Annotated in this window: 54 protein-coding genes and 3 riboswitches (2 of these 57 running past the window's edge); of the genes, 41 read left to right on the forward strand and 13 right to left on the reverse strand. The window is 47.5% G+C overall.

Annotation, left to right across the window (positions count from 1 at the left end; genetic code table 11):
* The 3 genes from ACUTVW_RS15850 to ACUTVW_RS15860 form a co-directional block, all read right to left on the reverse strand.
* Positions 1-86 carry the start of an ABC transporter permease gene (locus ACUTVW_RS15850; protein WP_445646699.1) on the reverse strand. The gene continues 673 nt to the left of window position 1, outside the view, so the window shows 86 of its 759 coding nt (coding positions 1-86); it begins with the start codon at positions 84-86; its stop codon lies off the left edge, out of view.
* On the reverse strand, positions 86-376 hold the full coding sequence (locus ACUTVW_RS15855; protein ID WP_445646700.1) for an MTH1187 family thiamine-binding protein: 291 nt from the start codon (positions 374-376) through the stop codon (positions 86-88). Before ACUTVW_RS15855 ends, ACUTVW_RS15850 begins: the two co-directional genes overlap by 1 nt.
* A 384-nt stretch (positions 377-760) precedes the next feature.
* Positions 761-1,801 carry an ABC transporter substrate-binding protein gene (locus ACUTVW_RS15860; protein ID WP_445646701.1) on the reverse strand — a complete coding sequence of 347 codons (1,041 nt, stop codon included), beginning with the start codon at positions 1,799-1,801 and terminating at the stop codon, positions 761-763.
* 215 nt (positions 1,802-2,016) lie between these two features.
* Positions 2,017-2,129: riboswitch (TPP riboswitch) on the reverse strand.
* Between the two features lie 263 nt (positions 2,130-2,392).
* On the opposite strand from ACUTVW_RS15860, the gene ACUTVW_RS15865 reads away from it, so the two are divergent.
* Entirely contained in the window at positions 2,393-2,917 is a 525-nt protein-coding gene (locus tag ACUTVW_RS15865; protein WP_445646702.1) for a hypothetical protein, read from the forward strand.
* Positions 2,918-2,974: 57 nt separating this feature from the next.
* Here ACUTVW_RS15865 and ACUTVW_RS15870 read toward each other — a convergent pair whose 3' ends face one another.
* On the reverse strand, positions 2,975-3,154 hold the full coding sequence (locus tag ACUTVW_RS15870) for a hypothetical protein (protein WP_445646703.1): 180 nt from the start codon (positions 3,152-3,154) through the stop codon (positions 2,975-2,977).
* Positions 3,155-3,624: 470 nt separating this feature from the next.
* On the opposite strand from ACUTVW_RS15870, the gene serS reads away from it, so the two are divergent.
* Complete coding sequence (gene serS / locus ACUTVW_RS15875; RefSeq protein WP_445646704.1) at positions 3,625-4,923, forward strand: serine--tRNA ligase; 1,299 nt, start codon at positions 3,625-3,627, stop codon at positions 4,921-4,923.
* A 196-nt stretch (positions 4,924-5,119) separates the two neighbouring features.
* Here the strand turns inward: serS and ACUTVW_RS15880 are convergent, their stop codons facing one another.
* Positions 5,120-5,323 (reverse strand): hypothetical protein, encoded by a 204-nt coding sequence (locus tag ACUTVW_RS15880; protein ID WP_445646705.1) that lies wholly within the window; start codon positions 5,321-5,323, stop codon positions 5,120-5,122.
* A 210-nt stretch (positions 5,324-5,533) separates the two neighbouring features.
* On the opposite strand from ACUTVW_RS15880, the gene ACUTVW_RS15885 reads away from it, so the two are divergent.
* The 22 genes from ACUTVW_RS15885 (at position 5,534) to sdaAA (ending at position 28,936) form a co-directional block, all read left to right on the forward strand.
* On the forward strand, positions 5,534-6,640 hold the full coding sequence (locus ACUTVW_RS15885) for an Ig-like domain-containing protein (protein WP_445646706.1): 1,107 nt from the start codon (positions 5,534-5,536) through the stop codon (positions 6,638-6,640).
* Between the two features lie 178 nt (positions 6,641-6,818).
* Positions 6,819-7,370, forward strand: a complete 552-nt coding sequence (locus tag ACUTVW_RS15890; RefSeq protein ID WP_445646707.1) for a GrpB family protein — start codon at positions 6,819-6,821, stop codon at positions 7,368-7,370.
* On the forward strand, positions 7,367-7,780 hold the full coding sequence (locus ACUTVW_RS15895) for a ribosomal maturation YjgA family protein (RefSeq protein WP_445646708.1): 414 nt from the start codon (positions 7,367-7,369) through the stop codon (positions 7,778-7,780). Before ACUTVW_RS15890 ends, ACUTVW_RS15895 begins: the two co-directional genes overlap by 4 nt.
* A 42-nt stretch (positions 7,781-7,822) precedes the next feature.
* The gene (locus tag ACUTVW_RS15900) at positions 7,823-8,380 is read left to right on the forward strand and encodes a GNAT family N-acetyltransferase (protein ID WP_445646709.1); all 558 of its coding nucleotides are present in this window, start codon (positions 7,823-7,825) and stop codon (positions 8,378-8,380) included.
* A gap of 53 nt (positions 8,381-8,433) precedes the next feature.
* On the forward strand, positions 8,434-8,763 hold the full coding sequence (locus ACUTVW_RS15905; protein WP_445646710.1) for a DUF952 domain-containing protein: 330 nt from the start codon (positions 8,434-8,436) through the stop codon (positions 8,761-8,763).
* A gap of 249 nt (positions 8,764-9,012) precedes the next feature.
* Positions 9,013-9,606: a histidine phosphatase family protein gene (locus tag ACUTVW_RS15910; protein WP_445646711.1), complete on the forward strand. Its 594-nt coding sequence runs from the start codon at positions 9,013-9,015 to the stop codon at positions 9,604-9,606.
* Positions 9,607-10,449, forward strand: a complete 843-nt coding sequence (locus ACUTVW_RS15915) for a DUF2785 domain-containing protein (RefSeq protein ID WP_445646712.1) — start codon at positions 9,607-9,609, stop codon at positions 10,447-10,449.
* A gap of 24 nt (positions 10,450-10,473) precedes the next feature.
* Positions 10,474-11,289 (forward strand): 5-oxoprolinase subunit PxpB, encoded by an 816-nt coding sequence (gene pxpB / locus ACUTVW_RS15920; RefSeq protein ID WP_445646713.1) that lies wholly within the window; start codon positions 10,474-10,476, stop codon positions 11,287-11,289.
* Positions 11,289-12,311, forward strand: coding sequence for a 5-oxoprolinase subunit C family protein (locus ACUTVW_RS15925; RefSeq protein WP_445646714.1), 1,023 nt, complete (start codon positions 11,289-11,291; stop codon positions 12,309-12,311). The genes pxpB and ACUTVW_RS15925 overlap by 1 nt, the downstream gene beginning before the upstream one ends.
* Entirely contained in the window at positions 12,311-13,090 is a 780-nt protein-coding gene (locus tag ACUTVW_RS15930; protein ID WP_445646715.1) for a LamB/YcsF family protein, read from the forward strand. Before ACUTVW_RS15925 ends, ACUTVW_RS15930 begins: the two co-directional genes overlap by 1 nt.
* 46 nt (positions 13,091-13,136) lie before the next feature.
* On the forward strand, positions 13,137-13,595 hold the full coding sequence (locus tag ACUTVW_RS15935; RefSeq protein WP_445646716.1) for an NUDIX domain-containing protein: 459 nt from the start codon (positions 13,137-13,139) through the stop codon (positions 13,593-13,595).
* 534 nt (positions 13,596-14,129) lie between these two features.
* Entirely contained in the window at positions 14,130-14,546 is a 417-nt protein-coding gene (locus ACUTVW_RS15940) for a pyridoxamine 5'-phosphate oxidase family protein (protein WP_445646717.1), read from the forward strand.
* A gap of 505 nt (positions 14,547-15,051) precedes the next feature.
* Positions 15,052-17,319: a bifunctional 2',3'-cyclic-nucleotide 2'-phosphodiesterase/3'-nucleotidase gene (locus tag ACUTVW_RS15945; RefSeq protein WP_445646718.1), complete on the forward strand. Its 2,268-nt coding sequence runs from the start codon at positions 15,052-15,054 to the stop codon at positions 17,317-17,319.
* A 218-nt stretch (positions 17,320-17,537) separates the two neighbouring features.
* Positions 17,538-18,584: an EAL domain-containing protein gene (locus tag ACUTVW_RS15950; RefSeq protein WP_445646719.1), complete on the forward strand. Its 1,047-nt coding sequence runs from the start codon at positions 17,538-17,540 to the stop codon at positions 18,582-18,584.
* A gap of 196 nt (positions 18,585-18,780) precedes the next feature.
* Entirely contained in the window at positions 18,781-20,868 is a 2,088-nt protein-coding gene (locus ACUTVW_RS15955; RefSeq protein WP_445646720.1) for a methyl-accepting chemotaxis protein, read from the forward strand.
* 169 nt (positions 20,869-21,037) lie between these two features.
* Positions 21,038-22,330 carry an arsenic transporter gene (locus ACUTVW_RS15960; RefSeq protein ID WP_445646721.1) on the forward strand — a complete coding sequence of 431 codons (1,293 nt, stop codon included), beginning with the start codon at positions 21,038-21,040 and terminating at the stop codon, positions 22,328-22,330.
* 574 nt (positions 22,331-22,904) lie between these two features.
* Entirely contained in the window at positions 22,905-23,837 is a 933-nt protein-coding gene (locus ACUTVW_RS15965) for a phosphate ABC transporter substrate-binding protein (RefSeq protein ID WP_445646722.1), read from the forward strand.
* 118 nt (positions 23,838-23,955) lie between these two features.
* Positions 23,956-24,891: a phosphate ABC transporter permease subunit PstC gene (pstC, locus tag ACUTVW_RS15970; protein ID WP_441926924.1), complete on the forward strand. Its 936-nt coding sequence runs from the start codon at positions 23,956-23,958 to the stop codon at positions 24,889-24,891.
* 2 nt (positions 24,892-24,893) lie between these two features.
* Positions 24,894-25,781: a phosphate ABC transporter permease PstA gene (gene pstA / locus ACUTVW_RS15975; RefSeq protein ID WP_145334268.1), complete on the forward strand. Its 888-nt coding sequence runs from the start codon at positions 24,894-24,896 to the stop codon at positions 25,779-25,781.
* A gap of 13 nt (positions 25,782-25,794) precedes the next feature.
* Complete coding sequence (gene pstB / locus ACUTVW_RS15980) at positions 25,795-26,550, forward strand: phosphate ABC transporter ATP-binding protein PstB (protein WP_441926926.1); 756 nt, start codon at positions 25,795-25,797, stop codon at positions 26,548-26,550.
* A gap of 314 nt (positions 26,551-26,864) precedes the next feature.
* A riboswitch (glycine riboswitch) is annotated at positions 26,865-27,039 on the forward strand.
* 4 nt (positions 27,040-27,043) lie between these two features.
* A riboswitch (glycine riboswitch) is annotated at positions 27,044-27,181 on the forward strand.
* Positions 27,182-27,300: 119 nt separating this feature from the next.
* Positions 27,301-27,990, forward strand: coding sequence for an L-serine ammonia-lyase, iron-sulfur-dependent subunit beta (sdaAB, locus tag ACUTVW_RS15985; RefSeq protein ID WP_445646723.1), 690 nt, complete (start codon positions 27,301-27,303; stop codon positions 27,988-27,990).
* Complete coding sequence (gene sdaAA, locus ACUTVW_RS15990) at positions 27,980-28,936, forward strand: L-serine ammonia-lyase, iron-sulfur-dependent, subunit alpha (RefSeq protein ID WP_445646724.1); 957 nt, start codon at positions 27,980-27,982, stop codon at positions 28,934-28,936. The genes sdaAB and sdaAA overlap by 11 nt, the downstream gene beginning before the upstream one ends.
* 196 nt (positions 28,937-29,132) lie before the next feature.
* Here sdaAA and ACUTVW_RS15995 read toward each other — a convergent pair whose 3' ends face one another.
* Entirely contained in the window at positions 29,133-30,887 is a 1,755-nt protein-coding gene (locus ACUTVW_RS15995; protein ID WP_445646725.1) for an alpha-glycosidase, read from the reverse strand.
* 294 nt (positions 30,888-31,181) lie between these two features.
* Between ACUTVW_RS15995 and ACUTVW_RS16000 the strand changes: the two genes are divergently transcribed.
* The 6 genes from ACUTVW_RS16000 to ACUTVW_RS16025 all read left to right on the forward strand — a co-directional run bounded on the left by ACUTVW_RS16000 (position 31,182) and on the right by ACUTVW_RS16025 (position 38,864).
* Positions 31,182-31,865, forward strand: a complete 684-nt coding sequence (locus ACUTVW_RS16000; protein WP_445646794.1) for a response regulator transcription factor — start codon at positions 31,182-31,184, stop codon at positions 31,863-31,865.
* Positions 31,862-33,394 (forward strand): ATP-binding protein, encoded by a 1,533-nt coding sequence (locus tag ACUTVW_RS16005; RefSeq protein WP_445646726.1) that lies wholly within the window; start codon positions 31,862-31,864, stop codon positions 33,392-33,394. Before ACUTVW_RS16000 ends, ACUTVW_RS16005 begins: the two co-directional genes overlap by 4 nt.
* A gap of 95 nt (positions 33,395-33,489) precedes the next feature.
* A complete protein-coding gene (locus ACUTVW_RS16010; RefSeq protein WP_445646727.1) occupies positions 33,490-34,404 on the forward strand; it encodes an ABC transporter ATP-binding protein in 915 nt (304 codons plus the stop codon).
* Positions 34,401-35,117, forward strand: a complete 717-nt coding sequence (locus ACUTVW_RS16015; RefSeq protein WP_445646728.1) for an ABC transporter permease — start codon at positions 34,401-34,403, stop codon at positions 35,115-35,117. Before ACUTVW_RS16010 ends, ACUTVW_RS16015 begins: the two co-directional genes overlap by 4 nt.
* A 1-nt stretch (position 35,118) precedes the next feature.
* A complete protein-coding gene (locus ACUTVW_RS16020; protein WP_445646729.1) occupies positions 35,119-35,853 on the forward strand; it encodes an ABC transporter permease in 735 nt (244 codons plus the stop codon).
* A gap of 302 nt (positions 35,854-36,155) precedes the next feature.
* The gene (locus ACUTVW_RS16025) at positions 36,156-38,864 is read left to right on the forward strand and encodes a PAS domain S-box protein (RefSeq protein WP_445646730.1); all 2,709 of its coding nucleotides are present in this window, start codon (positions 36,156-36,158) and stop codon (positions 38,862-38,864) included.
* A 127-nt stretch (positions 38,865-38,991) separates the two neighbouring features.
* Here ACUTVW_RS16025 and ACUTVW_RS16030 read toward each other — a convergent pair whose 3' ends face one another.
* Positions 38,992-39,945 carry an L-lactate dehydrogenase gene (locus tag ACUTVW_RS16030; RefSeq protein WP_445646731.1) on the reverse strand — a complete coding sequence of 318 codons (954 nt, stop codon included), beginning with the start codon at positions 39,943-39,945 and terminating at the stop codon, positions 38,992-38,994.
* 540 nt (positions 39,946-40,485) lie between these two features.
* Between ACUTVW_RS16030 and ACUTVW_RS16035 the strand changes: the two genes are divergently transcribed.
* Together ACUTVW_RS16035 and ACUTVW_RS16040 are read left to right on the forward strand one after the other, a co-directional pair.
* Positions 40,486-41,184 (forward strand): hypothetical protein, encoded by a 699-nt coding sequence (locus ACUTVW_RS16035; RefSeq protein WP_445646732.1) that lies wholly within the window; start codon positions 40,486-40,488, stop codon positions 41,182-41,184.
* A gap of 136 nt (positions 41,185-41,320) precedes the next feature.
* Positions 41,321-42,154 (forward strand): serine/threonine-protein kinase, encoded by an 834-nt coding sequence (locus tag ACUTVW_RS16040; protein ID WP_445646733.1) that lies wholly within the window; start codon positions 41,321-41,323, stop codon positions 42,152-42,154.
* A gap of 285 nt (positions 42,155-42,439) precedes the next feature.
* On the opposite strand, the gene ACUTVW_RS16045 is transcribed toward ACUTVW_RS16040, so the two are convergent.
* Positions 42,440-42,649, reverse strand: a complete 210-nt coding sequence (locus tag ACUTVW_RS16045; protein ID WP_445646734.1) for a hypothetical protein — start codon at positions 42,647-42,649, stop codon at positions 42,440-42,442.
* Positions 42,650-42,857: 208 nt separating this feature from the next.
* Here ACUTVW_RS16045 and map point away from each other — a divergent pair, with 208 nt between their 5' ends.
* Together map and ACUTVW_RS16055 are read left to right on the forward strand one after the other, a co-directional pair.
* Positions 42,858-43,604: a type I methionyl aminopeptidase gene (map, locus tag ACUTVW_RS16050; RefSeq protein WP_434748263.1), complete on the forward strand. Its 747-nt coding sequence runs from the start codon at positions 42,858-42,860 to the stop codon at positions 43,602-43,604.
* Between the two features lie 390 nt (positions 43,605-43,994).
* Entirely contained in the window at positions 43,995-45,008 is a 1,014-nt protein-coding gene (locus tag ACUTVW_RS16055; protein ID WP_445646735.1) for an NADP-dependent oxidoreductase, read from the forward strand.
* Positions 45,009-45,285: 277 nt separating this feature from the next.
* Here the strand turns inward: ACUTVW_RS16055 and ACUTVW_RS16060 are convergent, their stop codons facing one another.
* The 3 genes from ACUTVW_RS16060 to ACUTVW_RS16070 all read right to left on the reverse strand — a co-directional run bounded on the left by ACUTVW_RS16060 (position 45,286) and on the right by ACUTVW_RS16070 (position 48,517).
* The gene (locus ACUTVW_RS16060) at positions 45,286-45,771 is read right to left on the reverse strand and encodes a CcdC family protein (protein ID WP_445646736.1); all 486 of its coding nucleotides are present in this window, start codon (positions 45,769-45,771) and stop codon (positions 45,286-45,288) included.
* Between the two features lie 1,448 nt (positions 45,772-47,219).
* Positions 47,220-47,795 carry a TetR/AcrR family transcriptional regulator gene (locus ACUTVW_RS16065; protein WP_445646737.1) on the reverse strand — a complete coding sequence of 192 codons (576 nt, stop codon included), beginning with the start codon at positions 47,793-47,795 and terminating at the stop codon, positions 47,220-47,222.
* Positions 47,792-48,517, reverse strand: coding sequence for an MBL fold metallo-hydrolase (locus tag ACUTVW_RS16070; RefSeq protein ID WP_445646738.1), 726 nt, complete (start codon positions 48,515-48,517; stop codon positions 47,792-47,794). Before ACUTVW_RS16070 ends, ACUTVW_RS16065 begins: the two co-directional genes overlap by 4 nt.
* A 431-nt stretch (positions 48,518-48,948) precedes the next feature.
* Between ACUTVW_RS16070 and ACUTVW_RS16075 the strand changes: the two genes are divergently transcribed.
* Positions 48,949-49,410, forward strand: a complete 462-nt coding sequence (locus ACUTVW_RS16075) for an RrF2 family transcriptional regulator (protein WP_434748260.1) — start codon at positions 48,949-48,951, stop codon at positions 49,408-49,410.
* 273 nt (positions 49,411-49,683) lie between these two features.
* Positions 49,684-50,310, forward strand: coding sequence for a nitroreductase family protein (locus tag ACUTVW_RS16080; protein ID WP_445646739.1), 627 nt, complete (start codon positions 49,684-49,686; stop codon positions 50,308-50,310).
* Positions 50,311-50,545: 235 nt separating this feature from the next.
* Here the strand turns inward: ACUTVW_RS16080 and ACUTVW_RS16085 are convergent, their stop codons facing one another.
* Entirely contained in the window at positions 50,546-51,229 is a 684-nt protein-coding gene (locus ACUTVW_RS16085) for an S-layer homology domain-containing protein (RefSeq protein ID WP_445646740.1), read from the reverse strand.
* 630 nt (positions 51,230-51,859) lie between these two features.
* Between ACUTVW_RS16085 and ACUTVW_RS16090 the strand changes: the two genes are divergently transcribed.
* The 4 genes from ACUTVW_RS16090 to ACUTVW_RS16105 all read left to right on the forward strand — a co-directional run bounded on the left by ACUTVW_RS16090 (position 51,860) and on the right by ACUTVW_RS16105 (position 55,427).
* On the forward strand, positions 51,860-52,945 hold the full coding sequence (locus tag ACUTVW_RS16090; RefSeq protein ID WP_445646795.1) for a sulfate ABC transporter substrate-binding protein: 1,086 nt from the start codon (positions 51,860-51,862) through the stop codon (positions 52,943-52,945).
* A gap of 171 nt (positions 52,946-53,116) precedes the next feature.
* Positions 53,117-53,956, forward strand: coding sequence for a sulfate ABC transporter permease subunit CysT (gene cysT / locus ACUTVW_RS16095; protein ID WP_445646741.1), 840 nt, complete (start codon positions 53,117-53,119; stop codon positions 53,954-53,956).
* Between the two features lie 149 nt (positions 53,957-54,105).
* Positions 54,106-54,984, forward strand: a complete 879-nt coding sequence (gene cysW / locus ACUTVW_RS16100; RefSeq protein ID WP_445646742.1) for a sulfate ABC transporter permease subunit CysW — start codon at positions 54,106-54,108, stop codon at positions 54,982-54,984.
* 203 nt (positions 54,985-55,187) lie between these two features.
* Positions 55,188-55,427 (forward strand): YezD family protein, encoded by a 240-nt coding sequence (locus tag ACUTVW_RS16105; protein WP_110898208.1) that lies wholly within the window; start codon positions 55,188-55,190, stop codon positions 55,425-55,427.
* A gap of 178 nt (positions 55,428-55,605) precedes the next feature.
* Here the strand turns inward: ACUTVW_RS16105 and ACUTVW_RS16110 are convergent, their stop codons facing one another.
* Entirely contained in the window at positions 55,606-56,523 is a 918-nt protein-coding gene (locus ACUTVW_RS16110; RefSeq protein WP_445646743.1) for a hypothetical protein, read from the reverse strand.
* Positions 56,524-56,827: 304 nt separating this feature from the next.
* Here ACUTVW_RS16110 and ACUTVW_RS16115 point away from each other — a divergent pair, with 304 nt between their 5' ends.
* On the forward strand, positions 56,828-57,671 hold the beginning of the coding sequence (locus tag ACUTVW_RS16115; protein ID WP_445646744.1) for a S8 family serine peptidase. Its footprint extends 4,832 nt past the window's final position; the window shows 844 of its 5,676 coding nt (coding positions 1-844); its start codon is at positions 56,828-56,830; its stop codon lies off the right edge, out of view.

The raw sequence follows: 57,671 nt of genomic DNA on the forward strand, positions 1-57,671 counted from the left end.
AACAGGGAGACCGCCCCTTGCCATATCGCAATAAAGAGAATAACCGCCACGAGGGGCGGCCATACACTTTTGAAATAGGTAGACATTAGCGATATTTCTCCGTCAGTGTATCCATGCTGAATCCGTTTGGACTATGTGCGATTTTGATCTGGGAGATGATGCTTGGGCTGCCGGCTTCCACAAGCACTTCGTGCATTTTGCGGACAACCTCCAGCAGTTCATCCAATTCACCCTCCATGGTGGTGTCGAGTGCATTGACTTGATATTTCAGGCCGGATTGTTGAATTACTTCGATGGCGCGGTCTACGTAAGGATATGAGTTTTCACCATTTGGTGTTTTGGGTATAACCTGAATGCTGAGTAACGTGCTTGCCATGAGAGAAAAATTCTCCTTTCGAGTGTGTGATTGGATAAGTAGATATGGTCGTTGTACACTTTACCACTTCGATTGCAGTCCCCTCCTTAGATCGCTGTTATCCCCGGATTTTTTTGATTCCCTTTTCCAAAGGGGAAAATCCGGTAATAAAGGCGACCGCTCCGCTTCTTTAGAGGGGTTCTGCACTCTCCGTTCTTGTGTACAAAAAATTAACTTATCCATTGAATTGTGGGAAGAAAATTCAGGAGAAAGCGTGCTTCTGGGGTAGCTTTCCTTAGAAAACCTACTAAGCGATCGCTTCGCTTCTTCAAGTTTTTCCTGTCCTCTTCGTTCAAAATGTGTAAACATCAAGGTTCATTTTTACATGTAGAGTAATAAGACTTGTTACTGTGGTAAAAATTCGTTCGTGTAGGCTTTTGTTACATCGATCTCTTTATCCAGCAGTTTCTTGCTGAACATCCAGTCGGTGTAGTTTTTCCACACGTCTTGCTTTTGTTCGCCCCAGCGTGGTGCATCATCTTGGTATTTCGGGCTGAGCCATTTTTGACTTGCCAGTACTAATTCTTTGTCCAGATCAGGAACAGCTTTGATTAAAATGTTTGCTGCCTCTTCAGGGTGGTCAATTGCATATTGGTACCCTTCAGAAGTGGCCTTTAGGAAAGCTTTCACCAGTTCAGGGTCTTTCTGAATCGTCTGTTCATTGGTCACGAGGACGGGGGTGTAGTAGTCCAGTGCTTTGGCATAATCCTTCACATACAACATATCAATCGGTTCACCGCGTAATTCAGCCTCGATTCCCGTCCATGCGTAGAAAATCCACGCAAAGTCGATGTCCCGTTTCACGGCTGTGAAGAAGTCGGCATCGCCCATGTTAATGTTTTTGACTTTGGATACGTCAGCACCTTCGCCCTCCATAATGGATTGCATCACCGCTTCTTCTACCGGGGAACCCCAACCGCCATACGTCTTACCTTCAAAATCTTTAGGCGATTTGATCTTGCGATCCACCGGCGCTGCAAAACCGGACGTATTATGCTGGATAACTGCGGCAATCGACACAAGTGGAACGTCCTGCGTACGCGCCTGAGTGACACTTTCCTGATAACTGACGCCAAACGGTACCTCACCTGAGGCGACCATCGTATCTGCTCCGCCAGCACCTGGCTGTACAATCTCGACGTTGAGACCCGCCGCTTTATAAAAACCCTGATCCACTGCTGCATACAGACCGGTATGATTCGTATTTGGAGTCCAGTCGAGCACAACCTTCACATCTTTCAATGCAGTGCTGCTGTCCTCGTTCGTTTTCTCCGATCCAGCTGCGTTTTTCTGTTCAGCTGGATCCGCTTGTTTGCCACCACAAGCAGCTACAGTCACCAGCAACACACACATGAGTAACATTCCTATCGTTTTACGCCATTTCATCGTGTCTCTCTCCTTCGGTATATCCGGCCAGATGGCACGGGGTACTCCTTGGCTTCATATCCAATCCCTTTGCATAAATCGACGAATTTATACTCGCGGGTTATCCGAATAACGTCATTTTTCTGTTTCTGCTTGTCAAAAGAAAACAAAAAAAGCGCCCCGTAATCCGGGACGCGTGCAGGCGTGAGAGAAGGGCGTTCAGCTTATGGCTGTGCCGTTGCAATATACTCCGATTCCTACGCTGGCATGATCCAGATCAGGTCTAAGGGTTAGTATCTTGGTGGGATACACTCTCAGCCGGCCAATTCCGACTCCCCTGGGAAACTATGAAGTTACGGGCATTACTAGGTGTAATTATAGGCCAGGGACATGAATGTGTCTAGGGCGTGTCCTGGAACCCACTGCAGTGCATTTTTTACAACCTTTTCATCCCCTGCTGAGTCATATTCCCTTGAAGTGCCCTGTCACGCCTGCGGGGGACTTCCCGGCTTGGAACAAAAATTCGGAAATATGGGCTTCCATCAACGTTTTCAGACATGTCCTGGTCAATAAAACGTTCACAGAATGTTCACTTATGTGAGGGGGATCTGAATGTCTATAATGATCCAAGTCAGAGAGAGGATGAGTATATTGTCAGTAAGCAAGAAAGAACAAGTTATGTTTGGACTTATGATGTGCACAGGAATGGTCGTAGTGATGATGACCTTCAATCTATGGCACGCAGGAATGTTAAGTCAGATGTCCGTGATGCAGATGCTGATTCAATTTGTGATCTGTTTTGTCATCGCATTTTTGGTGGAGTCGTTCATCGTAGGACCCGTAGCGAGAAAAATTGCGTTTTCCATCCCGTTTGCAAGAGCCAGTAAAATCAAAGGTGTAGTCACCATGTCGTTTCTTATGGTCATCGGAATGGTATTGGTCATGTCGCTATACGGCATGATTACGGCCTATTTGGCAGGTCGGTTAGATGGGGTGTCCGTGTCTAGCACGTATCTTCATACGATTGCACGTAACTTTAGTCTGCCATTGCCATATCAATTAATCGTACTCGGGCCGCTAGTGCGTTATGTATTTGGCAAGTTGTTTAGAGGACAAGCGGCGGTAGCATCCGTTTAACGAATTGTATGTCTGTTGTGAAAAAGTATTTCCTGGGCAATGGGTAATTTTGATCCCTTAAGAAGTTCTAGCGTAAGCTACCCAATATAAAATACCAATAATAACAACAGCGATAATGATGGTTGTCAGGATACCGCTTTTGAATGAGCTTCGCTGAGCTTGACGCGCATGTTCATTTGCTCTTTGTTTGGCGGCTTCGGCCTCGGATGAATTCAGGTGGTTGGGGCTCATATTCATTAGACAACATCTCCCTTCTGTAATGTGAGTTTACCATAGTATGGTCTTTTTTACAGGAAGATGCGTCTAATTGGATAGACACGATTACACGAAAAATGGTCTGAGTGAAGTCATATCTATAACGATACTCTCTTCCTGTGGAATTCTGACAGACTTTTATGTGATTCGTTGTTTTCAATAAAAATAGGTGTTTAGAACTTGCATTTCCGTTGGATTCTCGTATATACTAACTAACACAATTACACATCGGACTATGCCGTTGAAGAGAATCCAACTCGGAGGCGTTTTCGCCAGGGAGCGAAATGAAACTTTCCCAAGTTAACCGGAACCGCCCGTTATCGCGGACCAAGAGGCTGAATCAGGAGGTTGAAACCGATTCGGCAAGTTGGGTGGCACCGCGAGCAGAGCGCTCCTCGTCCCAAGGGATGAGGGCGCTCTTTGTATTTTTTTAGCCAAAGGAGACGGTGACCATGTTAGATATGAAGTGGGTTCGGGCACATGCAGAAGAGGTTCAGGCGGCAGCGGACGGGAAAAAAATCAAGGTTGATATTGCTGTGTTAATCCAGCGGGATGACGAGCGAAAAGCACTTTTACAGCATACGGAAGAGGCGCGTCGTCTGCGCAATACGCTGTCGGCAGAGATCGGGAAGCTAATGCAATCGGGTGAGCGTGAGCAAGCAGAGACAATGCGGACACAGGTAAAAGAATTGAATGAACAGCTGGAGCAAGAGGAAGCCAAGCTGGCGGTAGTACAGGAGGAAGTCACCAGGCTGCAATGGCTGGTACCTAATATCGTGTCGCCAGATACACCTGTGGGCATGTCGGATGCAGATAATGTAGAGCTGCGGCGGGTAGGTAAAATTCCAGTGTTTGACTACGAAACAAGAGATCATGTCGAGCTTGGAGAGATGCACGGCTTGATCGATATTCCGCGTGGCGTGAAAATCGGTGGAACGCGTAGCTATGTCCTGAAAGGTGCGGGGTTGTTACTACACCGTGCGGTACAGCAGCTTGCGCTGGATCTGTTGCTGGAGCATGGATTCACTCCGCTGGAGGTTCCGCTCATGGTTCGGGAAGATACCTTGGTAAACACCGGATTTTTCCCGACAGGCCGGGATCAGGTATATGAGTTGCAGGGAGAGAACAAATGGCTTGTCGGCACATCGGAAGTGCCGTTGGTCTCGTATTACGCGGATGAGGTGGTTGATGTGAAGCAGCCTGTTAAGCTGGCAGCCGTATCGACATGTTTCCGCAGTGAGGTAGGTTCGGGCGGACGGGATGTGCGAGGTTTATACCGTGTACATCAGTTTGCCAAAGTTGAGCAGGTCATTCTGTGTGCGCCAGATGCAGCGGAATCGGAACGGATGTTGCAGGAAATTACGGGACATGCGGAGGAGCTGCTGCAACGGCTGGAATTGCCGTATCGTGTGGTGTCGGTATGTGCAGGGGATATGTCGCAGAAAACGTACAAACAGTATGACATCGAAACATGGATGCCAAGCCGCGAGGCATATGGCGAGACCCATTCGTCGTCGAATCTGCATGATTTTCAGGCTCGTCGCTCGAACATTCGCTGCGTTGATGAAGACGGCAAGCTGGTATACTGCCACACGCTCAACAATACAGCCGTAGCTTCGCCGCGTATTCTGATCCCGTTGCTGGAAAACCATCAGCAGGCAGATGGAAGTATTTACATTCCGGCGGCTTTGCGTCCTTATATGGGCGGCGCCGAACGTTTGATTTTGCCGGAGCTTGAGAAGCATGAGTAGAAGAAATACAGGTGATGTTGATCTAAGGATATAAAGAATAAACCAATAAAGAGGAGCCCTTATCGGGTTCCTCTTTATTCAAACATATGATCAATAACCCATTGATATTCTTGTTCAAGTCGGGTTGCCAATTTGACATTTTCATCGGTTACTGTATTTCTGGCGATTGTATACGTTCCATAGTTCACCTGTATTCTTAAAGCAGCTTCCATTCACGCTCGTTAATAATTTCAATCCTTCCGGATTGGAGTGCCTTTTCAAAACGATTGCGGGCTGATTTCATCAGTAAGACCATCTCATCTTCTGAGCGTACCTTTGTGGATGTTGAAGCGGAAATTGCTTTCATGCGTTTGCGGTTATTGGTGACAGCGACCACATCCAGCAGATTCTTTTCGATCATACATGCCTCACCTCGCTAGTTTAACGTTCTTTAAACAGAATTTCGTCGCTTATATATATTATACAATGAAAATCATGAAATGGTTCTATCTATCCTTGCACTTGTCATTTAACTTTAACCATCCAATGTCCGATATAAAGTATAGTGGAAGTAAAAAATTAGGCGATACGAGAAGTTGAACGATTGGATGATGGGAAAAGGAGACTGGACATGAATAGAATCAAATGCACGTTACGAAGTATGCTTGCTCTGGTTATCGCACTTACGGTTGTTGTGCCTACGTCAGTTTGGGCAGCGTCAGGTGATGTAACTTCAATTGAAATCACGGGTGCTAATCCGCAGAAGATGAATGTGGGCGAGATCACATCCTATCAGGTGATGGCGACGGTTGAAGGCTCGGATCACAAACAGGATGTTACCGGGGGAGTGACCTGGTCTACCAGCAATGCTGCTGTCATCGCGATTACAAAGGGTAAAGTCAAAGCTATCGCCGCAGGCGAAGCAACGATCATTGCTCAAGTGGCTACCGTTAAAACTCAGGTAGTTATCCAGGTGCAGGATAAGATCAAAAGCATCAAGGCTTCGCCTACTGCGTATACGTTTGTAAAAGGAAACGAGGGCACACTTCCGAAAGTAAGTATTACGCGTGCGAATGGTAAGCAAGAAGATGTCACATCCGATATCGTGTGGACCGTATCGAGTAACCTGGCTGTGATCGAAAACGGAAAGATCAAAGGGGTTACTCCCGGCAAAGTGGTTCTGCAAGGAAAATACGGGTCAACCATCGTTAAAGTACCTATAACTGTGACGGATACCATCACCAAAGTTGAGGTTAAGCCTGCAACGATTCAGTTGAATATCAAGAAGTCCGCCGCACTCAAAGTGATGGGAACGTACTCTAGCGGCAAGACGGTGAATCTATCCAAATCCGTTATATGGACATCATCTAACCCTGGTTTGGCCGAGGTGAAAAACGGTATGGTCAAAGGACTGAACGAAGGGCAAGCCACTTTGACAGGTTCGTATCAGGGTCAGACTGTCACTGCGGTCGTCACTGTGGTGCCTACGCTTCAGAAGCTGATTATGGGTCAGAAAAGTCTCGTTTTGTCACCGCAATCCAGTAGTACACTGGGTGTTATGGCTCAGTATGATACAGGGAAAACAACGATGGTGACGGGAAGTGCGGTGTGGAGCAGTTCCAAACCGAATGTTGCCACGGTAACTGGAGGCAGAATCGTTGCTGTAGCCAAAGGCAAAACAAACATTACCGCCAAATGGGGTAATAAAAAAGTGACGATACCTGTGACGGTAAAATAATCAGTAAAACCATACGTCTTCTTGCCATGATAGGGCATTGAAGCAAGGGGATTCCTGCTGGAAGCCTGGCACACACCGATATCAGATCGAATTGAATCCATGTATACTAAGAGGAGGCGTACTTATACGCCTCCTTTTTGAACATAGCATACAATTTATAAGGAGCGTGTTCATAGAAATGACGGATCATATGGACCCTGAGAATTGGCCTGCATGGGCAACAGAACCCGTAGAAGTTGTAGAAGCTAACTCTGCCTGGAGCATGCAGGCTCAGGAGGAGATCGCACAATTAAGAGATCTTTTGCAGCATCTGAATATACATACATTCGAGCATATGGGCAGCACGTCTATTCCCGGTTTATCTGCTAAACCAATCATTGATCTAATGGGTGAGGTGCAGTCTTGGGATGACATGGACCTGATTGCCGAACGGTTGAATCCTGCGGGCTGGAATTATGTTCCGCCTGAACTGGATGGCCGGGAATACAGACGATTCTGGGTCAGAGTTAAAGATGGAAAACGAGCGGTACATCTTCATCTCATGCGTCCAGGTGAGGAACGGTGGGAGCGCCAAATTCGGTTTCGTGATGTGCTGAGATCCCGTCCGGATCTGGTGAAGGCATATGCCGAACTTAAGGTAAAGCTTGCAGACGAGAATAAAGACGATAGAGAATCGTATACGGCTGCCAAAACAGAATTCATCATCAAGGTTCTGGATGGACGACTGTGAAACATCAGAACGGGATGTTGACTAAAAACAGTGCGTTATACTTCATCGCCGTGGTCATTACGATGGCTGCAGGACTGGCTTCCAGAACATATGGAGAACACTTGCCACAATGGGTGCATGAGCATTTTGGAGATGCGCTTTGGGCAGGCATGATCTATTTTGGCGTCCGTATGTTATGTACCCATTGGAGTCGTGCAAGAGCCGTATGGATAAGTATAACGTTCAGTTGCATGATTGAATTTTCCCAGTTGATTCAAGTGCCCTGGCTGAACGAACTGCGTTCGACGTTGTTGGGAGCACTGATATTGGGGCGTGGATTTCTAGTTTTTGATCTAATCCGATACCTGATCGGTATTTTATGTGTTTATCTTATAGATCGTTTTATCCTGAGTAAGCTCATACGCTCATGAAGTCATTTCATAAAGAAATTTCATAAATAGGAGGTACTCTGAATGGATATCGATAAACTTTTTGCAGAATCGCCAGAATTTGATACGGGACGGCTCCACCTCAGACGTCTTACGATGGATGACCTTGATGCATATTACGCGTTTGCGTCTGACCCGAAAGTTAGTGAGCAAAGCTTGTGGCAGTGCCACCAGAGCAAGGATGACTCCATCGGTTATCTGGAGCGAGTGTTACGAAACTATGAGCAGAAAACGGTATATCTCTGGGCTTTTGTGCTGAAAGAAACGGGTACGCTGATTGGAAGAGGGGGTATTTTCCATCTGGATGAATTCATGCAGAGCGGTGAAATGGGATATGCCATCGGCAGCACCTATTGGGGTAAAGGGCTTGCCGTGGAAGCGATGCAGCCTGTCGTCAATTACTGCTTCGAGCAACTGGATTGTAACCGGCTGGAGGGGAAGTGTAATGCGGGCAATATTGGATCTGCGCGAGTGATGGAAAAGCTAGGAATGGTGCAGGAAGGTCTGCTGCGCAAGCAAATGAAAATTAAAGGCGTATTTACCGACCAGAAGTTGTACGCCCGTATCCGGGATGATCTATAATAGTTGATTAACACGAGCTGTTTTACACAGCGACGACCAAGGAGGAAGACTCTATGATCTACAGTATTATTTCCCGTTCATTATGGGAGGAAGTATCCAAAGGAGACACGTATGCACCAGAGAGTCTGGAGACGGACGGCTTCATTCATTGTTCCACTGCGGAGCAGATTCCGTGGGTGGCTGGACAATATTATGCAGGACGTACGGACCTGTTGTTACTGGGTATCGAAGAAAGGACGCTGAAGGCAGAGCTGGTCTATGAAGATTTGTATGAATTGAACGAACTATTTCCACACATCTATGGAGAGTTGAATCTGGATGCCGTAAGTAGGGTCTTGAACTTTGAGCCAAATGCAGATGGCACGTTTTCTTTTCCGATATAATTTCGAGAGGGGTTAAGACGGATGGATACGAATCAGACTTTTCTGGAGACAGCGGAGAAACAGTTTATCTATTACAAACAGCTTGGGGAACGCGCAATGGAGTAATTGGAGACGGAGCAGTTGTTTCAAACGTGGAACGAGGATACCAACAGCATTGCGGTGATTGTGAAGCATGGCAAGTTTTTGAAACCAAAGACAAGAAAACATTTTACAGAGGACGAGCTTTCATAGAAAAGAGGGACTACAAAAATGACACAGATTGCGTTGATACGTCATGGCAGTACGGCATGGAATAAAGAAAAGCGTTCGCAGGGGCAGACGGATAACCCTCTCGATCAGGAGGGCAGAGAACAGGCGGCTTTGCTAGCGGCGCGGCTAGCTGAGGAGTCCTGGGATGCCATCTACGCCAGCGACTTGGAGCGGGCAAGTGAAACGGCTCGGGTTATCGCAGATCGGTTGGGCATTCAAGAGATTCATCTGGATTCGAGATTACGCGAAATGGGCGGCGGACAGGTGGAAGGAACGACAGAAGAGGAACGTATTGCAAAGTGGGGTGCCGACTGGGGTTCACTCGATTTGGGAAAAGAACATCCGGACGCAGGTGCTTCCCGTGGGAAAGCGGCATTAGAAGATATTCTCAGGCAACATCCGGATGGGCGAGTCATCGTGGTGAGTCACGGGGCTGTTCTTCGTAATACGCTGCGATCACTGGTGCCTGAACTGGATATCAGCGTGAAGCTGGGAAACACATCCATTACACGAGTGAACCATCAGGATCAAGCATGGCAGTGCGAATTGTACAATTGCAGTCTGCATCTGGAGCCAGAGAAAGGAACGCTGTAAATGGACGCAATGACATTAAAACAGAAGCTACAGCAGCTTCGTGCAATGGATTTTGCCGCAGATCAGATAGAGCAACCCTATGAATTGGCACTGTATATGATGCAGCATATTGGAAATCCAGACCCTGTGCTGCGAGATGAGCTTATTTACGTTACGCTGGCGACATGGATGGGTCAGAACGTTTTTTCGGATGAACAGCTTAAGAATTTGCTGGATTTAGCATTGGATGATGACCATCTTTTCTATAGAATCGGGGAGCAGGGAACAGACAGTGTGTTTACGAGAACTTTTTCTGTCTTAATCCTGCCGCCGATCCTGGGCATCGACCGTCAGCGTTCTTTCTTACAGCGGGAAAATATGGCATGGGTTCAGCAGCGATTGATCGCGTATCTGAAAAGTGAAAAGGATGTTCGGGGTTACGTAGAGGATAAAGGGTGGGCACACGCTCCGGCGCATGCCGCTGATGCGGTTGAGGATGTAGCTCAATCAACGTATCTCGAAAGCGCAGAATTGCTGGAGCTTTTGCATGCACTCTCGATCAAAGTAACGGAGTCCAGCAGAGCGTACATCTATGAGGAAGATCAGCGTATGGCTCAGGCGGCGGTGACGATCCTGAGTCGCAATCGGATAGAGCAAGCAGAGCTTGCGGCCTGGATTGAGTCGCTTCAGACGGAGAGAAACGGGGATGCCAAGGAAGACAAAACTTTGCAGGAAATGAGTCAAATGAGCTTGAATATTCGAATGTTCATGCAGTCGCTTTATTTTGCTATACGAGACAAAGAGGCTGAGCCGTTTCCAGCGGTTCGTTCGCTGTTGTTGAAAGCAATGGACGTCAGAGAGTAAATCAACGACCAAGGGAGGTACGCCATGACCGCAATCATCTATGACTGGACAGAGAATCTGTTGTCTCCACTCGGAGAGCATGGGGTTGTAATTCGCTGCGGCGATGCGCTATCGGAAGAGGTGCACCAGAGGGTGATGTTGGTGTGTACTTTCTTGGAAAAGGGATCTGTAGTGGCTGCGGTGGAATGGGTGCCATCCTATCTGTCGGTTACTTTGTTTTACGACCCATTGGTTTCGTTTTATGAGGAAATAAGCGGATTTTTGCTACAGCAGTTGAACCGACTGAATGAACCAAAACAACTAAAACAATCAAAACAGCCAAATGAGCGGATTGAACGAAATGAATCGAATCCTTCCATTCAACGAAAACAATCTGAAAGTTTGCAACTTACCGGGGGGATAACTTGGCCAAGGGTTGTGACGATTCCGGTATGTTACGGTGGGGAGTTTGGGCCTGATCTGGTTCATGTGGCTCATGAACATGGTTTGACGATAGAAGAAGTCATTGCGATACATTCGTCTGTGGATTACCTTGTACATATGATTGGATTTGCTCCGGGTTTCCCTTATTTGGGAGGGTTGCCTGAGCAAATCGCTACACCAAGACGGGCGACGCCAAGGCTTCGCGTCGAGGCAGGAACGGTAGGTATTGGCGGCACGCAGACTGGGGTTTACCCCGTATCTACACCAGGAGGCTGGCAGTGTATTGGACGTACACCTCTCCGTCTGTTCGACCCGGAAGCGAATCCACCAAGTCTGCTTGAGGCTGGAGACATTGTTCGTTTTCAACCCATTATGATGCAGGAATACTTGGAACTGACGCGGAAGGAGGGGGAGTGATGGGTATGGAAATCATTCGTCCGGGCTTGTTAACGACCGTTCAGGATGAAGGTAGAATCGGGTATCGCCGTTATGGTGTTCCGGTGGGTGGTGTAATGGACACGTTCGCAGCCAGAGCAGCGAATATGCTTGTGGGTAACTCCAGGCACGAAGCAGTACTTGAAATCACGATGGCCGGGCCAGAGTTGCGGCTGCTAGAAAATCAGCTGATTTCGCTCTGTGGTGCGGATCTCAGCGCTACGGTAGATCAGCAGCCTGTACCCCTGTGGCGTCCTGTGTTGCTGCAGGCTGGAAGTATATTGAGATTTGGTGCGTGCCGACATGGCTTACGTGCATATTTGGCATTTGCTGGCGGGATCGATGTACCTAAAGTGATGGGGAGCCGAAGTACCGATCTCAAGACAGGGTTTGGTGGTGTTCACGGGAGAGCTCTGCGTGTGGCAGATGTGCTTGAAACAGGTGTTATCTCGGATGAAGTTCAACAATGGATAAGCGTAGTGGGGATACAATGGGCAGAAAACAAATCTATGGTGGCTCCTGCATGGCTTTTATCAGAGAGGCAGAGACCTTCTTATTACGGTAAACCTGTCATTCGAGTGATGCAGGGTCAAGACCATTCATACTTCAGCGCAGAGAGCGTGAAACGGTTTTATGCTGAAGACTATGTGGTCTCTCCCCAATCGGATCGCATGGGGTATCGACTGCAAGGTTCGCGGCTGGACCTGAATCGACCGATGCAGCGTTTATCCGAAGCCGTCACCTTTGGCACGGTGCAGGTACCGGCAGATGGGCAGCCTATCGTATTGATGGCGGATCATCAGACGATTGGAGGATATCCCGTGATTGCACAGGTTGCTGCAGTGGATCTACCCATTCTGGCTCAGGTCAGACCGGGAAGCCGCATTTCTTTTGAACCCGTTACGAATCAAGAAGCCCGCAGCCTTTACATCAAAAGAGAGCGAGACTTGCGACTGCTGGATCAACGGATTCGCAGGAAAATGGGCAAAATGGAGGCGGTTTAATGAAGACTTCTTATACGCTGGATATGAACTGTGATCTCGGCGAGAGTTATGGAGCCTACCAGACGATGATAAATTCCGATGAAGCCATCCTGCCTCTGATCACATCAGCAAATATCGCCTGTGGATTCCACGCGGGAGATCCTGCTGTGATGCGGATGACGGTAGAGCGGGCAATGGCACATCAGGTAGCGATGGGTGCCCATCCGGGTTTGCCTGATTTGCAGGGATTCGGACGCAGACCTATGGAGATTACACCTCGGGAAGCCTATGACATGGTGGTGTATCAGATTGGGGCACTGGATGCTTTTGTCCGTGCCAGTGGGGGACATCTGCATCATGTGAAACCACACGGGGCATTGTACAATATGGCAGCAGCTCATGCGAAGCTTGCCGAGGCCATTGCCGAAGCAGTTTATCAGGTTCAACCTGAGTTGTATTTGTATGGTCTGGCAGGCAGTGAATTGATCGTGGCGGCACAACGGGTCGGTGTTCGCGGCGTGAATGAAGTGTTCGCGGATCGTACGTATCGTTCAGATGGCAGGTTAACGCCTCGCAGTCAAGAAGGTGCACTTATAGAACGCCCTGAAGAAGCATTAGCTCAGGTGATTCGAATGATTAAGGACAGTGTGGTCATATCTACGGATGGAACTTCGCTTCCCATCATCGCAGATACGGTTTGCATCCATGGTGACGGTACACATGCGCTGACGTTTGCTCAAGAGATTCGCCGCATGCTAGAAGCTGAAGGTGTCACACTGACCGCTTATCAAGCGAAATAATATATGGATGGCATGATATGAATGAAGAATGGAGGAATTGAACACGATGAAACCCATACGAAATTCGGCTAAAGCGGTCATTGTTCAGGATGGACATCTGTTACTGATTCGTTTACAGGATCAGTACGGCGAGGCTTATGTTTTTCCTGGAGGTGGGCAGGAGAAGGGCGAAGAACTGAAAGATGCGGTTGCGCGTGAATGTCTGGAGGAGATTGGTCAGGCCGTGGATGTAAGTGAGCTTTTACATATCCGTGAATATATTGGTGCCAACCATGAGTTTGCCGAGTGGGATGCTGATATCCATCAGGTAGAGTTTTATTTTAATTGCAGTTTACTTGACCCGAAGGCGTCAGTCTTTGAAGGTTCTAACCCGGATGATCATCAGGTTGGGGTGGAATGGGTTGCGCTTGAGGATCTGCACAACATCCGTTTGTATCCCAAAACCATCGGCGAATTGCTGTTGAATAAGGGAGAACAACGCATATACCTAGGGGATCTTAATTAAATAACATAAATAACATTTCCAAAATTGTCACGTATACGTTCTGGTTCAGGGATTCATCAGGAGTGAGGCGGGTACACTATAAGTACAGGCATTTGCAAAGCCAAAAGGCATCTGCCCTTAACAATGCATCTGTACAGCGTACCATTAGAAGATCGATGTCCAGAGTAAAAGACAGAGATTTTTACAATTAATCCAAGCAGGATTTTTAAAAGCTTTTGGGCTTTCAACCGCTTCTACCAATGGAAGAACTGCAGTAGTAGTGGAAGGGAAGAAATCGATTCTGAGGAAGCAAGCTAATCGCTCGTTGTTTTGATTTTTTTTATTCTAACTCTAAGTTTGAGGAATTGTGCGTAGTGGAGAGAACGGAATCGATTCTGAAGAAGCGAAGCGCTCGCCTTTATCACCGGATTATTCACCATTAAACCATATTCAATAATAAATCCGGGGATAACAGTGATCGGAAGAACGATCCGTACTCGTAGCGCTTCTGCACAATTCGTCAAACATTCCCCCATCCCGAAAGGAGCAACTCCCATGAACCAGAACGAATTGGAACAAAACATTGTGAAGGCTTTGGAAAATAATCCGTATTGCAGTTTCTCCACCGTAGAAAACGGCAAGCCGAAGTCCCGTTATATGGCTATTTTCAATGATGGATTGAATATTCATCTGGCAACTAACCGTCGTACACACAAGGTCGAGGAACTGAAGAGCAATCCGAATGTAAGTCTTCTGCTTGGTTACGAGGCCGGAGGTACCAAGGAAGTGGTGGAGATCGAGGGTACGTGCGAGGTCACCAAAAATGAAGCCTTGCGTGAGCAAGTGTGGAATGATGAATTGAAAGCTTGGTTCGATGGACCTAATGATCCCAACTACGTGATCTTGGATATCACCCCCGCTCGGATAGAATATACAGGCAAAGATCATGAGCATCATGTATGGGAGCGGTAAATTCAGGTGTATATTGTAAATTCAGTAACTCCTAATTGTAAAACTATCTTTTCGCAGCCTCGTTGTCAGGTGACGAAAAAACAGTCATAGATCGACCGTGAACGCCGTTTTTCGGCTTCACGGTTTTTTAATGGCATCTACAGTAGCATAACTGTTGTTGATGTGATATTGATGTGATATACGTGATTTCAAGTGCATATACCCTAATTCCTTCCTGAAATATTGCAGAAAATGTCGAAATAACGCATGAAAATGTAAACTTGCCCAGTTATGTACGGATAACGTAAAAATAAATGCTTTTCAATGCTTTAACATTACGTTATGATTTGATATGTAAATACACGCACAGATATGAATAGATGTTCATGTGAGATAAACTAACCTGAAGACACCGATGAATGCTCATTGGGATCATCAGTATGCACAACCCATGAAATCTATTATTTTCTGTGCCTGTGTTTGCGATATGGCATGATCAATGTACATAAACCGGGAGGGGTTATTTTTGAAGAGAAGTAAGAAAGTATTAGCAAGCCTGACTGCCGTTTTCGTTGCATTTAACGTGCTTGCGGTATTTCCAGTACCTGTATCGGCAGCAGATGCAGCCAAAGTTAAATTGCGGATCATGGAAACAACGGACATTCACGATAACCTGATCAACTATGACTACTATTCCGACAAAGTGACGGATCAATATGGCTTGGCCAAAACAGCTACGCTGATTAAGAAAGCCCGTGCGGAAGCGAAGAACAGCTTGTTGTTCGACAACGGAGACTTGATTCAGGGTAACCCGATGGGTGACTATGTAGCGAAGATTGATCCTCTGAAAAAGGGTGAAACGCACCCTGTATATAAAGCGATGAACCTGCTCGATTACGATGCGGGCAACATCGGTAACCACGAATTTAACTATGGTCTCGATTTCCTCGACATGACGCTGGAGGGAGCTAACTTCCCTTACATTAATGCCAATGTCTATGTGGACGATGGCGATAAAGATGAAACAAATGACAAAAACTATTTCACACCTTACCAGATTTTGGACAAGAAAGTAACCGATGAAAATGGCAAGGAACATATCATTAAAGTGGGTGTAATCGGTTTTGTACCGCCGCAAATCATGCAATGGGACAGTGCTAACCTTGAAGGTAAGGTGATTGCCAAGGATATTATCGCTACCGCGAAAAAATTCATTCCGAAGATGAAAGCCGAAGGCGCAGATATTATCGTAGCTATCCCTCACTCCGGATTTGAAGATATTCCGCAAACCGACCTGATGGAGAACTCCGTGCTGTACCTGAGTAAAGTGGAAGGCATTAATGCCATTTTGTTTGGACATGCTCATAAAGTATTCCCTAGTGCAGATTTCAAAGGCAAAAAAGGAGTAGATCTGGAAAAGGGTACAATCAATGGTGTTCCTGCTGTAGAGCCGGGTTTCTGGGGTGACCATCTCGGAATCATTGATCTGGATCTGGAGCAAGTGGACGGCAAATGGAAAGTCGTTGATTCCAAAACAGAAGCACGTCCAATCTACGATACAGCAAACAAAAAGCCGCTGGTAGACGCCGATCAGGCGATTGTAGATGCGGTTCATGACGAGCACGAGGGCACACTGAAATATGTACGTGGTCCGGTTGGCGAAACGACTGCACCAATCAACAGCTTCTTCGCTTTGGTGCAGGATGATCCATCCATTCAGATCGTAACGAATGCACAGAAATGGTACGTGGAAAAGAAATTGCAAGGGACTGACTACGAGAAGGTTCCGGTTTTGTCTGCGGGTGCTCCTTTCAAAGCAGGTGGACGTTCCGGTGCTTCCTATTACACCAACATTCCTAAAGGTACGATTGCCATCAAAAACGTAGCAGACCTGTACGTTTATCCGAATACGGTACATGCGGTAATGGTCAACGGCGCTGAGCTGAAAGAATGGTTGGAATGGTCAGCAGGCCAGTTCAATCAGATTGATCCGGCTAAGGGCGGCCAACAGCAATTGATTAATATGGACTTCCCAACGTATAACTTTGATGTTATCGATGGTGTAACCTATCAGATTGATGTTACTCAACCGGCCAAGTATGACAGCAAAGCAACCGTTGTTAATGCATCGGCAAGCCGGATCAAAAACCTGAGCTTTGAGGGCAAACCGGTCGATCCAGCACAAAAATTCATCGTAGCAACGAACAACTATCGTGCGTCTTCATCCAAATTGGCTAACCCGGACGGCAAACGGATCGTTCTGGCTGCACCGGATGAAAATCGTCAAGTGATTATTGATTATATTCGTGAGAACAAAACGATTAACCCTACAGCAGATGGCAACTGGTCACTGGCACCAATCAAACCCTCTGCAGGGGTAACCGCCGCAGCATTGAATGACCTGGAAGTGGTATTTGCTTCTTCCCCGGATGCCAAAGATTTGGTGGAAGCTAATCCGGCCATGTCCTTTATTGGGACAAATAAAGACGGGTTCGCAGAATATGGATTGAAACTGACGGGTGAGGCAGCAACAACGCCAAAACCAGGAACAAATCCAACGCCAAAACCGGAACCATCACCAGCGCCAACGCCTAAACCGGCACCAACGCCTAAACCGCAGCCGGAGAAGCCGGCAACGAGTAACAAAACGGTATATGTCGTGAAAAAAGGGGACAATCTGTACCGCATCGGTTTGAAATATGGTGTGGACTGGCGTGTACTTGCAAAAACAAACCAGATCTCAAACGTGCATAACCTGAAAGTTGGACAAAAAGTGGTTATTCCTGCTTCATAAAGTTTAATAAAGAGTTCAGCCGAAAAGACTGGCAGTCATCAGACTGCTGGTCTTTTTTGTGGCAGGAATGAATACAAATGTTTCTATATACGTCATAAAGGAAGTCATCAAAACAATAGAGATTAATTTCAAAACCCATGATATACTATTTACAAACTTTGGGTATAAACGTGGTAACATTAATGATGTAGCTTGATAAACTGGCAAGGGGGTCCTACATGAATTGCAGTGGCTGCAGTCCAATCTATCCGATAGAAGGTCAAGGTACACTGTACCTGCGTCCCGTCTCCCCTGCTTTGCTGGAAGCGCTGCAAACCAAGGGAAGGCATATTGAACATTCAGAAGAGATGCTCTGGTTCCATGTTTCAGATATACAAGGGTTGCAGGATGAGATTGAAGAGATCATTCATATGGAGAAGATATTATCGATTTCCCTGACCATTCAGTTGAAATCTACTGCGGATACGCTGGTTCATGATCATGAGGGCGAGTGGATTAGTCTATCTATGCAGCACGCCAGGATCAAACATGCGGATATCGTTTCCACTATTTTGGAACGACAGTTTAGCAGTTATATGCAACCGATTGTAGATGCCTCAGAGGGCATTATCGGATTTGAGTTCTTGCTTCGTCCAGCGGAGCATGGAAGAGTATTTAGCTCGTATGAATTGTTTGAAGTCGCTCGCGAAACGGGATTGCATTCCTTTTTGGATCGAACCGCTCGTATTACGGCCATTGAAGCAAGTGCCAGGTACCTGCCTCGTGGTGTGAAACGTTTTGTGAATTTCCTACCTTCTTCTATTTATAATCCCGAATATTGCCTGACACATACATTTGAGGCGATTAAACGTCTTGCTCTGGATCCCAAGGACTTCGTTTTCGAGGTTGTGGAAACCGAACAGATTCAACAGCTGTCTACATTACAGCATATTTTTGAGGTTTATCGTTCTCACGGTATGTCGGTAGCTTTGGATGATGTAGGTGCCGGTTATTCAACGATCGAGCTAATGGACCGGTTAGAGCCGGACTTTGTCAAAATAGATCGTAGCCTGATTGATCATTGTGATCAGGATCGAATGAAACAGCAGAAGATTTTGAATATTGTTGAGGTAGCCAAGCGATTTGGCGGCAAAGTGCTGGCCGAGGGAATCGAACGAGTGGAAGAGTTTGACTTCTGCCGCTCGGTTGGAATCGAACTTGCACAAGGTTATTATTTCGGTAAACCTGCAGCATATCCTCCAGATGGATTTGTAACACATATCTAAGAAGAATTCGGCTGTTATTTAATAAGAAAAGAAATTTATAAAACCACTTTGTTACTAAAAGTGGTTTTTTTATTATATGTTTTTAATTGAGAACAAATAAATAATAATCTTCCATCCGATATATAAGGATATAGCCTCACGCGGTAATCAGGTTCTGATCATGCAGTTATAGAGAGCTAAAAAGGAGATGACATATATGAAATGGTTTCCGAGTAAGACAAATTCCGAAAAAAATGTCAAATCGGATCATGGAAAAAAAGCGGGGAAGAAATCGAAGAAAAAGAAAATTTTTTGGAACATACGCAATAAACTTATTGTATCTTTCCTAGCGGTTCTTTTGATCCCGAGTTTAGTAGTTGGGTTAGTCACCATTCTTATCGCTGATCGTACAGTGGGGGACCAACTGATGAATTCGGCCCGGCAAAGCGTTACAACCATCAATTCGGTAATCGAGACACAAGTCAGTGGAAAGTTAACTGATATTGATTACTTTACGGGCAACCTAAGTCAGGAAAATACGAAAGACGAAGCCGGAATTCAGCAGTTGGAAAATAGTCTTAAACAATATCTTGCTCTTCATAAAGAGGCATTAAATATATGGGTAGGAACTGAGGAAGGGGTTATGGTTCGGGGTAAGACTACAGCCGCCAGTGCAGCAGAAGTTAACTTTGACCCTAGAAAACGGGATTGGTACAAAAATGCTATGGCCCAACCGGGCGTTACTTATATATCCGGAGTCACTAAAAATAATGATGGAATCACGGTTGTGCAAATTTCCAAAATGCTAAGTGATAAGTCAGGCGTCATGGGCATATCCCTTGATTTAACAGAACTGGGCAAGATGGCGGCTGTTAAAGTTGGTCAGGAAGGTTATGTTATCATTTTGGATACGGATAAAAACGTAGTGTACTCCCCTGTAACAGAAGCGGGTACATCATTGGATTCACCAACTACACAACCAATGTATGCAAGTAAGGATGGAATGTTTGATTATGAAATTAATGGTGAGGGGAAAAAAATGATTTTCTCTACCAATGATAAAACAGGTTGGAAAATCGGTGGTACGATGTACAAAAAAGAAGTGGATCAGGCAAGTGCAGAAATTCGTACAGCGACTCTTATTGTCGTCTCCGCTTCAAGTGTTCTGGCGATTCTCTTCATCATCTGGTTCACTGGTTCACTAGTACGTCCGATTAAACGTTTGCAGGAAAATGCTAGAGCTGTAAGTAAAGGCGACCTCACTGTGAAGATGGATAGTAAACGTAAAGACGAAGTGGGTGAACTGGCGAAATACTTTGAACGTATGGTTGATAATTTACGTATGATGATTCTGGGTGTCCAGGAAACGGCAGAGCAAGTATCCGCATCTTCACAAGAATTGTCTGCGAGTGCAGACCAAACAACTAAAGCGATTGAACATTCAACTATGGCCATTCAGGAACTTGCTGAGGGTGCAGAGCAGCAAGTGAGTAGCGTGAAGGATGGCTCTGGACAGATGAGCCGTATGGCGGACGATGTTCGTCAGATGTCAGAGCGCGTACAATCCATCACCACATCGATGCGAAGTACATCCGGTGCAGCGTCTTCAGGGAATGAAGCGGCAGGACAGGCTGTGGAGCAGATGAATATCATTCAGGAGACCGTCGAACAGTTAGGGAATGTGGTACAGTCCCTTAATGCTCGTTCCGTTGAGATTGGAAGTATGGTTGACGTCATTGCTTCCATCTCGAAACAGACCAACTTACTCGCGTTGAATGCGTCGATTGAAGCAGCCAGAGCAGGCGATGCAGGACGTGGATTTGCAGTCGTAGCTGGAGAGGTACGCAAGCTTGCTGAAGAATCGGGCAGTTCTGCGGCTCAGATTGGCGAACTCGTGCATAACATACGTCAGGACATGGATTCAGCGCTGACAGCGATGAATGCAGCCCAAAGCCGGGTGGGTGAGGGTATTCAAGCCGTGAATACATCCGGACAATCCTTTGCGCAGATCCGTGAAGCGGTGGAGGATGCCGTTCATACGCTGGATGAATTGACCGAAACGACAAAACAATTGGAGAACGGTGCCTCCCGTGTAGCTCAAACGATGACGGATATTTCGAACGTCACTCAGGAATCCGCGGCAAGCACCGAATCTGTATCAGCTTCATCACAAGAACAACTGGCTTCTGTTGAGGAAATTGCTTCGTCCTCTGCTCATTTGAATAGTATGGCAGAACAATTACAAGGTTTGCTGGGCATGTTCAAGATGATGGATGATGTTTCCAAAGACAACAACAAATCCTGATCATTTTCAGGTGAAACATTCTTTTTCATAATATAGAAGAAAATAAATATAGACATTCCTCCTGCAGCCCTGTATAAATATATCGTCTGGTTCTTATAAGCAAGTGTGCGATGTATTTTAATCAGGTAATGATCAATAAGCATATTGAGTCAGGACAGCAGGAGGAACTATGGTATATGTAGCAATATTAATATTTGTTTTGACGATCACAATGGTCATCTGGCAGCCTCGCGGGATCGGCATTGGCTGGAGTGCTTCAGGAGGGGCAATCCTTGCGTTGGCAGCAGGGGTAGTCAGTCTGAATGATGCTTCCGATGTAGCTGCTATTGTATGGAATGCTACGCTGGCCTTTGTCGGCATTATTATGATTTCATTGATCTTGGACGAGACCGGGTTCTTCGAATGGGCTGCCCTTCATATGGCTCGGCTGGCCGGAGGCAACGGACGCAGACTGTTTCTTTATTCTATTTTGCTGGGGGCGGCAGTGTCTGCCTTGTTTGCGAATGATGGTGCAGCGCTAATTTTGACACCGATTGTTCTGGCGATGGTACGTGCATTAAAATTTGATGAACGTATGGTGCTGGCCTTTGTCATGGCGAGTGGGTTTGTCGCAGATACAACCTCGTTGCCACTGGTGGTCAGCAATCTGGTGAACATTGTGTCTGCCGATTTCTTTGGGATTACCTTTGTAGAATATGCGGTGCGTATGGTGGTACCTAATCTGTTCTCCATTGCAGCGAGTACGGCGATGCTGTTTTTGTTTTATCGCAAAAGCATCCCGCAGACGTATGATGTCTCAGCTGCTCGTGACCCGAAGGAAGCGATCCGTGATCCACGGGTGTTCAAGATTGCATGGTTTATGCTGGGGCTGTTGCTGGTAGCGTATGCTTCAAGTGAATTCCTTCCGATTCCTGTTTCCGTTATTGTAGGTGCGGTTGCACTGCTTTTCGGTATACTTGCACGCAAGAGCGAAGCGGTGGATTTGAAACGGGTGGTCAAAGAAGCACCGTGGTCCATCGTTGTCTTTTCGGTAGGGATGTACATTGTTGTGTATGGTCTGCGTAATGCCGGGTTAACGGATCACCTGAGCAGCTGGCTGGATGCAATAGCGGGTTATGGCTTGCTAGCTGCATCGCTGGGTATGGGGCTGATCGCTGCAGTCTTATCATCCGTGATGAATAACCTGCCAACCGTGTTAATTAATTTGCTAGCCATTAAGGGGGCACATACCGAGGGGATTGTTCGTGAGGCTATGATCTACGCCAATGTCATTGGCTCGGATCTGGGTCCTAAGATGACGCCAATCGGATCACTGGCAACCTTGTTATGGTTGCATGTATTGTCTCGTAAAGGCGTTAAGATTACATGGGGATATTATTTCAAGGCAGGCATCATTCTAACCATTCCAACATTGTTGATTACATTGGCTGGATTAGCGCTATGGCTGTGGATTTTGGGATAATTACAATCATCAAGCTTAAAATTATAAAATAGTTATGATTAAAAAGGTTGTTCTCATCAGATGTGTTAACCACATCCGTTGAGACGGCCTTTTTTTGTTTTTGTCTAAAATGCAGTTTCCATTGTTCTCTTATATAGAAGAAACCAACGAAGTAATCAAGCGGGGGCGGAGGAATCATGGCTTGCACGAAAGTGGTCCTTTTCTTGCCCCACCCTTGGCTAGGGATATCAAATGTTTTAGAAACAGATGGGCGCTGACTCAGCGGAGGGAACGGAACGATTGTGGAAAAGCGGAGCGGTCGCCTTTATCCGCGGATATATTCCTCTTAAATATACAATCCATTATATCCGGGGGTAACAGCGATTGAAACAACGTCCGTTCCCGAAGCGGCTACCAGCGCACAAAAATATTTTTCGTATGTTTCGTATTTTAATCCCTAGCCCGTATTTTTAACATTGCGTTTACAAAACATTGATTTTCAGATGACATAACGAAACTACAATGATTAAAGAGTTGATGGTGATCACACAAATTCACAAAACGCCATCACTACATTGGGGGAGGAAAACAAAAAATGTTTAAAAAGTTGCCGTTTATTTTGATGACCTTAACGTTCGTACTGGTGCTTGCAGCATGCGGATCGAAAAATGACGCAGGTACTACAAATGGTGCCGCAAGTAATGGATCAGGAGAAAATACTGCTGCTGAACTCAGCGGTAACATTCTGGCTGTTGGATCAACAGCACTGCAGCCTCTGGTAGAGCAAGCTGGACAAAAATTTATGGCAGTTGATCAATATAAGAACGTAATGGTACAAGTGCAAGGTGGCGGTAGTGGTACGGGCCTGACACAAGTTTCCGAAGGACAAGCAACAATCGGTAACTCTGACGTATTTGCTGAAGAGAAGTTGAAAGACGAAGCGAAGGCAAAAGAACTGGTTGACCACCAAGTAGCCGTTGTAGCTATTGCACCAGTAAGCAACAAAGATGCAGGTGTAACGGATTTGACGAAGGAACAACTGGTTGATATTTTCTCCGGTAAAATCAAGAACTGGAAAGATGTTGGTGGTAAAGATCAAGCCATCGTTATCGTTAACCGTCCAGGTAGCTCCGGTACGCGTGCAACTTTCGAGAACTTTGCTCTGGGAACGAAAGTAGAAGATATTCAAGGTTCGATCCAAGAAGATTCCTCCGGTACAGTTAAGAAACTGGTATCTGAAACTCCAGGAGCAATTGGTTACCTGGCTCTGTCTTACCTGGATGACAAATTGCAAGTTCTGAAATACGGTGGTGTTGAAGCTACAGTTGAGAACGTGGAAGCAGGAACATATCCAGTATGGGCTTATCAACACATGTATACAAAAGGTGAGCCGGATGCAGCAACAAAAGCATTCCTCGACTACATGCTCAGCGATGAAGTTCAACAAAAAGACGTTAAGGATCTAGGCTACATTCCAGTATCCGGCATGAAAGTGAAACGCGATGCAGCAGGTAATGTCACTCAGTAACATTCTTTGAACTTGCGCATACAGCGAAAGAGGCGGACCCAGGTCCTGCCTCTTTACGCGGTTTGCTCAGAATTTATCCCATATTTTGCATTAATTCTACTATAGAAGGATGGTTGTTATGGAACAGACCGAAGGGGGAACGGTAATGAACAATAAGCTGAAACCACGCCGGCCCTTGAGAGAGAAACATTACTGGGAAGAGTGGACGGGACGGATCTACACGTCGATATGTGTCGTTTTCCTGATCGTTGTCATGTTTTCCATCGTATATTTTGTGGCGTCCAAAGGCTTATCAACCTTTTTCCAGGATGGTATAAGTCTGCGTGAATTCTTATTCGGCAAAACATGGAATCCGGCAGGCGAGCCTGCGGTTTATGGTGCATTGCCGTTCATCACCGGTTCCTTTACAACCACCTTGCTTGCAGCGTTAATTGCAAGTCCACTTAGTCTGTGTGCAGCGCTCTTTATGACAGAGATTGTACCAGGTAAAGGTAAAAAGATTTTACAGCCTGCGATTGAATTGCTCTCCGGTATTCCATCCGTTGTGTACGGATTCATCGGTCTGAGTGTGATTGTTCCCATGTTGCGAAGCATCTTCGGAGGAGCCGGCATCGGGATTGCAGCCGGATGTCTGGTATTGTCCGTGATGATTCTGCCTACGGTAACAAGTATTATGGCAGACGCGTTGTCTGCTTTGCCTAAAGGTCTGCGTGAATCTTCATACGCGCTTGGTGCGACACGTTGGCAGACGATCTATCGGGTAATCATTCCGACAGTGCTGCCTGCATTGTTGACAGGTATTGTTCTCGGTATGGCTCGCGCTTTCGGTGAGGCACTCGCCGTGCAGATGGTTATCGGTAATGCACCGCATGTACCGACATCCTTGCTCGAATCCGCTTCAACATTAACAAGTGTAATCACCCTGAGTATGGGTAATACCACGATGGGTTCTGTTCATAACAATGCATTGTGGAGCATGGCGCTTGTCCTGCTGGTAATGACCTTTGTATTTGTCATTCTGGTTCGCCTGCTTGAAAGGAGGAACCGGGTATGAGAATGAAGCCAAAAACAGCAGATAAAATTGCAACAGTAGTCATCGTGATCCTGGCTTTATTCATTGTTGTACTTTTGCTCGGTTTACTCGGATTTATTCTGTTCCGGGGGATCGGTCAGATCAACTGGCACTTCTTGACGAGTGCACCACAATTGCTCAAAGGCGGCGGCGGAATTGGACCGCAGCTCTTTAACTCTATCTTTTTGCTTGTACTAACGTTGATCATTACGATTCCGCTCGGTTGGGGCGGGGGGATTTATATGGCGGAATACGCCAAGCCAGGTCGAGTTACAAGTTTTATCCGTCTGGTTGTCGAAGTGTTGTCATCATTCCCTTCCATCGTTATCGGTTTGTTTGGACTCTTGCTGATCGTCAATACGTTTGGCCTGGGCTTCTCCCTCTTATCGGGTGCGATGGCACTGGCGATCTTCAACTTGCCGCTGATGGTTCGGACGACGGAGCAAGCTTTCCGTGCCGTTCCCAAAGAGCAGAAGGAAGCCGGACTCGCTCTTGGTTTGTCCAAATGGAAGATCATTACGTCCATCCTGTTGCCTGTGGCGTTGCCAAGCTTGATTACGGGCACGATTCTGGCCTCAGGCCGGATCTTCGGTGAAGCGGCAGCGCTGATGTTCACTGCGGGTATGAGTAGTCCACCACTGGACTTTACGGACTGGAATCCAACAAGTCCAAGATCACCGATCAACCCGTTGCGTCCTGCGGAAACACTGGCTGTGCACATCTGGAAAGTCAACAGTGAAGGCATTGGGCCAGATTCCAAAGAAATCGCAGCAGGTGCTTCTGCCGTGCTGGTTATTCTGGTACTGGCATTCAATCTGAGTGCACGCTGGATCGGCCGGGTGGTATACCGCCGGATGACAGCTTCGAAATAAGGAGGAATCCCACATGGCCATACCATTTGGTACGGAACAGTTAAGCATATATTATGGACATTTTCAGGCCGTGAAACAGATCAGCCTGACTTTTCCCGAAGCCAGTGTAACGGCTCTGATTGGGCCGTCCGGCTGCGGTAAATCGACATTTCTCCGTTCATTGAACCGGATGAATGATGAGATTGCCGGTTCACGCACAGAGGGACACATCTGGATGGATGGTAATGACCTCAACGAACCAGGTACGGATGTAATCAAGCTTCGTCAGAAGATCGGCATGGTGTGGCAGAAGCCCAATCCTTTTCATAAGTCTATCTACAACAATATCGCATTTGGCCCCCGCTACCGCGGTACGAAGAGTAAGAAGGCGTTGGATGAGATTGTGGAGAAAAGCTTACGCCGCGCAGCACTTTGGGATGAAGTAAAGGACAGACTACATGAATCGGCCTTGGCACTCTCGGGTGGTCAGCAGCAACGTCTCTGTATCGCGCGAGCATTGTCCGTTGACCCGCAGATTCTTTTGCTCGATGAGCCAGCATCTGCCCTTGATCCGGTATCTACGGGTAAAGTCGAGGAATTGATCTCGGAGCTGAAGCAGGAGCTACGCATCGTTATTGTTACCCATAACATGCAGCAGGCGGCGCGCATCTCGGATTATACGGCTTATTTTTATCTCGGTAGTCTGATTGAACACGGTGAGACGGAGCACATTTTTACCAACCCGGACAATCGTCTGACGCAGGAATATATTATGGGGCGTTTTGGTTAAAGATAAGAAAGTGTAACGCCCGAGCGGAAACGTTCGGGTGGTTATGCTTTTTTTATTTGAATATTTGTTGATTTTGAAACAATCCCTTTAAAAATTGCATATATATAACAAGCGGGAGTAATATCCTTCGCATCTTCTGTCTGTACGGTTCAAGATACGGATGTGACCAGATATAGTTTGGAAGTATTACGCCAAAAGCAGGCTTCCAATACGTCACTTTTGTTGACATATACAGTGCGGCATATTACGCTGTATATGATTGAATACATGCCAGAATGATTAACTTTTATTATGAATGAACAGAATACAGCGAATGATAACGAGCGGGAGAGACCTAAACGGGCTGAATAAATACGGGGATAGATCGATATGATGCATCGTATCGATGCAGATCTGTACTATACAGGCCAGCTTGAGGCACCGAAGGAGCAAGTAGTTATGCACCCGGCATAACTGTTAATCTCTCAGGTAAACGTACCGTCGTTGGACGCAACTCTGGAGAGTGCGCGGAAGAAGCGCCACCCAAGGGGAATATGATGGGTCAGCACGGTGAATAGACTTGTATGTGAATGTACTTGATCTGTTTTAGCCGATGCTGCGATCATGAAACTCTCAGGTATCAAGGACAGAGAGAGGGCTAACGGCCTTCTTCTGTCCTTTTTTCATGTCATCATTCAGTAAATCAGGAACATAATGGTGGTCTTCTTGTTTGGAGGACGATGACGACGAAACCAATTGGAGGGTTACAAGGTGCGATTTAAAGATGTTTTTTCAATTATTGGTCCGTCCATGACGGGGCCATCCAGTTCACATACAGCGGGTGCTGCAAGACTGGGCCGAATTGCGCGTCAGTGGCTAGGATGCACGCCTGAACGTGCACGGCTCACGTTATACGGCTCATTTGCGGACACCTATCAGGGACACGGAACGGATCTGGCACTGATCGGAGGCCTGCTCGATTATGTCACAGATGATCCGCGTATACCGGATGCGGAACAGTATGCAGATGAAGCGGGTATGGAGGTTGAATTTTACACGAGCGGTCTGCCGGCCCCTCATCCCAATACGGTCAAGATTGAATTGTGGCACGGCGAACGGGAATGCTCATTAACAGGGGCCTCCATCGGCGGTGGTAGTGTGTCCGTGCATGCACTGAATGATTTTCGCGTACAGATTAGCGGGGAGTTCCCGACACTTGTTTTGCGCCATGCGGATAAAGCGGGTGTTCTGGCATCCGTAACCTCAACGATCAGCTCTTCCGGAGTGAACATCGGGTATATGCAAGTGGATCGGAAAGCCCGTGATGGTGAAGCGCTTACTGCAATGGAGATGGATGCTCCGCCAAGTGAAGAGATTTTGAAAAGATTGCGTTCCCTGGATCATGTGCTCAATATTCGTGTGATTGATCTGAAGAGAGGGGTTGATCCGAATGCGGTTTAAACATTTGCATGAATTGAATACCATCTGCACTGCGGAGTCCAAAACGATTGCACAGCTGATGATTGAAGAGCAGGTGCAAGAGACGAATACACCGGAAGCCGACGTGGTGAAACAGATGTCGGAGTACTACCAGGTGATGAAGGAAGCCGTTCGTAAAGGACTTACAGAAGATACAACCTCACGTAGCGGACTGACAGGCGGAGACGGGAAAAAGATGGCCGAATACATTCGCCAAGGCGAGACATGTTCTGGTGATGCTTCTGCCCTTGCCATGGCTTATGCACTGTGTGTATCGGAAGTGAACGCTTCGATGGGACGAATCGTGGCTACGCCGACGGCAGGATCTTGCGGCATCATTCCGGGTGTGTTTATCAGCTCGCAGGAACGCTTTGGCTGGACGGATGAACATCTGGTGAATGGATTGTTCTGCGCGGGGGCTATCGGTTATGTTATTGCCAACAATTCGTTTATTTCTGGTGCCGAGGGTGGTTGTCAGGCCGAGGTTGGCTCTGCGATCGGCATGGCTGCCGGAGCCATGGTGGAACTTCGTGGAGGAACACCGGAGCAGGTCGTGCATGCTGTGGGCTTGGCTTTGAAAAATACACTGGGCCTCATCTGTGATCCGGTTGCCGGGCTTGTAGAGATTCCTTGTATTGTGCGCAACGGACTCGGAGCCGTTACTGCACTGGCTGCGGCTGATATGGCGCTCGCTGGCGTACGCAGTGCCATTCCGTCGGACGAAGTGATCGACGTTATGCTGGAGGTAGGCAGTGCCATGCCAAGCCGTCACCGCGAGACAGCGCAAGGCGGGCTGGCCCAGACACCTACAGGCCGCAAGATGATGCAGAAGCTGGCGAAACCTAAGGCGAAGCGGGCAGAGCCGGAAGAGACATCAGAAACCGATTCAGAAGCATCAGGACTACAACCGAAAATGGATGGTAAGTAATCAGAGCTTGCCGGATCGAGGGTTTAGAATAAATTAAAGTAAACAAGCGTCCTTCAACCTGAACAGCTCAGGTATGAAGGGCGCTTGTTTTAGTTTAGTTTAGGATCGTAGATCAGCTAAGCTAACTATTGGCTATCGACCGTCGTATCAGGATGAGGTAGGTGAGTTTATTTCAGGCTTTTTCAATGCGCCTAGTCTATTCTAATTCGGTTCGCATAACTGCATATCCATAGGCGGGTAATTCAATAGCAAGCACACCGTTGTCCAGAGCCGTGCGATGATTGCCCTCAAACAGCTCGCTCCATGGCTGATGACCAGCTTCCAGTTCAACAATGGCAGTTTCCTCCGAACGATTAAATAGAACCAGGATGCGCTCCTCATCGCTTTGCCGCTCCATGACGAGCTGACTTCCGCCCGCTTGGGCTTGCAGGAAACGAACCGTGCCTTCCGCACGCAGTGCAGGATGAGCATGACGTAGAGCAATCAATTTCTGGTAAAAGCGAAGTAACTCCCGATCCTGCCTTGCTTCATCCCATTCCATGCATTTACGGCATCCGGGATCATGTTCGCCGTCGAGGCCAATCTCATCACCATAATAGATGCATGGCGCTCCCATGTAAGTGAACTGGAACAAGGCAGCCAGCTTCATCTTGCGTTGATCGCCATCACATAGCGTAAGCAGGCGTGGGGTATCGTGGCTGTCAAGCAAGTTGAATGCCACTTCACTGGCCTGGAGTGGATAGCGGGATAACTGGCGACCGATGGAGTTGGCAAATTGTTCGGCGTGCATCTTATCTTCCACAAAGAAAGCATTTACGGCTGCGGTAAAAGGGTAGTTCATCGCGGCATCGAACTGATCGCCTTGCAACCAGGCAGAAGATTCGTTCCATATCTCGCCCAGGATATAGGCGTCCGGGTTGGCTGCCTTGACGACCCGGCGGAAATCCCGCCAGAAGGCATCGTCCACTTCATCGGCCACATCGAGGCGCCAGCCGTCGGTACCTACTTCCTTGATCCAATATTCGGCCACCTCCAGCAAGTAGGCCTTCACATCGGAATTTTCCGTATTCAGCTTAGGCATATGGGGCTCAAAGCCAAATGTCTCATAGGTCGGAATGCCATCCTTCACGTCCAACGGGAATTCATGCACATGGAACCAATCCTTGTATTTGGATTCCGCACCGTGCTTCTGCACGTCGAGGAACGGGGCAAACGTTTTGCCGGAATGATTAAACACCGCGTCTAGAAGCACGCGAATACCGCGTTCATGGCACAGTTTAACCAAACGTTTTACTGTATCTGCATCACCGAAATGACGGTCTACACGCAGATAGTCTTCGGTATCATACTTATGATTGGTCGTTGCCTCGAAAATCGGAGTGAAGTAAATGGCATTGATGCCCAGTTCGCTGAGATAATCCAGATGATCCATCACACCTTGCAGGTCACCACCAAAGAAATTAAAGGGGGTAGGTTCACCGCCCCAAGGTTGAACTTCTTTTGGATTGATTTCAGGATTACCATTAGCGAAACGCTCGGGGAAAATCTGATAAAATATGGCATCCTTCACCCATGCTGGGGGAGTAAATACAGCTCCGGCATGAATATATGGGAACTGGAACATGCGGCCCGGATCATCCGGCTCCTCTTCCTGAAAATCCGTTTCGGTCATCCAGATGTGTTCATCCTCGCTTTGGAGTAGAAAAGCATACTTTAACCGATGGTATGGCGGCTTTACTTCCCCTTCGTAGTAGTCAAACATAGAGTCCGAAGTGAATTTGGTCAGAGGAACTCTATTCCGGGTTTCTTTCCACGCGTATTTATCTCCTGTCAGAGCATAAACCTCGGTGAGATCATTTTTTTTGGCACGCAGGCGCAGACGGATTGTATCCTGATCATAGGCATAAGCCCAGTTCCGTTTGGGTTGATGAAAGATAGCTTCGAGCAGCATGTATAAATTCCTCCCGTCAGATGTAAATGTAATATGTTAAAAGAATTGGATGTAGAAATGAACGATAAAGATAGTACGTAGGATATGTAGATCGTAATTGCTTAATGATATAGCTTCATATTACGTGACCGCAGATTGCGTTATAATGAAGGTATGAAAAGAGAGGGCGTACTCCAAACGAGTGACATTGAGTGATGGTTGCCGAGTCAAGGAAGCGGACATTGTAGCTTGTGCAACGTTGCCCAGATATATCATTAACCCAAAGAGGATAGAAAGGAAACGAGTACATAGATGATGAAAACAAAACTGTTATACATTGAGGACGACGTCGAAATTGCAACATGGGTGAGAGAGGATCTGGAGGAACGTGGATATGAGGTTGTCTGGCTGGGAAGTGGGGAGGGTGCTGCTGAGGCTGCGGCAGATTGTTCTCTGGTCATACTGGATGTCATGCTGCCGGGACTGGACGGTTTTACGGTAGGGCAACGTTTGAAAAAAGAACATCCTGCTGTGCCCATCGTTATGCTCTCGGCCAGAACATCCATTGATGACAAATTGCATGGGCTTGATTTTGCCGATGATTATGTGACCAAGCCGTTCCATCCGGACGAGCTTGCTGCGCGGATTGAGGTTCAACTGCGGAAGGCAGGCGCCGGCGTTTCAAGTGATACGGTTCTCAAATTGGACCATCTGTCGATCTATGAGCAAGATAACCGGATCGTCAATGAGCAGACGGGCGAAGAGATTATTTTATCAGGCAAACAGTTCCACATCTTCGCTTATTTGCTCAGACATATGGGCATGATCCGTACCAAAGAACAGATTTACGAGGCGGTCTGGAATGAGTCTTATCTGGATGGGGACAAGACGTTAATGGTGCATATCCGGCATCTACGCGAGAAGCTGGAGCTTGATCCGGCAAATCCGGTGATTATTCAGACGGTGCGTGGTGTGGGCTATCGTGTGAAGAAGCCATGAGTAAAAAAGAACAGCCTATCCGTCCCAAAATAAAGTTTGGGCGATCATTGATGTCCAGATACATGCTTCTGATTTTGGCGGCGTTTCTGTTTGTACCTGTTGTGGTGCCGCTGGTAGCCACAGTTTTCATTGTGATCATCAATAATGCAACTCCCATTGAAGAAGCACCTTACGGTGACGCTGATCGGATTACCAGTCTGTGGATTAGTGAATCCAAAAAGCTGGGTGGGGCTTCTGACCAAATGATAGAGAAACGGATGAAGGAACTGCAGGAGAACTTTCCCAAATCGGCAATGTATCGAGTGGATGCAGCAGGCAGAACGAAGTTAATGCTGGGGGGTAAAGAGGCAGAGGTGTTGAAGCCGAAGTCATTGAATCCTGCGGACAATGTAGAATTGCATGAGACTTCAAATACAGATGTCATACTGAAGTGGGTGATGGTAACCGGCAAGACGGAAGAGACTCGAGTTCCTGCAACGTGGACAGCGAATTATACGATAGAGTTTATGAAAAAAGCCTTGTATCGCGATCCCTTGACCGTTGTTGCTTATGTTGGAGGCGGGAATGAAAACAAAGATCAAGGTTTTATGGTAATCGAAGTCCCTCGTGAGATGCTCCAGAATTCTTCCAGTAACGGACTGATGGAATTCGTCTATTTTGGTGTAGTTATGCTCACTGTTTTTATCATCTTCATCATTATGTCTGTACTGTTCTTTGCTAAAATTCGCAAGCGGCTGATTCATTTGCAGTCAGCAATGGTCGCTCCGAGCAAGGAAGGCATACCGCTTCCTGTGGACGTGAGGAGGTCGGATGAGATCGGGCATTTGGAGGAATCCTTTAACCAGATGGTCTATCAGTTAACGGGGAGTCTTCAGCGTGAACGGGAGGAGGAGCAGCTTCGTAAACGGCTGGTTGCCGGATTATCTCATGATCTGAGAACTCCGTTGACCGTAATTCGCGGGCATATGCATGCATTGCATAAAGAAAACCTCAGCGAGCAAGGCGTTCGGGCGCTGAATCGCATGGAAGGCAAGATGCAGGATCTCGGTGAATTGATCGACAATATGCTCTCTTATAATCTGCTAGCTAGCGGAAGGTATACATTGAAGCTGGAGCAGAAAGATGTACTGCGGATGATGAGGGAGGCTGCCGCTTCATGGTATCCCGTGTGGGAGAAAGAAGGATTCGAGATCGATATTGACCTGCCGGAGTCTCCGTTAATCTGGGATGTGGATGAGCAAGGCTTAAGGCGTGTGCTGGACAATCTATTCCAAAATGTAGTTCGTCATGCCGCCAGCGGTAAGTATATTCGCATCTCCACCGAGCCGATTCAAGGCCAAATTGTCCTGTTAATCGAAGATCACGGGCCGGGAATACAGCCGGATTCAGGAACCAAGGGTACAGGGCTTGGTCTGTCCATCGTAGATTTGCTGATTCGTGAGATGGGTTTACGGAAGCGGGTGGAAAGCACCGAAGCAGGGGTTCGCGTCTATCTGTACAATGGCAAAGATAACAACCAGGAACCTTGAGCCGAGGCACGAGGTTCCTTTTTAAACTAAACTTAAACTTGGATGTACGCTTGCTTTAACCTTGGAAGGTTACGATAGTTCCGAGGTGATGATGAATGAGCGAAAATATTATTCAAACAGCGAATTTATGGAAAACATACAAGGACCGTGCAGCGGTTCGTGAACTTGACCTTCATATTAGAAAGGGAGATATCTACGGCTTCCTCGGTCCCAACGGTGCCGGCAAAACAACAACGATCCGTATGCTTCTCGGATTGATTAAACCGACCAAAGGTGTCATCCGGGTCTTCGACAAAGATATTCGGAAAGAACGTATGGACATTTTACGTCGTGTAGGTTCTCTGGTGGAGTACCCCTCCTATTATGGTCATCTGAATGCGGTAGAGAATCTTGAGGTGTTACGCCGCATTATTAATGTGCCCAAGTCAAGAATTGCGGAAGTGTTATCTATTGTTGATCTAACGAAAGATGCTAAACGAAATGTTAAAGGGTATTCTCTCGGGATGAAACAGCGTTTGGGCATTGCCAGCGCGTTACTCGGTGAACCGGAACTGCTTATTTTGGATGAGCCAACGAACGGACTTGACCCAGCGGGGATTCAGGAGATTCGGGAACTTATCAAACGTATGCCGTTGGAGCATGGCATCACCGTTCTTGTATCCAGTCATCTACTGAGTGAAGTGGAGCAGATGGCGAGCCGAGTCGGCATTATAAGAGATGGCAAAATGGTGATGCAGGATACGATGGCAAGTCTGCACAGTCAGACAGGCAGCTCCATCAGGCTTACGGTGTCTGAACCAGAGACGGCCATGAAGCTTGCTCGTGAGCAGGGGCTATTTGGTCAGAGACAGGGTGCTGCGCTTACCTTCCCTTACATGGATAACAGCGCTGTTGCACTGCTGGTGCGCCGTTTGATTGAACAGGATCATGATGTATACCGGGTTGAAGAACAGAGACAGTCTTTGGAGGATCTCTTCATGCGTGTCATTGGCGAGGGGGCATCCCTATGACAGGACGTGCATTATCAGCCGACTGGCTTAAAATTCGTGGCAAAGGCATCTGGTTTCTTGTATTTCTGGCCCCAATCGGCTTAACGGCCATGCAGGCTCTGAATTTCGGATTAAGACTGGATTATCTGAAAGAGCAGTATGCGGAAAATTTGTGGGGAGGTCTGCTGGGTAACGTGGTTGTTTTTGTGCCGTTGGCTTTAATGCTGGGCGCAACCATTTTGAGTTCGATGATAGCCGGAATAGAGCATGAGCAGGGGTCGTGGAAGCAACTTCTGGCGATGCCGATTAAAAGACCAGCTGTTTATCTTGCAAAGTTTCTGCTGGCTTGTGTGCTACTAATGATCTCATGTTTGTTGTTAACCGCTGGGGTTGTTGGACTGGGGCTTGTGCTTGGTTTCGATGCCAAAGAGATACCGTGGGCACAGGCACTGAAGCTGGGACTTATGCCGCTTGGTGGTGCATTGCCTGTATTGTCTATTGAATTATGGTTTACGCTGGTATCCAAAAATCAGGCGCTACCGGTTACTTTCGGCATTATTCTTGCCATCACCGGTATGTTCTCATCCATGATCTCTCCACAATTTCCACTGGCTTGGGCACAGATGGCGTGGAGTGCTCCTAACGCGTACCTGTACGCAGGGATGGGTGCAGGTTTAGGAATCATCATTCTGCTGGTAGGCATGGTGCACTTCAGCCGGAAGGATGTGGCCTAATATGAATTTTGCTACAACCTATTTTCGTATTTTATCTGCGGAACGTTTGAAAATGGCCAAATCGCCTATCTCGCTTTTGGTTCTGATCAGTCCGCTGATTGCACTGCTCATTGGTCTGTTATCTTCCCCATCAGGTGATTGGATTGCATTGATGTCAGGCATGGTGATGATTCACGGTATGCTCTTGTTGCCAATGCTGACAGGGGTGTTCACCTCATTTGTATGCCGCTTTGAACATGCAGGAGGTGGATGGAAACAGCTCTTGGTTCTGCCACTTACACGTACAGGTGTGTATTTAGGCAAATTCACGGTGGTATTGCTACTCCTGGGTTGTACACAGTTGCTTCTATTAGGAAGTATCGTCTTGACAGGGTTAATTCATGGGATGGCCTCACCGGTACCATGGGGATTCCTTGTCAGCAAGATGCTACTTGGACTTCTGGCATGTATCCCGCTGGCAGCATTACAGATGTTTGTGTCTCTGGTCTGGAGCAGCTTCGCCGCGCCGCTTGCCTTGAACTTCGCGCTAACGATACCTAACATTTTGGTTGGAAACTCCGCAACGTATGGCCCATATTATCCATGGGCACAGCCGATGATTCTGATGCTTCCAATTGAGGGAACAGGGTTTGGTGCGTTCAATGTTCCACTGGGTACACTTTTAACCGTAGTTGGTGGCAGCGCTGTGCTATTTATTGCGATGGGCATGATTTATTTTTCGAAGAAAGAAGTATAAAGTATACGTTCGATGGGAATAACAAATGGATCTTTCCTGAGGCTGTGCATCCAATGATTTGGTATGCAGACAGTCTCAGTTTTTTTATATTATGCGATAAAGGCATAATTCCATCTTTTTCATGCCCAGTGATCTGAATGTTATCCTATTTTATAAGCAAAATTAGACGAGAATCTGGTAAAATAAAAAAAGTTGTTTCTAGTCAGGCGAACATGGTTATTCGAGGGTAAGCCTGTTACAGCCAAAAGTTGTGATTATGTAGTGTTAAAAGAAGATTTGGCTGAGAAAAGAGGGGTAGGCCTTTGGATCATAATAAAACGGAAACCCTGAAACGAATTATTTCTGAGGGTAGCTCTTACCGATCATTGTTTTTTAACCACCCGGATGCCATCTATGTCATGGATACTGAAGGGAATCATATCGATGCTAACCCTTCCTTTGAACGGTTATCTGGCTATAAGATTGGAGAGCTCGCAGGGGTGAATCGGGATCGCATCAGCCCGCCTGAGAGTGAAAAGAGACGCGTACAATTCATCGAAGATGTGCTGGCTGGACGTTCAGTCAGTGAAGCGATGGCCTTTTATCATAAAGATGGTTCTGTGAAACATGCACAGGTGACCTATATACCGATTACAGAAGACGATGAAGTCGTCGGCATCTATGGTATTGCCAAGGATGTAACGGATAAGGTAATCATCGAACAGGAACTGCAGGAGGCACAAGAGAAGTATCAGGTATTGGCAGAACATGCCCAAGATCTGATTACGACTTGCTCCATCGAGGGCGAGCTTCTATATGTCTCACCATCTGTCCGTATGCTGCTGGGCTACGAGCCGGAGGAGGTAACAGGAAAGTCGTTTAAATCCTACTGTTACCCGGGGGATTATCCCGATCCGTTGCAAATTTCGAATATCGGAAATGGATGCAAGATGAGGGTATTGCACAAGGATGGACATTATATCTGGATGGAGACACTGGCAAAACCCGTGGCTGGAGAGCATGGCAAGGTAACACAAATTGTCAGCATCAGCAGGGATATCACCCAGCAAAAGGATGCGGACAGACGTCTTCGCGAGAGCCGAGAGCGGTACAAGTCATTGTTTGAATATAATCCGGCTGCGGTCTATTCCTTGGATCTGGAGGGTAGGTACAGTGCGGTGAACGGCAATATGGTGCAGATGCTCGATATCCCGCGCAGCAAGCTGATTGGACAGTCCTTTCTATCGAATCTGGATAAGAGAGAAATGCACAAGGGTGAAGCCTGCTTTGAGCTTGTGAAGCAGGGAGAACCCCAATATTACGAGACTCGTGTTGTGAATTCCGCTGGCCGTAAGATCGAAGTGTCTGTAACGAATGTGCCGATTATTGTAGATGACGAAATGGTTGGCGTCTACGGTATTGTATCAGACATAACGGAGCGCAAGGAATACACCGAACGTATTCAGGAGCTGAGCAAACAGCATGAGTTGATTCTCAACACCGTTACCGAAGGAATCTACGGATTGGATGCGGATGGTATTACGATGTTTATGAATCCGGCAGCCGCTTCGATGTTCGGTTATGAAGCCCATGAATTTATCGGCAAAAGTTCACATCCGATCATTCACCACTCCCGTGCAGACGGAAGTTATTTTCCTAAAAATGAATGCCCGATTCATATGACGGTGATGGATGGACGGGGGCGTTCGGTGACAGAGGATGTATTCTGGCGGAAAGACGGCAGCAGTTTCCTCGTACAGTATCAGGTGACTCCGATCATTGACGAGGGCCAGATTCGTGGCGCCGTTGTTGTGTTCAATGACGTTACCGGCGAACGTGAGATTGTTCGTGCCAAGGAGACGGCTGAGCTGGCTGCACAGGCCAAGTCGGAGTTTCTTTCACTCGTCAGTCACGAAATCCGGACACCCATGAACGGAATTGTAGGTATGACCGAGCTGTTGATTGGAACGGATTTGTCTGAGGAGCAACGAGAGTACGCTCAGATCATCCAAGAAAGCGGGGACGCACTGCTGAACATCCTGAATGATATTCTGGACTTCAGCAAGCTGGAGTCTGGTAAAATGGCACTGGCCTATGAGCCGTTCTCGTTACGGAGGATGCTGGAGCAGGTTGCGGAGCTGTTCAAACCGCGGGCGGACGAGAAACATCTGCAGATACGCTATCGTTTGAATCCAAATATCCCTGATTATATGGCAGGGGATTCGATGCGTATTCGGCAGATTCTTGTGAACCTTGTTGGCAATGCACTGAAGTTCACAGATCAGGGAACCATTGACGTTACCGTTGATATCATTAAGGGAAATAAACCTGAGCATACTGTACTGGACTTTGCTGTGGAGGACACGGGCATTGGTATCCCGGCAGATAAGCTGGATCAGCTGTTCCAGTCGTTTTCTCAGCTGCATCCAGTCATTAACCGCAAATATGGCGGTACAGGACTGGGGCTTGTCATCTCCAAGAGACTCGTAGAGATTATGGGCGGAAGCATCAGCGTCGAAAGTATCGAGGGAGAAGGTTCCGTATTTCGGTTTGCGATACCAGCTACTCGTGTCGAAGCATCTGGAGAAAAGTCTGCAAGCCAGTTCCAGCATGACCGCACACGGCAAAGTGATAAGGTTGCTATGCGTATTCTCGTGGCAGAAGATCATCCGGTCAACCGAAAGATCATACAGGAATATCTGGAGAAACTGGGTTATGAGGCGGATGTATGCACCAACGGTGTAGAAGCCATTGACGCGATCTCGCAGAATGCCTATGATATTGTGCTGATGGATATTCATATGCCTGTAATGGACGGACTGAAAGCCACCAATCTGTTGCACCGGCTGATTCCTGAGGATCGTATTCCTCCGATTATTGCAGTAACGGGCAATTCCAAGCGGGAAGACAAAGAGGCTTGTCTGGAGATTGGGATGCGAGACTTTATCAGCAAACCGGTTATGCTAAGTGAACTGAAACGTGTTCTGCAGCAATGGGGACCTTCCGAGGACCGGCAACTTGAGCCTAACTGATATAAAAAGATAGATGTAGCAGAACAACCTCCATCTCCACCGTGTGGTGATATGGAGGTTATTTTTTTGATTTTTACCATATCTCAAGCTCGCGGATTAACCTGTTGTTCATCTGGATCTAGGGGAACTAGGCGATGGTCAGGCGGTTAATATTTCCGGACAGAATTTCACAGGAGCGCTCAAACTTCTCGTATTCGTTCTTGTCGAGATTTAATTCAATAATCTCCTGAATGCCACCCTCGCCGATGATCGCAGGGACTCCTGCACAGACATTCTGTTGTCCATATTCTCCGTCCAAAATAGCAGAAACGGCAATAATTTTGTGCTCATCATTCAGGATGGAGCGAGTAATATGGGCGAGTGCATTACCGATGCCGTATTGGGTTGAGCCTTTGCGGGTAAAAATTTCCCAGCCGGCATCCTTCGTCTTTTTGGCGATATCATCCAGATCCAGGTGTTTGAAGCGTTCTTTGTGCTGTTCGAGAATGTGGAGAATAGGCTTGCCACCGATCGTCACATGTGACCAGGCTACAAATTGGGATTCACCATGTTCACCCAGTGCGTAGCCGTGTACACTGCGCGGATCGATGGAGAATACCTCGGACAGCAGAGTTTTGAGCCGTGAAGAGTCGATGGATGTCCCCGTCCCGATGACACGTTCACGTGGCAATCCGGATAATTTCCATACCATATACGTGACGATGTCCACGGGGTTGGCGGCAACGACAAAGATGCCGTTGAAACCACTGTTCATAATCGGAACCACGATATCTTTGGCAATGGACTCCGCCTCCTCCAGAACATCCAGTCTCGTCTGTCCTGGCTTCGGATTGGCACCTGCAGTCAAAATGATGACATCCATGTTGCCACAATCGGCATACGTTCCCGCATACACTTTGGTTCGGTTATGGGTAAAGTCCATGCAATGGGAAAAATCGAGTGCCTGTGCCACAGCACGTTCATACGTTCGATCGACCATCATAATTTCCCTGCATATCGATTGATTAATCATGGAATATGCACAACTTGAACCAACAAGACCCGCCCCGATGACCGCCACTTTACCTGATTTGCCTAACACTGCCCTCATCCTCCATTACATTGGATTCATCCGTTACTTGATCATTCTTATGTTAAGTATAGTCCTTTATTTTATGCTGATATGCAATTCTACGTTACATAAGATAACACATGGAAAAGCTATACAGCAATGATTTCCTCTGTCGCGGGAGCGTATTGGAGTAACGGAGTCAACAAAATTGACATCATTTTGATGCACTCCGAAATTTAGACGGCATTTGCATCTCTCAATTTCGACACGACAGCATTCCTGTAGCTTGTCGGACGATGGGGATTTTTTGCGATATATATACCTGACAAAAGTTCTTACGAATCCCCAGAAACAGAACTAAACCGTCAAAGGGTTCCGTAGGCAAACTGACGAATACATACCGACATGCAAGAGAGAAGCATAGGGAAAGGTTACCCGATCCGATGACAGTTCGTTGCAGGAACGCTGAAGCCGTTATTTTGCAAGTCCAAAAGGCTTCATGATGAAAGCATGCTCAAAAGACTTCATGATGAAAGCATGCTCAAAAGACTTCATTACGGGAGGGAATTTATGATGATTGAAGAAGTAGGAGCAACGACGGAAACGGCCAAGAGCCTGGGTATAGGTGCCAGTACTCTTCGTAAATATGCGGCAGCACTTGAGGAACAGGGGTATCGCTTCGAACGTTCTGCGAATAAGTCCAGACTGTTTAAATCCGATGACATCGAGTGCATTGAACGCTTGATGACAGAGCTTCGGGAGCATAATCTGCCGCTGGCTGATGCGGTAGTTACCGTGTTGTCACCCGCAGAAGCGCAACCACGACAGGAAACGGTACAAGACTTTAACGAGCAAGCAGAGCAGGAGTGTGCTGCTGCCAGTGCTGTGTTATCTGGATCGAATTCATTACCGCCGCTGGAAGTGGATCAGTACGGACAGTTGAGATCCTATGAAGGTCTCGGCCAGCTTGTAAGTGAGGTCACCCACGGTGCGGTAGAACCGCGGCAAGAAGAGGATGATCGTGTGCAGGTGTTGCAGCACCGGGTGGATGAACTGGAGCTGACACTTCAGCATCTGGCGGAGAGCCATCTTGCGCTCCAGGAACAGATGGAGAAGCAACGTCAGTGGATGAACGAAAAGCTGGAGGAGGAGCGGGATCGCGAACTGGTCACGAATCTGCGCAGTTACCAGGGGAGAAAACGCAAGTCTAAAGTCACTTCGCTCCGTATGTTGTTTGGTTTGCTGCCAAAGAAACATAAGGAAGCCTGATGATCCTGCATTCCTGATGATCGTGATTTCACCTATGCAGCCTGATATAATTAGCTCCAATACAACATGAAGTCCAGCCGATAATCAGCTGTTCAACATTACAGGACAGGGATGGGATCAGATAACAGGAGCTGGCATGGGAGGCAACATGGAGCTGGAGCGAAGCTGGCAAAGATGGCTTGGGCAATTCATAGACCGTCCTGGGCGGCAAGGAACGATTATAGGGGATCGCTATGTTATACGGGAGTTGTTGGGTATAGGGAGCTACGGATTGACCTATCTCTGTGTGGATCAACAGACGGGTAAGGAAGTAGCGTTGAAGGAGTCAAAGCCCAGTAAGGGGAGACTTTCCGCACGGCTGTTGAGCAGGGAAGCGGATGTGTTACAGCACCTGCAACATCCGGCCATTCCTAAGCTGCTGCACACGTTCGCAGTGCGAAGACGGAATTATATGGTGACGGAGTATGTCCGGGGACAGACGCTGGAGCAATTGATTTTTGAACAAGGGCAGCAATATACAGAGCTTGAATGCGTAGAGCTTGCCAGCCAGCTGCTGACTCCGGTGGCTCATGTGCATGATCAGGGATATATTCATGGCGATGTACGAATTCCTAACGTTATTTTACGGGGAGGACGAGTGCATTTGATTGATTTTGGCTTGGCAAGACGCTTGGGGGAGCCGTTGTTGCCAGAGCTGAAGCGCCGAATGAAGGAAGTGCCTGAACCTGAAGATGAACCGGCGATCCCTGATCAGGATCTGCAAGATTTCGGTCACTTCCTGCTTTTCATGCTGTATTCAGCCTATGAGCCCCAGAAGGGAAGCGTGTCTGCCAGTTGGCAGGAGGAGCTTCGACTTACGCCTGAGCTGCATGAGATGCTGGAGCGGCTTCTTGGGCTTCGTCCGGGTTATGAGGGCGGGGCAAGAGAGCTGCAGCGTGAGATGGACCGTTTGAAGTTGTTATTACGGTGAGGGAAGTCTGCAGGTAAGCAAGCGAAGCATTATGCGTTTAAATAAAAAACAGGGGTGTTCAGCTGACCGTCCGTACGGTATCAGCGAACACCCCTTTGTTCATGTGTGCAGATCCATCTTTTGTCTAGGGCGTGTCTTGAAACCGACTGAAGTGCATCTTTTGCCGCCTTTTCGCCCCCTGCTGCGTCACTTTCCCTTGACGTGCCCCCGCACGCCTTCGGTAAACTTCCTGGCTTGGAACGAAAATTCGGAAAATCTGCTTCCTTCAGCGTTCTCAGACACACCCTAGCTGGATTTGTGTTTTCTGCTTTTGTAATAACCGGAACCATGGCGCTGATCCCTGTATTTCATATCTGAAGAGGAATAGCGCTTGTAGCTGCGTTTACCGGATGAACTGCTATATTTTTTATAGGATCGTTTATTGGATGAACTGTAACGTTTGTGGTTAGAAGAGGACTTGGAGTCGATTAGTTTGCCTATAAGTTTCTTAAACATGAGTCGCTCACCCTTTCGTTTTCAGTTATTCTAGGCTAATACGTAGCTTGCCCAATTGAGGTTTCGTGTTTTGGAGAAAAGAGTGTTCATCTATTGGCGGCTTGGCGTATAATAGGATGTTGGTTAAGTTACTGGAATTTTTTATTTTGAGCGTTTCGCGTTACAATAGAAGACAGGATAAGATCATAACGGACAAGGAGTAGTTGGCATGATCACGATAAAGACCAAAGAACAGATTGAATATATGAAAAAAGCGGGCGAAATCCTGGCGGCGTGCCATAGAGAAATCGCAAAACTGATTCGTCCGGGAATCACAACACAGGAAATTGACCAGTTCGCAGAAGCGTTTATGAAGAAAAATGGCGCTATACCGGAGCAAAAGGGATACAACGGTTATCCGTATGCGACATGTGCGTCGGTTAATGACGTGATCTGTCACGGCTTTCCGGGAAAATATGTCCTGAAAGACGGCGATATCGTCACGATCGACATGGTTGTTAATTTGGATGGCTGGCTTGCCGACTCGGCTTGGTCTTATGCTGTGGGGAATGTAAGTCCGAAGGCACAGCATCTGCTGGATGTGACGAAAAACTCCCTGTACAAAGGCATTGAGCTAGCGGTTGTCGGTAACCGGATCGGAGACATCTCCAATGCGATTCAGCAGTATGCTGAGGGAGAAGGTCTGGCGGTCGTTCGTGAATTTATTGGACACGGCATTGGGGAGAAGATGCACGAAGAGCCGCAAGTTCCTCACTATGGCCCGCCACATCGCGGCCCACGTCTCAAGGAAGGCATGGTCATTACCATTGAACCGATGTTGAATATCGGAACGTTCCGCAGCAAGCTGGATTCAGATGGCTGGACTGCACGCACATTGGATGGGAGTCTGTCTGCCCAGTATGAGCATACGATTGCGATTACAGCCGATGGGCCGGTTATTTTGACTGAACAGTAAGACGGTTGATAGGTTTTAATGGGGAATGGGAAGCTAGCTTTAGGTGGGTGAACTACACATACAGGACAGGAGCCTATCTGCCCGGTATGAAAGTATCATGTCATTTCACAGTTGGCTATGTCATTTTCACCGCGCGGTAAAGTTAGTTCAGAAAATCTTAAGGCTGAGTGACGGAGAGTCCCCATAAGGATGCTTGAAAAAAACTATACTAAGCTTGGTCTAGAGCTATAATGTGAAGATATTTATATATTTCCGGGCGGCCCACGTTTGTGATCCGCCTGTTTCGGTTTAAACTATTATGAAGATCAACATAGAGCCAGTGGTGCACCTGCGTTACTGCGGATGACAAGGGCTGACCTTGAAGCCACTGGGAATCAGGAGGTTATTTTAATGAATGTAAACAAACAGATCGTACTGGCGTCCCGTCCTGAAGGGGCTCCTTCCCAAGAAAATTTTGAATTTGTTGAGGCGCCGTTACCTGAACCGGAAGCTGGGCAAGTGCTGGTTCGTACATTATATTTATCGGTTGATCCGTACATGCGGGGACGAATGAAAGATACGAAATCATACGCAGCGCCATACGCCTTGAACGAAGTTATTAAGGGGGGCGCAATCGGGCAAGTCGTAGAATCTTCCGAGCCGAATTTGCGTAAGGGTGACCTGGTCACCGGGATGTGGGGCTGGCAGCAATATGCTGCAGTTAATACAACGGATCTGTCACTGATTGATTCAGACGAGGCTCCAATTACAGCCTACCTGGGTGCACTTGGCCTGACAGGTTTGACCGCTTACTTTGGCATGGAGGATATCGGCAAACCCAAAGATGGCGAGACCGTTGTAGTGTCCGGTGCGGCAGGAGCTGTGGGCATGATTGCGGGCCAGATCGGTAAAATTGTCGGTGCGCGTGTAGTCGGTATTGCAGGTTCTGACGAAAAATGTGCTTATCTGAGAGAAAAGCTTGGGTTTGACGTTGTACTGAATTACAAAAACGAACAAGATATGTCTGCAGCGATTGAGAAGGCTTGTCCGAACGGCGTTGACGTGTATTTCGACAATGTTGGCGGCGAAATTTCAGATGCGGTGTTGCGTCATATCAACCGGAATGCACGTATTCCCCTGTGCGGACAGATCTCATCTTATAATCTGGAGAAACCCGACATCGGCATGCGTCCGCAGACGTTACTTCTAACCAATACGGCACTGATGAAAGGTTTCCTGCTGGGTGATTATACAAAGTCCTTCAAGGAAGGGCGTGCCAAGCTGGCAAAATGGATTCAGGAAGGCAAACTTCAATATGAAGAGAATATTGTAGATGGTTTCGAACGGACGCCGGAAGCGTTCATGGGTCTTTTCTCGGGAGATAATCTGGGCAAGCAACTGGTGAAGGTTGCAGATCCTGAATAGATGGCATTGTGCTTCGAGTCGAATAGCCTGAGTAGATTAAGTTAAGCGAGTTGAGCAAGTTGAAACAAACTTGGGTTCAGTGAATTGATCGGTCCGGGTTAAGTATGCTGAACCATGTTGTGTCCGGCGTTGCTAGCTACTAAAAGTAAAAGACACGTTCTCCGCACCTTGGATGGTGATGAACGTGTCTTTTTTAGTTTTTTAGCTGCTGTGATATCCCGTGATTTCTTAATTGTCCTAGTTCTATAGTTTAGGAGAACCGGGATACTTTAGCTGCCTATTGTTGAACAGTCAGTACTTCCTTGTAGTGCTTGTACATATAAACACGCCAGCGCACAATCATGCCGAATGCCAGCAGGAAGAACAGCCCGCCCGTTTGCGGGATGCTGACGTATCGCTGGATGACTTCATGCAGAATCAGGCGTACAGCGAGCAATCCGAGCAAAATAAAAGCAAAGCTGCGGGAGCGTGTGGCAAAAATCTCTTCCCCTACGCGTTCAAATCGGGTGCTGCGAATGAGCGGATACGAGAAAATAAACCAGCCGACCAGAAGTGCGATCAAAGCCCACAACCATGGAACATGTGTCTCTGGTACAACAAACATAAAAAAGCCTGTGCTCATGCCGAGCGGCGGAATAATAATTTTACGGATGGTGACCGGCCTGTGGCTGGCTTTCATACGAATAAAGATGGCAAGCAAGGCCATGACAAGCATGCCCACGGTCGCCCCGATTTGAAGATAGTACGGAGAGATTTGAGCCACATAAACGCCCTCTTTCTGGAATGATATGTAATCCGATGAATCGGATGAGATACATAAGACCTGATTTTTCAGTTCCTATTATAGCATAAATACGAGAACTCAATAGAACACATATATGAACGCATATATTGTAAAACCATAGGTGATGAGGATCATTTTTATTTGGAAAATATGTAGTATTGTTCCCGGTGAGAGAGCGTTTATACGAATTCGGGGAAATTAGCGGATGTGGAAGAACAAGCAAAGCACTGCTGTAGAAGGATAGATGGAGACTTGTAGTAGATGGATAAACGGAGAATGATATGCATGGGGAACGCGGATAAGATGTGTATGGACAGATGGGGGAGTGTAGAGTATTGATAAACGGAGATGCTGTGCGTGGGGAGTATAGGCAAGAGGTGTAGGACGGTCGGAGAAGTGTAAAGCGTAGATATACGGAGATGGCTGAGCCTGGGGAATGCGGATAAGATGTAGCGGGTTGGCTTGCTGCAAAAAGTACACACACACTGAGTATGCTGCTAAGCAGTCTCGGAGAGTGCTGGATAACGTTAAATAATGGTGGATTATGGAAGGGTGGAGGGGGAATAAATGAAAAAAAGAATCACAGTAGAAACGGACGAATAGTAAGGCACCCTTTGAGGGTGACCTATACTCATCACATGATATCCAGTCCCAAAGCGTTCAACCCCTGCGCACATCGCATACCCCTTGCAGGCTAACGATCACCAGAAGCCTTATTTATCCCATTTCCAGCTCATTTTAATCCTAACGATCAGGAGAAACCTTATTTTGTGAATTTCCGGGTTTTTTCACCGTTTCTAGCCCATTTTTGCGAAAATAGCGTCTCTGGTGATCGTTAGAATTTCAAAATGCTGTTTATCGAGTATATAAGCTCTCTGGTGATCGTTAGAATTCTGCTAGACGTATAAACGCCCAACATTAGTCGATCATTCTGGTCTGACCTGATCAGATCTAACTAATCCGACCGGGAGTACGTTAGTGATAACCACTTTTGTTATTAAGTAGGGAGCGTGTGCTGCGAACTTTACGTAGGGCGTGGCGAAAAGCTTGATTAATGTTAGTTTGATGGTTAGATGGTTTCGATTACTTGGTGTAGCTCGCTTAGACTGTATCCATCGTTCAGTTACTTACGTGTGTCCCAACCGTCCTGCTTTGCTCGGGTACTTAGGCATGTCTTGGCACGCTTACTTTTTGTCTAGACGGCCGAGCATCCACTCTTGGTTGGAAGCAAAGTGCGGACGCAGGGAGTTATATATGGTGCGCAAAGCTAAACTAATTATGTTTAGTTAGACGGGCTTCGATTGGCTGCAAAGCTTGGTCAGGTACCTTCTCTTGTTAGTTACCCGGGCTAGTCCCGAGTTGTTTACCTCCTGTAATTACGACCATGGAGACCATGGAATGTCCTAATAGAAAAGAAACGGCTCTGTTTATACGTCTGCTGAAAGATGGCGCAGACCGTGGAGAAAGGCGGACACGGTCAGACGCAGGCTATCGTCCGGACTGAAATTCAAGCCGAAGCCGTCCTGTGCCTCAATGGAGGCGAATCCGTGGCAGAGGCTCCGCAATCCCCGAACAGCGTGCAACGCTTGCGCTTCGGTGAGGGGATAGGGCTGCAAGGTATGCAGCAGCATGTTCAGCAGCGCTGTTTTGCATGCCTCGAGCTGAGGTTCATTCAGATCGGGCGCACGGTATGCGGCTTCGTAGAGCCCAGGGTGCTGGCGAACGAAGCCCAAGTAAGCGGCGGCGATGGCTTGAATTGCCTCGTCGCCAGTGCGGTCAGCCGCGGCTTCAGTAAGGGCGCGGCCGAGGTGTTGCACAGACATCAGCGCCAGTTCCTGGCGAAGCCCGGGGAGCCCGCTGATGTGGTTATAGAGCGACGGCGAGCGCACATCCAGCCGCTTCGCCAGAGCGGCCAGGGTCAGCGCCTCAAAGCCGTCGCTGTCCAGGATCTGGGCCGCGGCGCTGAGCAGTGCGCCGCGATCCAGACCTTGCCGGGGGCTCATCGCTGTCCCCCGGCTAATTGCAGTCGCTGCTGAGCATCAGCGACTGCCGCGCGCATGGCCGCCGCGGGCTGGCGCAGCATCCGTCCGTGGCCAACGGCCAGCACGGACGGTTCCAGCTCCGCCAGGCGCTTCGCGCTGGCTAGTGCCGCTTCGCGATTCCACGTGGCCAGCGCAGGGAACGGGAAGAGCGGGCGCACGCGGCCGGAGACGGCGAGGCCCCCGCGAACCTGATACGCATCGCCGACAATTAGCAGTCGGCTGCGTGTATCCATGAAGGCCATATGCCCTGGCGTATGGCCTGGAGAAGCAATGGCGACCAGCGAGCCGATCTGGTCGCCATCTTCGAGCAGCCGATCCGGCTTCGTGCGGACGGCTTTGGGAACACTGCCGCGTATCGGGGTCTGCGGCTCGTGCGGCAACAGGGAAGTGTCACCGGTTAACAGCTGGGCATCCCGACGGGAGATGCACACCTCGGCATCGGGGAGTGCAGCCTTAAGACCATCGAGCGCGCCAATATGATCCGCATGGGCGTGAGTCAGGATGATGGTGTTAATGGGTTTCCCTAGTGAAGCGGCTGTCGCCAGAATACCTTTGAGGCTGAATGGCATCCCGGCATCAATCAGGGTGAGGCTCTCTTCTTCTTCAACCAGATAGACATTTACAGGGAAGAGACGGGGGAGAAATGTGACTTGGTGGACATCGAATTCACGGACAATACGCATCAGAAAACCTCCAGAAAACTAATGATGTTAGTAATATAACTAATGACATTAGTTTTGGCAATAGTGTTTCTGAAAATAGCCTGACAGCCCCTAATTAGAATAAAATAAAACTTTACAAAAAAAGCGTTTTCAAAATGAAGATTACCGATTATAATAATCACGTAAGCCCTTTCATATGTCTATCTTATTGGAGCCCTTCGCGAAGCGAAAGGCTCACTTTTTTATGTAGATAACCTTCCCGAGCGGGGGATATCAGGTGTGATTTCAACGAATCATGGATACGGTGTAATTATTGATATAACAGGTAATTTCGTACTCCAACGACGTTCAGGAGCAAATGTTGACAAACATAACTGTTATTCATATAATGACAGTTATACTTACCTTGGATTGAAGTTCATCGGCGCAATATGCCGGGAAGGGAGTAAGTGATGAACAGCGAATTCACCATTGCGGTGCATTGCCTTGTTTTTCTATCCATGAGAAGCGAGTGTATGGCTAACAGTGAAGACCTGTCCCAGAGTGTGGGTACACACCCGGCCAGAGTCCGCAAGGTATTGAGTGTTCTGCGTAAACATGGTTACCTGACGACAAAGGAAGGTGCTCATGGCGGTTACTTGCTTAGCCGTCCGAGTGAAGAGATTAAGCTAGGGGAAGTCTACAGACTTGTCGCCGGAGGTTCGCTGGGACCAAGCTGGTGTTCAGGTGAATCGGGTTCACCGTGTAAAGTATCCTCTAATATGCAGGAGGTCATGGGTGCTATATATGGTGGAGGGGAAGAGGCACTGAGTGCTTATTTCGATCGCATATCCATCCTTGATGTGAGGCAAAGTATTGAGCGTGGAGAAGGCCCGTTTCCGATGGAAGGTTTATCTGCCAGCGAGAAGTCCTGATGGGTACTGTGAAACGGAATGTCATGTGTTAATTGCACCATGATTTGGCTGAGTCAAGTATGGGGGAGAAGTGTAGAACAGGCGTGTGCTCCGGTGTAAAATGAATTGTAATTTGAGGTAATTCCGGGCATAACGTGAACACAGATGGGGAGCGTTCCTCTGCGCTGATGTTATTTTCGGAAGGCCTGTGCTTGGGGCGTATTGGCTTTCAACGCGTGCTTTGCGAACGTAAAAATATAATAATCCAAACAGAACTAAGGAGTGGAACACCACATGTCGGCTACTGAAAAAAATGAAACACTTCGCGTAATTAGCGAACGCCACGCAGTCAAAAAGTACGAAAAAGGGTTCGTATTGCCTGAGGCTGACCTGAACGCAATCTTGACCGCAGCTTCCGAAGCCCCGTCTTCCTGGAACCTGCAACACTGGAGATTCCTCGTGATTGAATCCGAAGCAGACAAAGCAAAATTGCTTCCGATCGCTTACGGTCAAACACAGGTGGTTGACAGCTCCGTTACGATTGCTGTTCTTGGTGATCTGGAAGCGAACCGCAATACATTCATCTACGATCAAGCTGTTGAAGCTGGTGCACTGCCTGCTGAAGTTCGTGACGCATTGGTGGGTCAGATTAACGGTGCTTACCAAAGCCCGCAAATCGCTCGTGATGAAGCGATCCGCAATGCTTCTTTTGCTTCCCAGAACATTATGCTGGCAGCACGTTCCCTGGGTTATGACACTTGCCCCATGGGCGGATACAACCCACAACAATTGATCGAAGCTTTCAACATCCCTGCACGCTTTGTACCAACATTGCTGATCACTGTAGGTAAAGCTGCTGAGCCAGCTCGTCCGTCAGGCCGATTCCCATTGTCCGAAGTAGTTGTAAAAGGTTCTTTCTAAGTCCACCTAAACGTGGATTATAAGCAATGATATTCTAAGCGAGTACGACCTTTTTATAGAAGGGGAGTGCTCGCTTTTTTGTTATTTTGACACTTTAGACTGTGCTATCACGGGATAATAAAAGGTCCAAACCCACACCAGACCACACTAAGACTGAATATTAAAAAACCCGCACCCTTCCTAGGGAAGGAAGGTGCGGGTTTTCGCGATGTTACACTTTTGCATAAGAAAAACTCTACTTCTCCGGTGTCTCCGGGATTTGCGGTGTCGTGAAGGCATTCATATGCTCAATTGCGTTGTACATCATCACCGCAGCATCAGCGCGAGTAATGGCTTGTTTCGGATTAAACTGTCCATTCGCATCCAATGTGCTGATTTTCAGCACTAGGGAACGCTGTACTGCACCTTGGTACTCTGGCGTGAGCTCTTTTTCGTCCGCAATGTCTACTGGCTGGATTTTGATCATAGGCAGACCGCCTTTAGCTTCAATGGCTTGCATGAGGAACAGGGTATACTGTTCACGGGTAAGCGGTTTGGACGGATCAATATTTTGCGGCAGCTTGACGCTGTTGTACTGTGCACGGATGAAAGCATCACTGTACCAGACGCCATCTTTTACAGCAGAGAAATAATCACTGGGCACAGGCATTTTGATAAAACGAATGGCATTCAGATTCAGATCCAGACCATCCACAATTAGTTGAACACCTTGTGCTGTATTCAGCTGTTCGGATGGCTTGAACAAGTTGTCACTAACCCCCTTGATTAGTCCATCCTGATGAAGAGATTCAATCTTGTCTGCGCCTGGAACGCCTTGAATATCCGTAAATTTAGACGGTGCAGCATGGAGTGGGCCTGCACTTAATGAGAGTGTAAGCAAAGCTCCTGCGGTGAGAGCAGCAATCCTGTTTTTCTTCATTTTCGGTGTCGCCTCGCTTTCCGGGAAGTTCATATCCCTTTGTTTTAAAGTGATTTGCCTCTATAGACGCCCCTTTTGTTCAAAAGGTTGCTTCAACCTATTTTTAATCCCGAAGTGACCGGGGGAGCTGCGGCTTCCAGCAGTAGGGATTCGAGGAACATGATTAATTATTGCCTGCGAAATCCGTCTGATTTACGTAACAGGGGCGGTTGATGTATGGGTCTCATTGTTTGTATTATGGTGAGAGCAGAGAGTGGAGTAAATGTTGCAAAATTTCGGTAAAAAACGGAAAAAACGTTTGACAGTCCTATAGACTGCCTTTATTATACGTATATAACTTACTAAACAGGTAGGAATAATAAAATTGACTGATGGTTTTGCGGAATTGGTCATGACAGACTCATGAATGCAAACATTAGAACAGCATAACGTTCTCACCGTATAGACGGAGGAACACCGCAGTGCATTTTACCGATAGAGCATACACGACCTTAGGGGGGCGGTATGACTTGATGAGGGGAAGAGTGCGCAGGGGGTTCCTCCGTCTTTTTGTTTTTTTTCGGGTGCGTAACGCTGTTCTGCCAACCTGTAGTTGATCATGCAAGTTTATATCGGGGGGAGTGTAAGATGATGAAAAAGAGAGTTCACAAAGGAATTCTGCTTGGGCTGGCACTGGTGTTAACAGGGGTGCTGGCGGCTTGCGGATCAGATCAAGGCGGATCGAATGCAGCAGATGCAGCAACAGGAACAGGGACAGATGGCAATAAGGAAGGAAGCAAAGCGATTGAACTGCTCAACGTCTCCTATGACCCGACACGAGAACTTTATGAGGAATATAACAAGGCATTTGCTGCGCATTGGCTGAAAGAGAAAGGCCAGGAAGTGACCATTAAACAATCTCACGGAGGTTCGGGGAAACAGAGCCGTTCCGTCATTGATGGACTGGATGCAGATGTGGTTACGCTGGCGCTTGGCTATGATATTGATGCGATTGAAGATAAAGGTCTGATTCATGCAGGCTGGCAGGATAAATACGAGCATAACAGCTCACCGTACACGTCCACGATTGTCTTTCTGGTGCGCAAAGGCAACCCAAAAGGCATCAAGGACTGGGATGATCTGATCAAAGGCGACACCCAGGTCATTACTCCGAATCCGAAGACATCGGGCGGCGCACGTTGGAACTATTTAGCGGCATGGGGTTACGCACTGAAACATAACAACAACGATGAAGAGAAGGCAAAGCAGTTCGTGGCAGAACTGTTCAAACATGCTCCTGTGCTCGACTCGGGTGCTCGTGGATCAACAACGACATTTGTGGAACGTGGCATTGGCGATGTACTGCTGGCTTGGGAGAATGAGGCATTCCTTTCCGTAAAAGAGTTAGGGCCGGACAAATTCGATATTGTTGTGCCCTCCATCAGCATTTTGGCAGAACCCCCTGTGGCGATCGTGGATAAAAATGTAGACAAAAAAGGCACTCGCGACGTGGCGGATGAATATCTCAAGTACCTATATAGCGAAGAAGGCCAGACGATTGCTGCCGAAAATTACTACCGTCCTACGCTGGATAGCGTGAAAGAGAAGTTCAAGGATCAGTTTCCGAAGCTGGAGCTGTTTACGTTAAAAGATGTCTTTGGTACTTGGCGGGATACCCAGGCCAAACATTTCAAAGATGGCGGCATCTTCGACCAGATCTACGTGCCGGGCAGTTAAGGACAAAAGGGCAACAGCATTTAAAAGTGAGCAAAAGAATCAATCAAGGCAAACCAATCAATCGAAGTACCCAAGCGAAGCAAAAAATCAAAGCAAAAAACCAAAGTAAACAAATTGGGCTGTACGGGGCCAACCAGCCTGACCGGCTGACGGCGGAGAGGATGAATAGGCATGAGTAAGGGAATCGCGATCCGGGGAAGGCGAACATTGCCGGGATTCGGATTAACGATGGGGTACAGCGTGTTATATCTGAGTCTGGTGGTAATGATTCCGCTGACGGCACTATTATTCAACTCCACCGGATTAACCTGGGCAACAATGGTGGAGGTGGCTACCAATCCAAGGGTGCTGGCTTCATTCCGGGTCAGTTTCCTGACAGCCGGTGCGGCGGCTTTAATCGACCTGTTTCTGGGTTTGCTCTTGGCCTGGGTGCTGGTTCGGTATGAATTTCCCGGTAAACGATTGTTCGATGCGGTCATTGATCTTCCTTTTGCACTGCCCACAGCCGTAGCCGGGGTAGCCCTGACCGCGATCTATGCCGGAAACGGATGGATCGGACAATTTGTCGAGCCGCTGGGCATCAAACTGGCATATTCTCAGGTAGGGATTACCCTGGCACTTATGTTTATCGGTATTCCGTTTGTCGTACGTACCGTACAGCCTGTACTGGAGGAGCTTGAGGCTGAGGTGGAAGAGGCCGCGGCAACGCTGGGTGCAGGGCGATGGAGGATATTCCGTGCCATTTTGTTGCCGGATCTGATCCCCCCGCTGCTGACGGGGTTTGCGTTAGCTTTTGCAAGGGGCATTGGTGAGTATGGTTCCGTGGTATTTATTTCAGGCAATATGCCGATGAAAACAGAAATCGCGCCGCTGCTCATTATGGCGAAGCTGGAGCAGTTTGATTATGCAGGAGCTACAGCCGTAGCTTTGCTGCTCTTATTGATCTCGTTTATCCTGCTGCTGATCATCAATTCCCTTCAACGCTGGAGTCGTAAGGCGGGAAGGGTGTGATTGCGGCGGAATGAAATGTCAAAAGATCAGTCGATAACTTCTCATTCTAACTTCACATTCTGTCCGTGCGGCTTGCCCATTCGTGGTGGCCCGGACGGAATTCACAGCCACTCTGTGGCGCACTCACCCAAACCGAAGGAGGTGTATCGATGGCGGGTTCTGTCCCTCTTAGTCCTGTTCCACCTGTAAAAACCGGCCGTAGAACGAATCGCGCGACTACAGAAGCGCCTTGGGTAAAATGGCTGCTGATCGGACTTGCGAGTCTCGTCCTGATCTGGCTGCTAATCCTGCCGCTGGTCATTGTGCTTATGGAAGCGTTGAAGCAAGGCTGGGGTGTTTACATCGCTGCGCTGACGGAACCGGATGCTTTGTCTGCACTGAAGCTGACTCTGCTCGTTGCCGGAATCACTGTTCCGCTGAATACGATTTTTGGCGTGGCGGCGGCCTGGGTTATCACCAAATTCCAATTCAAGGGTAAAGGTCTGCTAATTACCCTGATTGATCTTCCCTTTTCCATCTCGCCTGTGGTTGGCGGTTTGATCTTTGTCCTTGTGTTTGGTTCAAATGGATGGTTTGGCCCATGGCTGGCCGAGCATGATATCAAAATCATTTTTGCTCTTCCCGGGATTGTAATTGCTACCTTATTCATTACCTTTCCTTTTGTGGCGAGAGAGCTTATTCCGCTGATGGAGGATCAAGGCACCCGGGAAGAAGAAGCGGCTGTAACGCTGGGAGCCTCCGGGTGGCGCATCTTCTGGAGTGTGACATTGCCTAATATTAGATGGGGCCTCTTGTATGGTATCATCCTCTGTAATGCGCGTGCTATGGGGGAGTTTGGAGCCGTATCGGTTGTGTCTGGTCACATCCGTGGAGAAACGAACACCTTGCCGCTACACGTTGAAATTTTGTATAACGAATATCAGTTTTCGGCTTCTTTCGCGGTTGCTTCACTGTTGTTGATTCTGGCTTTGGCCACGTTGCTGATCAAAAGCTGGCTTGGGCATAAAGCCGTTTCAGAAAAGGCATAACGCGGATCAAGCGCACTCGCAAACAGCCCGGAAAAGCAGCTGTAAATTGGGATCAAAATATCAATTGACAGCTGCTGGAAGCCCTGATATTGTATAAACCAAGTATATAGGTTGGATAAGGATGAATTATAATTGAACTTATGTAATACAGGTGAGCACAGGAATACAACGGGTGGTAAACCCGAGAAGAGGAGGCGGCTCAAGTGGCTAAGCCGTTAAAAGTGGATGAGGTATGGTTGAACCGAATTGCCGGGCAGCTGGATGACATGGAGTTTGGTTCATTGCACATCGTGGTACATGAGGGGCAGATTGTGCAGATGGAGCGAACCGAGCGCAAGCGTTTTGAAAATACATCCTCAGGCAGCGCCTCCAAATCCGGCAATACGGCCAGAAGCAGCTCTGCCCGTTCCGTTCGTGGATCAAACGCGAGTGCCAAAGGATAGTTTAGTTCTATATCTGTGTTACATGGTTACTTCTAAAAATAAACAGGCTGTCCCTGTCGTCATGTTGACTTAGGGGCAGCCGTTTTTATTTGCGTCTGGGTACTAGCGGGAAAATGTTGTACCTTTGAAAAGCTGTAACTTTAAAGAGTGGAAATTTTGGCAATTGCCTTTAAACTTGTTATTTATCAGATGCCGAACCCGATCTGCGGGGAGGAGCAGGGGGAGCGGTATCTTCCTCAACAGGCTCATGTACTGGCATAGCTATATTGCTGGCACTGTCATCCGTTTCAGTGTGCCCGGCGTATGGACGTTCACTGCGGGAGCGTGATCCGGTTAACCCGAAGCCTGAGGCAAACAGAATAAGTTGCAGGGCGAGCGCATATGGAGCCGCGGCAAGTCCGATCAGGTGAAGCAGAGAGCACAGTGCAATCAGAAGTGAAAGCCATTTGACCAACGTGCCTGATGTGCCACGCTTTGGACTGGCCCAGAGCAAGTAACCATAGAGTATCGTAAGCATAAGGGAAATGGCTTGAATCCATGGCAAAAGGCTGTTCCAGGTATTTATAGACGTACCTGCAATCCGCTGTGTGTAGAAGAAGTTTCCGATCAAAATCGCAGTGGCTGCCAGTGCAACCGGTTCGGCGGCAGGTCTGAGGATTGTCCAGATCGCACGGCCCCAGTGCACCGAATTGTTACTCCGGCTGAGTTCGTCCGATAGTGCGGTGCATTCCCGCTCAAGTGCTTTATGCATCAAGGTAAGTCTGGCTGTATCTTCATTTTTGACACAGTCACGAATCTGATCTTGGAGCTGTGGGGAGAGACATGAGGCTGTTTTGCAGGCTTGCATTGCTTTTAACAGTTCGTGGTGCTCCTGATCGTTTGTTTCCTTTTTCCTTTGTTCCCAAATGGTAAGTCGTCCCAATAGACCTGTGCTTATGTATAATGTATCTCGTAACCTCTGCATGCGCCGTGCATGGCTGCGACGAATTTCTGTAGCCGACCACAGATAAACGGCCAGAAGCAAGGCAATCACACCCAGTAGTATATACGTAGCATCGGGATGTGACGACAGGTTATCCAACCAACGTTGAAACACAACTTTTCCTCCTTTACAACCAACTTGACGTATGTGGAACATGCTTTACGCAAGCTATCTCTCACTATTACACAGGAAGTGGATGAATTCAAGCAGGTAGAGGGATATCATTTCTAAACGGATTGTAAGCATAATTCTATCCATAAATAAAAATATTTTTGTTAGACTTCCTTTTTCCGACTTTATATTACAAATATCGACAAAATATGTGATTGATTTAATAGATTACAAAATATATTATTAAGTGTCCACAGAATTATTTGTATAAATGTGGAAGTAAAAGTCGAACTAGGAGGAATTTTGCTTGAGAAGTTTAAAGAAAGTATTTTTATTGTTATTAACACTTTCTGTTCTACTTGGGAACTTTGAAGCTTCAATTGGTTTTGCGGCTTCAGGAAGTGATGGTGGGGACACCTCGAATCCAGTATCTCCAAAACAACAGCAAGCCAGCGACATAACGAAAAATGTTGAGACAACGCTCGTTCCACCCGAAGAGAATGAAAGCGATCTAACAAATGAAGAAACATCACCTGCAGAGGAACAAGAAGGAGAAGAGGTTAAGCAAGAAGAACCATTGCCTGAAGAAAAACCTGTGCAAGTCAAGATTCCAAGAAATGATGTAGGCGATATTATAAACAATATTAGCAGTTTTGAAGACGTACATAAGAGTAACAGGCCACGAACCAAATTTTTGGTTCGTCTGAAAAAGGAATTCTCGGTTCAACTTCCTTCACCAATTGAAGGCGTTGGTCAGGATATGCTAAATCAGAAAAGCATGAGAACTCAAAGTATAGTACCGGAAGTACAGCCTAGCTTAGATCAGGATTTAGATAACAAGCTTGATCTGTATAATGTAAAAAGTTTAGAAAGTGTAAATGCCCTATCCATGGATTTAAATAGTGAAGAGGTTAATCTTCTCTTGTCTGATCCTAAGATAGAGTCGATTGAAGAAGACAAACCTATCGAAATTGCTGCCGATCAAGTCACAGAAGTAGAGGATAAATCGGTAAAAGAGAGCGCACAAACGATTCCGTGGGGAATTCATTCCACTGGCGCGTACATACTCCAGTCCAAAAAAGGAACGGGCGACCATGTTGTAAAGGTAGCTGTATTTGATACAGGAATTGCCGAACATCCGGATCTCAATA

It is taken from the genome of Paenibacillus sp. TSA_86.1 (assembly GCF_052691815.1).

Coding starts and splice junctions, on each gene's coding strand:
- ACUTVW_RS15855 (WP_445646700.1), bottom strand. CDS start 376: ATGGCAAGCACGTTACTCAGCATTCAGGTTATACCCAAAACACCAAAT.
- ACUTVW_RS15860 (WP_445646701.1), bottom strand. CDS start 1,801: ATGAAATGGCGTAAAACGATAGGAATGTTACTCATGTGTGTGTTGCTG.
- ACUTVW_RS15865 (WP_445646702.1), top strand. CDS start 2,393: ATGTCTATAATGATCCAAGTCAGAGAGAGGATGAGTATATTGTCAGTA.
- ACUTVW_RS15870 (WP_445646703.1), bottom strand. CDS start 3,154: ATGAATATGAGCCCCAACCACCTGAATTCATCCGAGGCCGAAGCCGCC.
- serS (WP_445646704.1), top strand. CDS start 3,625: ATGTTAGATATGAAGTGGGTTCGGGCACATGCAGAAGAGGTTCAGGCG.
- ACUTVW_RS15880 (WP_445646705.1), bottom strand. CDS start 5,323: ATGATCGAAAAGAATCTGCTGGATGTGGTCGCTGTCACCAATAACCGC.
- ACUTVW_RS15885 (WP_445646706.1), top strand. CDS start 5,534: ATGAATAGAATCAAATGCACGTTACGAAGTATGCTTGCTCTGGTTATC.
- ACUTVW_RS15890 (WP_445646707.1), top strand. CDS start 6,819: ATGACGGATCATATGGACCCTGAGAATTGGCCTGCATGGGCAACAGAA.
- ACUTVW_RS15900 (WP_445646709.1), top strand. CDS start 7,823: ATGGATATCGATAAACTTTTTGCAGAATCGCCAGAATTTGATACGGGA.
- ACUTVW_RS15905 (WP_445646710.1), top strand. CDS start 8,434: ATGATCTACAGTATTATTTCCCGTTCATTATGGGAGGAAGTATCCAAA.
- ACUTVW_RS15910 (WP_445646711.1), top strand. CDS start 9,013: ATGACACAGATTGCGTTGATACGTCATGGCAGTACGGCATGGAATAAA.
- ACUTVW_RS15915 (WP_445646712.1), top strand. CDS start 9,607: ATGGACGCAATGACATTAAAACAGAAGCTACAGCAGCTTCGTGCAATG.
- pxpB (WP_445646713.1), top strand. CDS start 10,474: ATGACCGCAATCATCTATGACTGGACAGAGAATCTGTTGTCTCCACTC.
- ACUTVW_RS15925 (WP_445646714.1), top strand. CDS start 11,289: ATGGGTATGGAAATCATTCGTCCGGGCTTGTTAACGACCGTTCAGGAT.
- ACUTVW_RS15930 (WP_445646715.1), top strand. CDS start 12,311: ATGAAGACTTCTTATACGCTGGATATGAACTGTGATCTCGGCGAGAGT.
- ACUTVW_RS15935 (WP_445646716.1), top strand. CDS start 13,137: ATGAAACCCATACGAAATTCGGCTAAAGCGGTCATTGTTCAGGATGGA.
- ACUTVW_RS15940 (WP_445646717.1), top strand. CDS start 14,130: ATGAACCAGAACGAATTGGAACAAAACATTGTGAAGGCTTTGGAAAAT.
- ACUTVW_RS15950 (WP_445646719.1), top strand. CDS start 17,538: ATGAATTGCAGTGGCTGCAGTCCAATCTATCCGATAGAAGGTCAAGGT.
- ACUTVW_RS15955 (WP_445646720.1), top strand. CDS start 18,781: ATGAAATGGTTTCCGAGTAAGACAAATTCCGAAAAAAATGTCAAATCG.
- ACUTVW_RS15960 (WP_445646721.1), top strand. CDS start 21,038: ATGGTATATGTAGCAATATTAATATTTGTTTTGACGATCACAATGGTC.
- ACUTVW_RS15965 (WP_445646722.1), top strand. CDS start 22,905: ATGTTTAAAAAGTTGCCGTTTATTTTGATGACCTTAACGTTCGTACTG.
- pstC (WP_441926924.1), top strand. CDS start 23,956: ATGGAACAGACCGAAGGGGGAACGGTAATGAACAATAAGCTGAAACCA.
- pstA (WP_145334268.1), top strand. CDS start 24,894: ATGAAGCCAAAAACAGCAGATAAAATTGCAACAGTAGTCATCGTGATC.
- pstB (WP_441926926.1), top strand. CDS start 25,795: ATGGCCATACCATTTGGTACGGAACAGTTAAGCATATATTATGGACAT.
- sdaAA (WP_445646724.1), top strand. CDS start 27,980: ATGCGGTTTAAACATTTGCATGAATTGAATACCATCTGCACTGCGGAG.
- ACUTVW_RS15995 (WP_445646725.1), bottom strand. CDS start 30,887: ATGCTGCTCGAAGCTATCTTTCATCAACCCAAACGGAACTGGGCTTAT.
- ACUTVW_RS16000 (WP_445646794.1), top strand. CDS start 31,182: ATGAAAACAAAACTGTTATACATTGAGGACGACGTCGAAATTGCAACA.
- ACUTVW_RS16005 (WP_445646726.1), top strand. CDS start 31,862: ATGAGTAAAAAAGAACAGCCTATCCGTCCCAAAATAAAGTTTGGGCGA.
- ACUTVW_RS16010 (WP_445646727.1), top strand. CDS start 33,490: ATGAGCGAAAATATTATTCAAACAGCGAATTTATGGAAAACATACAAG.
- ACUTVW_RS16015 (WP_445646728.1), top strand. CDS start 34,401: ATGACAGGACGTGCATTATCAGCCGACTGGCTTAAAATTCGTGGCAAA.
- ACUTVW_RS16020 (WP_445646729.1), top strand. CDS start 35,119: ATGAATTTTGCTACAACCTATTTTCGTATTTTATCTGCGGAACGTTTG.
- ACUTVW_RS16035 (WP_445646732.1), top strand. CDS start 40,486: ATGATGATTGAAGAAGTAGGAGCAACGACGGAAACGGCCAAGAGCCTG.
- ACUTVW_RS16040 (WP_445646733.1), top strand. CDS start 41,321: ATGGGAGGCAACATGGAGCTGGAGCGAAGCTGGCAAAGATGGCTTGGG.
- ACUTVW_RS16045 (WP_445646734.1), bottom strand. CDS start 42,649: ATGTTTAAGAAACTTATAGGCAAACTAATCGACTCCAAGTCCTCTTCT.
- map (WP_434748263.1), top strand. CDS start 42,858: ATGATCACGATAAAGACCAAAGAACAGATTGAATATATGAAAAAAGCG.
- ACUTVW_RS16055 (WP_445646735.1), top strand. CDS start 43,995: ATGAATGTAAACAAACAGATCGTACTGGCGTCCCGTCCTGAAGGGGCT.
- ACUTVW_RS16065 (WP_445646737.1), bottom strand. CDS start 47,795: ATGAGCCCCCGGCAAGGTCTGGATCGCGGCGCACTGCTCAGCGCCGCG.
- ACUTVW_RS16070 (WP_445646738.1), bottom strand. CDS start 48,517: ATGCGTATTGTCCGTGAATTCGATGTCCACCAAGTCACATTTCTCCCC.
- ACUTVW_RS16075 (WP_434748260.1), top strand. CDS start 48,949: ATGAACAGCGAATTCACCATTGCGGTGCATTGCCTTGTTTTTCTATCC.
- ACUTVW_RS16080 (WP_445646739.1), top strand. CDS start 49,684: ATGTCGGCTACTGAAAAAAATGAAACACTTCGCGTAATTAGCGAACGC.
- ACUTVW_RS16085 (WP_445646740.1), bottom strand. CDS start 51,229: ATGAAGAAAAACAGGATTGCTGCTCTCACCGCAGGAGCTTTGCTTACA.
- ACUTVW_RS16090 (WP_445646795.1), top strand. CDS start 51,860: ATGAAAAAGAGAGTTCACAAAGGAATTCTGCTTGGGCTGGCACTGGTG.
- cysT (WP_445646741.1), top strand. CDS start 53,117: ATGAGTAAGGGAATCGCGATCCGGGGAAGGCGAACATTGCCGGGATTC.
- cysW (WP_445646742.1), top strand. CDS start 54,106: ATGGCGGGTTCTGTCCCTCTTAGTCCTGTTCCACCTGTAAAAACCGGC.